This window comes from Paenibacillus sp. KS1, assembly GCF_001680695.1.
Classification (GTDB): Bacteria; Bacillota; Bacilli; order Paenibacillales; family Paenibacillaceae; genus Paenibacillus_B; species Paenibacillus_B suaedae.
Map to the genome: position 1 here is coordinate 1 of NZ_MAIS01000008.1, position 57,671 is coordinate 57,671.

Annotated in this window: 44 protein-coding genes and 2 pseudogenes (1 of these 46 running past the window's edge); 16 read left to right on the forward strand and 30 right to left on the reverse strand. The window is 45.8% G+C overall.

The features are described from left to right. Positions 1 to 34: 34 nt before the first annotated feature. On the reverse strand, positions 35 to 616 hold the full coding sequence (locus BBG47_RS04465; RefSeq protein ID WP_254659740.1) for a hypothetical protein: 582 nt from the start codon (positions 614 to 616) through the stop codon (positions 35 to 37). A gap of 1,026 nt (positions 617 to 1,642) precedes the next feature. Here BBG47_RS04465 and BBG47_RS04470 point away from each other — a divergent pair. From BBG47_RS04470 to BBG47_RS04480, 3 genes and pseudogenes are all read left to right on the forward strand, one after another. Then, positions 1,643 to 2,053 carry a hypothetical protein gene (locus tag BBG47_RS04470; protein ID WP_065290699.1) on the forward strand — a complete coding sequence of 137 codons (411 nt, stop codon included), beginning with the start codon at positions 1,643 to 1,645 and terminating at the stop codon, positions 2,051 to 2,053. Positions 2,054 to 2,078: 25 nt separating this feature from the next. Next, positions 2,079 to 2,393, forward strand: coding sequence for a hypothetical protein (locus BBG47_RS04475; RefSeq protein WP_065290700.1), 315 nt, complete (start codon positions 2,079 to 2,081; stop codon positions 2,391 to 2,393). A 157-nt stretch (positions 2,394 to 2,550) separates the two neighbouring features. Next, positions 2,551 to 3,048 (forward strand): annotated as a pseudogene (locus tag BBG47_RS04480) (DJ-1/PfpI family protein); the annotation flags it as partial. A gap of 347 nt (positions 3,049 to 3,395) precedes the next feature. On the opposite strand, the pseudogene BBG47_RS31175 reads toward BBG47_RS04480, so the two are convergent. The 6 genes and pseudogenes from BBG47_RS31175 to BBG47_RS04505 all read right to left on the reverse strand — a co-directional run. Continuing rightward, positions 3,396 to 3,470, reverse strand: a pseudogene (locus tag BBG47_RS31175) (IS3 family transposase); the annotation flags it as partial. A gap of 582 nt (positions 3,471 to 4,052) precedes the next feature. Further along, positions 4,053 to 4,652 (reverse strand): DJ-1/PfpI family protein, encoded by a 600-nt coding sequence (locus BBG47_RS04485; RefSeq protein WP_065290773.1) that lies wholly within the window; start codon positions 4,650 to 4,652, stop codon positions 4,053 to 4,055. Between the two features lie 85 nt (positions 4,653 to 4,737). After that, positions 4,738 to 5,487: an aminoglycoside 3'-phosphotransferase gene (locus tag BBG47_RS04490; protein WP_175400477.1), complete on the reverse strand. Its 750-nt coding sequence runs from the start codon at positions 5,485 to 5,487 to the stop codon at positions 4,738 to 4,740. Positions 5,488 to 5,543: 56 nt separating this feature from the next. Then, entirely contained in the window at positions 5,544 to 6,383 is an 840-nt protein-coding gene (locus BBG47_RS04495) for a GNAT family N-acetyltransferase (protein WP_139070674.1), read from the reverse strand. Between the two features lie 403 nt (positions 6,384 to 6,786). Further along, the gene (locus tag BBG47_RS04500) at positions 6,787 to 7,677 is read right to left on the reverse strand and encodes an alpha/beta hydrolase family protein (RefSeq protein ID WP_065290703.1); all 891 of its coding nucleotides are present in this window, start codon (positions 7,675 to 7,677) and stop codon (positions 6,787 to 6,789) included. A gap of 131 nt (positions 7,678 to 7,808) precedes the next feature. Beyond that, on the reverse strand, positions 7,809 to 8,705 hold the full coding sequence (locus tag BBG47_RS04505; protein WP_065290704.1) for a VOC family protein: 897 nt from the start codon (positions 8,703 to 8,705) through the stop codon (positions 7,809 to 7,811). 676 nt (positions 8,706 to 9,381) lie between these two features. Between BBG47_RS04505 and BBG47_RS04510 the strand changes: the two genes are divergently transcribed. Then, positions 9,382 to 9,630, forward strand: a complete 249-nt coding sequence (locus BBG47_RS04510; RefSeq protein WP_021255691.1) for a hypothetical protein — start codon at positions 9,382 to 9,384, stop codon at positions 9,628 to 9,630. A 260-nt stretch (positions 9,631 to 9,890) separates the two neighbouring features. Here BBG47_RS04510 and BBG47_RS04515 read toward each other — a convergent pair whose 3' ends face one another. The 7 genes from BBG47_RS04515 to BBG47_RS04545 form a co-directional block, all read right to left on the reverse strand. Further along, positions 9,891 to 11,309: an MFS transporter gene (locus tag BBG47_RS04515; RefSeq protein ID WP_083189082.1), complete on the reverse strand. Its 1,419-nt coding sequence runs from the start codon at positions 11,307 to 11,309 to the stop codon at positions 9,891 to 9,893. Between the two features lie 339 nt (positions 11,310 to 11,648). Continuing rightward, the gene (locus tag BBG47_RS04520) at positions 11,649 to 12,938 is read right to left on the reverse strand and encodes a DUF4179 domain-containing protein (RefSeq protein ID WP_065290705.1); all 1,290 of its coding nucleotides are present in this window, start codon (positions 12,936 to 12,938) and stop codon (positions 11,649 to 11,651) included. Next, positions 12,904 to 13,467 (reverse strand): sigma-70 family RNA polymerase sigma factor, encoded by a 564-nt coding sequence (locus BBG47_RS04525; RefSeq protein ID WP_065290706.1) that lies wholly within the window; start codon positions 13,465 to 13,467, stop codon positions 12,904 to 12,906. Before BBG47_RS04525 ends, BBG47_RS04520 begins: the two co-directional genes overlap by 35 nt. A 183-nt stretch (positions 13,468 to 13,650) precedes the next feature. Next, a complete protein-coding gene (locus BBG47_RS04530) occupies positions 13,651 to 14,982 on the reverse strand; it encodes a CitMHS family transporter (RefSeq protein WP_065290707.1) in 1,332 nt (443 codons plus the stop codon). A 168-nt stretch (positions 14,983 to 15,150) separates the two neighbouring features. Then, positions 15,151 to 15,870, reverse strand: coding sequence for a response regulator (locus BBG47_RS04535; RefSeq protein ID WP_065290708.1), 720 nt, complete (start codon positions 15,868 to 15,870; stop codon positions 15,151 to 15,153). Beyond that, positions 15,867 to 17,495 carry an ATP-binding protein gene (locus BBG47_RS04540; protein WP_065290709.1) on the reverse strand — a complete coding sequence of 543 codons (1,629 nt, stop codon included), beginning with the start codon at positions 17,493 to 17,495 and terminating at the stop codon, positions 15,867 to 15,869. The genes BBG47_RS04535 and BBG47_RS04540 overlap by 4 nt, the downstream gene beginning before the upstream one ends. Before the next feature lie 168 nt (positions 17,496 to 17,663). After that, entirely contained in the window at positions 17,664 to 17,915 is a 252-nt protein-coding gene (locus BBG47_RS04545; protein ID WP_065290710.1) for a phospholipase D-like domain-containing protein, read from the reverse strand. A gap of 113 nt (positions 17,916 to 18,028) precedes the next feature. On the opposite strand from BBG47_RS04545, the gene BBG47_RS04550 reads away from it, so the two are divergent. Further along, complete coding sequence (locus tag BBG47_RS04550; RefSeq protein ID WP_065290711.1) at positions 18,029 to 18,622, forward strand: GNAT family N-acetyltransferase; 594 nt, start codon at positions 18,029 to 18,031, stop codon at positions 18,620 to 18,622. 98 nt (positions 18,623 to 18,720) lie between these two features. On the opposite strand, the gene BBG47_RS04555 is transcribed toward BBG47_RS04550, so the two are convergent. The 3 genes from BBG47_RS04555 to BBG47_RS04565 form a co-directional block, all read right to left on the reverse strand. Continuing rightward, entirely contained in the window at positions 18,721 to 18,933 is a 213-nt protein-coding gene (locus BBG47_RS04555) for a hypothetical protein (RefSeq protein WP_175400478.1), read from the reverse strand. Positions 18,934 to 19,000: 67 nt separating this feature from the next. Continuing rightward, positions 19,001 to 19,768 carry a GNAT family N-acetyltransferase gene (locus BBG47_RS04560; protein WP_217492496.1) on the reverse strand — a complete coding sequence of 256 codons (768 nt, stop codon included), beginning with the start codon at positions 19,766 to 19,768 and terminating at the stop codon, positions 19,001 to 19,003. A gap of 158 nt (positions 19,769 to 19,926) precedes the next feature. Continuing rightward, entirely contained in the window at positions 19,927 to 20,508 is a 582-nt protein-coding gene (locus tag BBG47_RS04565) for a DJ-1/PfpI family protein (protein ID WP_065290713.1), read from the reverse strand. Positions 20,509 to 20,651: 143 nt separating this feature from the next. On the opposite strand from BBG47_RS04565, the gene BBG47_RS04570 reads away from it, so the two are divergent. Both BBG47_RS04570 and BBG47_RS04575 read left to right on the forward strand, forming a co-directional pair. Continuing rightward, positions 20,652 to 21,095 (forward strand): Lrp/AsnC family transcriptional regulator, encoded by a 444-nt coding sequence (locus BBG47_RS04570; protein WP_065290714.1) that lies wholly within the window; start codon positions 20,652 to 20,654, stop codon positions 21,093 to 21,095. 28 nt (positions 21,096 to 21,123) lie between these two features. Beyond that, the gene (locus tag BBG47_RS04575; protein ID WP_065290715.1) at positions 21,124 to 21,687 is read left to right on the forward strand and encodes an SMI1/KNR4 family protein; all 564 of its coding nucleotides are present in this window, start codon (positions 21,124 to 21,126) and stop codon (positions 21,685 to 21,687) included. Between the two features lie 87 nt (positions 21,688 to 21,774). Here BBG47_RS04575 and BBG47_RS04580 read toward each other — a convergent pair whose 3' ends face one another. Both BBG47_RS04580 and BBG47_RS04585 read right to left on the reverse strand, forming a co-directional pair. After that, positions 21,775 to 22,071, reverse strand: coding sequence for a putative quinol monooxygenase (locus BBG47_RS04580; protein WP_065290716.1), 297 nt, complete (start codon positions 22,069 to 22,071; stop codon positions 21,775 to 21,777). Between the two features lie 49 nt (positions 22,072 to 22,120). Next, positions 22,121 to 22,759, reverse strand: coding sequence for a nitroreductase family protein (locus BBG47_RS04585; protein WP_065290717.1), 639 nt, complete (start codon positions 22,757 to 22,759; stop codon positions 22,121 to 22,123). 230 nt (positions 22,760 to 22,989) lie between these two features. Here BBG47_RS04585 and BBG47_RS04590 point away from each other — a divergent pair, with 230 nt between their 5' ends. Together BBG47_RS04590 and BBG47_RS04595 are read left to right on the forward strand one after the other, a co-directional pair. Continuing rightward, the gene (locus tag BBG47_RS04590) at positions 22,990 to 23,421 is read left to right on the forward strand and encodes a MarR family winged helix-turn-helix transcriptional regulator (RefSeq protein ID WP_065290718.1); all 432 of its coding nucleotides are present in this window, start codon (positions 22,990 to 22,992) and stop codon (positions 23,419 to 23,421) included. A 184-nt stretch (positions 23,422 to 23,605) separates the two neighbouring features. Beyond that, complete coding sequence (locus BBG47_RS04595) at positions 23,606 to 24,988, forward strand: SMI1/KNR4 family protein (protein WP_065290719.1); 1,383 nt, start codon at positions 23,606 to 23,608, stop codon at positions 24,986 to 24,988. A gap of 136 nt (positions 24,989 to 25,124) precedes the next feature. Here BBG47_RS04595 and BBG47_RS04600 read toward each other — a convergent pair whose 3' ends face one another. The 6 genes from BBG47_RS04600 to BBG47_RS04625 all read right to left on the reverse strand — a co-directional run bounded on the left by BBG47_RS04600 (position 25,125) and on the right by BBG47_RS04625 (position 30,483). Then, positions 25,125 to 25,685: an SMI1/KNR4 family protein gene (locus BBG47_RS04600; protein WP_065290720.1), complete on the reverse strand. Its 561-nt coding sequence runs from the start codon at positions 25,683 to 25,685 to the stop codon at positions 25,125 to 25,127. A 100-nt stretch (positions 25,686 to 25,785) separates the two neighbouring features. After that, entirely contained in the window at positions 25,786 to 26,229 is a 444-nt protein-coding gene (locus BBG47_RS04605; RefSeq protein ID WP_065290721.1) for a DMP19 family protein, read from the reverse strand. A 68-nt stretch (positions 26,230 to 26,297) separates the two neighbouring features. After that, positions 26,298 to 27,965 (reverse strand): DUF6138 family protein, encoded by a 1,668-nt coding sequence (locus tag BBG47_RS04610; RefSeq protein WP_065290722.1) that lies wholly within the window; start codon positions 27,963 to 27,965, stop codon positions 26,298 to 26,300. Positions 27,966 to 28,040: 75 nt separating this feature from the next. After that, positions 28,041 to 29,336 carry a DUF1963 domain-containing protein gene (locus BBG47_RS04615; protein WP_065290723.1) on the reverse strand — a complete coding sequence of 432 codons (1,296 nt, stop codon included), beginning with the start codon at positions 29,334 to 29,336 and terminating at the stop codon, positions 28,041 to 28,043. Between the two features lie 51 nt (positions 29,337 to 29,387). After that, positions 29,388 to 29,747 (reverse strand): hypothetical protein, encoded by a 360-nt coding sequence (locus tag BBG47_RS04620; protein ID WP_021255673.1) that lies wholly within the window; start codon positions 29,745 to 29,747, stop codon positions 29,388 to 29,390. Between the two features lie 61 nt (positions 29,748 to 29,808). Further along, on the reverse strand, positions 29,809 to 30,483 hold the full coding sequence (locus tag BBG47_RS04625; RefSeq protein ID WP_065290724.1) for a hypothetical protein: 675 nt from the start codon (positions 30,481 to 30,483) through the stop codon (positions 29,809 to 29,811). Between the two features lie 376 nt (positions 30,484 to 30,859). On the opposite strand from BBG47_RS04625, the gene BBG47_RS04630 reads away from it, so the two are divergent. From BBG47_RS04630 to BBG47_RS04645, 4 genes are all read left to right on the forward strand, one after another. Continuing rightward, positions 30,860 to 31,672, forward strand: a complete 813-nt coding sequence (locus BBG47_RS04630; RefSeq protein ID WP_065290725.1) for a MerR family transcriptional regulator — start codon at positions 30,860 to 30,862, stop codon at positions 31,670 to 31,672. Continuing rightward, positions 31,647 to 32,279: a GNAT family N-acetyltransferase gene (locus BBG47_RS04635; RefSeq protein ID WP_065290726.1), complete on the forward strand. Its 633-nt coding sequence runs from the start codon at positions 31,647 to 31,649 to the stop codon at positions 32,277 to 32,279. Before BBG47_RS04630 ends, BBG47_RS04635 begins: the two co-directional genes overlap by 26 nt. A 26-nt stretch (positions 32,280 to 32,305) precedes the next feature. Beyond that, positions 32,306 to 33,313, forward strand: coding sequence for an alpha/beta hydrolase family protein (locus BBG47_RS04640; protein ID WP_065290727.1), 1,008 nt, complete (start codon positions 32,306 to 32,308; stop codon positions 33,311 to 33,313). Positions 33,314 to 33,525: 212 nt separating this feature from the next. Further along, the gene (locus BBG47_RS04645) at positions 33,526 to 33,840 is read left to right on the forward strand and encodes a hypothetical protein (protein ID WP_175400479.1); all 315 of its coding nucleotides are present in this window, start codon (positions 33,526 to 33,528) and stop codon (positions 33,838 to 33,840) included. Positions 33,841 to 34,041: 201 nt separating this feature from the next. On the opposite strand, the gene BBG47_RS04650 is transcribed toward BBG47_RS04645, so the two are convergent. Next, positions 34,042 to 34,881, reverse strand: coding sequence for a lipase family protein (locus BBG47_RS04650; RefSeq protein ID WP_065290729.1), 840 nt, complete (start codon positions 34,879 to 34,881; stop codon positions 34,042 to 34,044). A gap of 854 nt (positions 34,882 to 35,735) precedes the next feature. Between BBG47_RS04650 and BBG47_RS04655 the strand changes: the two genes are divergently transcribed. Beyond that, the gene (locus BBG47_RS04655; protein WP_254659743.1) at positions 35,736 to 37,076 is read left to right on the forward strand and encodes a lytic polysaccharide monooxygenase; all 1,341 of its coding nucleotides are present in this window, start codon (positions 35,736 to 35,738) and stop codon (positions 37,074 to 37,076) included. A gap of 86 nt (positions 37,077 to 37,162) precedes the next feature. Here BBG47_RS04655 and BBG47_RS04660 read toward each other — a convergent pair whose 3' ends face one another. The 4 genes from BBG47_RS04660 to BBG47_RS04675 all read right to left on the reverse strand — a co-directional run bounded on the left by BBG47_RS04660 (position 37,163) and on the right by BBG47_RS04675 (position 42,214). Next, positions 37,163 to 39,754: an ABC transporter permease gene (locus BBG47_RS04660; RefSeq protein WP_065290731.1), complete on the reverse strand. Its 2,592-nt coding sequence runs from the start codon at positions 39,752 to 39,754 to the stop codon at positions 37,163 to 37,165. Continuing rightward, positions 39,751 to 40,434, reverse strand: coding sequence for an ABC transporter ATP-binding protein (locus BBG47_RS04665; protein ID WP_065290732.1), 684 nt, complete (start codon positions 40,432 to 40,434; stop codon positions 39,751 to 39,753). The genes BBG47_RS04660 and BBG47_RS04665 overlap by 4 nt, the downstream gene beginning before the upstream one ends. A 94-nt stretch (positions 40,435 to 40,528) precedes the next feature. Continuing rightward, positions 40,529 to 41,530, reverse strand: a complete 1,002-nt coding sequence (locus BBG47_RS04670; protein WP_065290733.1) for a sensor histidine kinase — start codon at positions 41,528 to 41,530, stop codon at positions 40,529 to 40,531. Further along, positions 41,531 to 42,214 carry a response regulator transcription factor gene (locus tag BBG47_RS04675; RefSeq protein WP_065290734.1) on the reverse strand — a complete coding sequence of 228 codons (684 nt, stop codon included), beginning with the start codon at positions 42,212 to 42,214 and terminating at the stop codon, positions 41,531 to 41,533. 315 nt (positions 42,215 to 42,529) lie between these two features. Here BBG47_RS04675 and BBG47_RS04680 point away from each other — a divergent pair, with 315 nt between their 5' ends. Both BBG47_RS04680 and BBG47_RS04685 read left to right on the forward strand, forming a co-directional pair. Next, entirely contained in the window at positions 42,530 to 52,480 is a 9,951-nt protein-coding gene (locus tag BBG47_RS04680) for a hybrid non-ribosomal peptide synthetase/type I polyketide synthase (RefSeq protein ID WP_065290735.1), read from the forward strand. Further along, on the forward strand, positions 52,477 to 57,671 hold the 5' portion of the coding sequence (locus tag BBG47_RS04685; protein WP_065290736.1) for a non-ribosomal peptide synthetase. Its footprint extends 250 nt past the window's final position; only the first 5,195 of its 5,445 coding nucleotides appear in the window; the start codon lies at positions 52,477 to 52,479; its stop codon lies off the right edge, out of view. Before BBG47_RS04680 ends, BBG47_RS04685 begins: the two co-directional genes overlap by 4 nt.

The window sequence follows — 57,671 nt, forward strand, 5'->3', positions numbered from 1 at the left end:
CGATCTACTTAGGAGGTCTTCAAAGGTCAACTATTTAACTATTTAACTCTAAATAATTCATATTATAATCTTCTCCTAAAAAATTCACCTCTCCAGAAAATCCATTAAATCCCCACTCTCCATTCTCGTTAAGAGTAAAGAAGTATTCTCTTTCCCAATCCTTTAACTTCTCATCATCACCATTATATTCTTCCTTAATGCTTAATCTAGTTTGAGTTTGATCATTCACAAAGTAACTCTTATTGATGACCGCATTTGTTATCGATATTCCTTTATGAAAGACAGTTGGGTATAATGTGTTCTGTTGTACATACATATCTGACTCTGGATCGGCATCCATATTATGAGTAAATAATATGGATAGAATAATATCAGCATTGTTTTCAAACTCTTCGGTAAAAGATTTCTCTAATTCCTTATACTCCAGTTTTGATACCTTTTCCCTCAACGCTAAATCAATGATCATTTTTTCTTTCTTCTCAACCATTTCAATGGCAGTCTTCATGTCGAAATCAATTGTTTCTTCTCTTATCGGCTTTATTTGTTCTGATGATCGACAAGCCGATAAAAACAAAATAACTATAATAAGTAAACATAAGTAGAAACTCCTCATCATTAGCTCTCCCCTACAATTGCACCCTTTTTTAATGAAAATAAATTATAGTTATTACTAAGTTCGGCCGTGGTCGCGTATTTCATAAATTATAATTTTCTCTGTAATCAGTCTTTCTCCTCTTTGTTCCACTAGTCTGCCGGTTACTTCAATAAAACATCAACAAAGCAGTTTTATAGATACAAGTATTTGTTGCTTGAAATTTCCCGGGTAAGCGCAGAATTCGCTAAAACAATCCAGCTACTGACAGAATAGCTCAGATTGGTTTACGCCCAGTTATTCTAACGCAATAGCTCAATAAAAAGAGTTGGCCGCGGCATCTCCATTCAATAATTCACGCAGTAAACCATTTTACTCATTAAACAAATTATGAATCATATTGCATGCGGGCCGGAACCTGTAACCCCTGCTCCTCTGCGCCCTTGGCAATTCGCAGTAGTCGTATAGCTGTCTTCGTAGCTTTGGAATCAGACGGATTATGTGGAAAAGGAAAAAGTTCATGAAATTCCCCGAGTACTGAAGCAACCTCCGCATAGTGCTTAGCGGCTTCTTGCTGTAATTTGCTGTTATTCGAATTGAAATCAAGTGAATCGCGGTATATAAAAAACGTATTTAACTAAACAATCTTATTGTTAACATAATAAAATTACTGTTAACTTAATGCCGCTTCTCATCACCTTTTTCAATTCAGCAACAGTTTTTGTATCAACTGACTTGAGTCTGCTGGAATCTATCTTCATAATAAATTTATTATCTTGTACATTCATTTTCACTCCCTGTCAGAAACGATACCCAAGCTTGCGTGCGACTTTTACATGAGTGGCCTAATCCAGATATTAAAGAATTGGATTGGTGAAAATTACAAAATTTCGAAACGAGAATTACCCGAAACACTCCAGTAATAGATGGAATAACAACACAATTTGAGACGGATGTCTCATTTTGAATCATAGATCTCAAATTGAATGTCGTGTCCCCACTATCCACTCTGCTATATTCGTCATGACAAAAACGAAGGAGGAGCATGAGTTGGACAGATTATTTACTAAATTCGGGGACTTCATCATTCGACGATCCAAATTCACGATTATCGTGTTCACGATATTGACCGTGTTTTTTGCTTCTGGTCTCCCGAAGCTTGAGATGCAAATGGGCAACAAGGTATTCGTCAATGAAGCGTCTGATGTATTCAAACGCACTTCAACCTATCAGGAGCAATTTGGCGGGGAATCAATCTTCGTCATGATAAGAGGGGATCCGCAAGTTCTCATCTCTCAAAGAACTTCGCAGGAAATCGTTCGCTTTGCCCAGAAAGCCGGTCAAATCAAAGATATTACAGGCAGCATGCATTATATTAGCTTAATGAATGAAATGCTCACTATAGTTAACGGAACGACAGCAAGCGGATCTGCAAAATTATACGCTCAGTCAATTAACTAAGAATCAACAACAGCTTGCGGCGAAAATGGCCAATCTTGCTGAGAAGAATACAGTTGAGCAGCAAAACGCCATCCTGCACGGTCTTATTACCAAACATCAAAACGACGCAATTGCAATTTACGCTCAAGGCTTACTCACGCCGCAGCAACAAGCGGCTATGGCTAGTCAGCTACTTCAAGCATTGCCTGCTGTGCAGGATATGAATGACGATTTGCTGCATCAACTCGTATATTCGGACAAGGGGAAAATTCCTGCTCAACTTTCTCCGATGATCTCCGATAACGGTGAGCATATTATCATCGTACTGAATACGTCCAAAAATACAGACATCATGACCTAAGCCCGTATCAATCGGGAAATCAATCAACTTATTGATAATAGTAACTTCGATTCAAAGATTACCGTTAAAGCAGGAGGCATGCCGATCATTCTGGGCGAAGTGAAGGATGAAGTTATGTCTACCATGGCAATCATGTTAGGAATCGCCGTGGCATTACGGTGCAGATGAGCTGGATTTGTCAGCCGCATTTGACACGTATGCCGCTTCCGGTACGACAACCACACTAACGGTTTCCAGCAAGAATGTAGCCATCGTAACGAAACATGGCCTGAACCTGGTCGCGCGTTATCAGACAAAAGACGTGCCGACGCTCGCGAAAATGATTGTCGTCGGTGCCGATGCCGAGTCTGAAGCTGCCGAGGACATCAAACAGTGGAATAACAGCGGCAATAGTGCGAAGCTGATGTTCTTTCATCGTGATATGTCAGGCCGGTTTGCAATGGACCCTGCATTCGAGGATTTGGCAAAACAGGAGGATATCCAGACAGCGAAATTTGCCGCTAAGCGGCTTGAATATCGTGCCACCGACCACCTGAAACTGGAGGGCCGCCCTTTCTCCTTTGAAGCGTTTGGCATACCGATTTTGCTTGGTATCCTGTCTTTGCTTGTCGCTCGGTTCATCGATAAGCGTCTTATCGGCAGGAAAAAAGGATAGCTCGCGCATCGAGTGAAACGGTGCATCCGACAAAGGGCAGCCGGGGCAGGAGGCTGGTTGAAAGTCAGCGTTTCGTACATCTCAACTAGATGGTTCGGTCTAAGCTATATGGGGGTAGTTGGAGCAACTGGGTTTCTTGTGAGGGGAATCCGATTTCGGCGGGTGGGGAGTAAGTGAAAAAAGAAAATAAAGCTTTAACTGAAAGTGCTGATCGAATGCGGATTGTGGAATAGAGAGACTATAAGTGGCTGATTCAACTACTGGGAAACAATAGTTCAATACAACAGCGGTTAGTCTAGGACTGAACTGCACCCCGTCAAGTAGACAGTACAAATAATGAAAATCAATTAAGCGGCATTAGTCCTAAATTCCATCGGACTGAGGCCGTTTAGTTTTGCTTGTAACCGTTCGTTGTTGTAAAAGAAGTTACGAGCTTACCACAGCTCCTGCTTCAAATGACTGGTAATCACGATTTCACTTTTGACGAGGAGCAGCTTGAGAATCTATTTAAGCAAATGCCTCCTACTCTACTGAAGTCTGTCGTTAGTGCAAATAAGCATTATGCAACGATTCAGTTTAAAGTGAATCAAGATTTGTCATCGGCTCCGAGGTTGGGCAAGCGATTACAGTACCCGGCCTAACCGTTATGATTGGGTTCATTCAAAATGTTTTATAAATGATATATAATGGAATGATAAAGAATAAGGGAGGGTGAATGCATGAGAAGATGGTGGTCATCACATCCCAAACTTTCAAACAGCATGAACTTCATAATAACGGCTTTTTGCTTGTGTTTCGTTCCAATGTACATATTGCCGGATCATGTTTTTTGGGGCTTGGTAATTGGTTGTACACTTTCCGTACTGTTGAATAGTATGATCGGTACGAACTGGAGATCTTCGAAGTTTCAATCCTAGAGTGTGAACAAGCCGCAGGACTAGGAAATAGTCCGTGCGGCTTTTATATTACGATTTGAAGGGATTAAGCCTATTGGGGTAGTACTCCTAACTCCAAACAACACCTCGCCTCTCGTATTCCATTCGATTTTCAACGGCAGCCGCAATTTTGGCGCTTGCGAACCTTTCCGTGATCCAAAGTCCTAAATCAATTCCTGAAGTGACTCCTCTTGCAGTGATAATATCCCCTTGATCAACAACTCTGTAACTAAGAAGCTCTGCCCCGTATTCAATGAGTTCATTTTGCGCCAAATCGTGCATCGTCGCCTTTCGACCATTCAATATACCGGAGGCAGCTAGCAGCATACCTCCTGTACAAACTCCAGCAACAATCGTTCCTTCGTTGTGCATCTCGCTAATCAGTTTGGTCAGGGTTCCAAGCTTTGCTTGCTTTCGCGCCCCATGTTCAGATTTATGATTCCAGCCACCACCAGGTACAATTAACAGATCAGGACGATTATCCATTCGTAAAAAATCATTTAATTTAAGCCTAACTCCAAACGAAGTAGTAATTTCTAGTTTTGGTTCACTTGATATGAGGTCAACCGTGAATGGAGCTCCTTCTTCTATTGCTCTTTTGAGTACCTCAAAAGGTGCGAAAGAGACAAGCTCTCCTAAGCCGTCAAACAATACAATTTGTATTTTCATTTTTAGAACACCGTCCATGTTCGGAAAGAATTTTGTATTCTTCTGCCAGTTCGCTGAGTTCCCATGAATAAAGAAAGGTTCCGTATTAATTTTGTATATAATAATCTTGCCCTCTAAAGCCGTTAAATACCGATAGGAGCCCACAAAGACGAAGCCGATTTTGATCAATAACATGTTCGCCATATGCTTTTACAAATCTATTGGCATAGTCAGCGCTTTTCAAGTTGAATTGTAGAGACCATAGCGCCCAGAAGATATCATAATGCCGATCTCCTATCCCGCCATACCCTACATCTATGAAGCCATTCCGTTTATTATCTTGCAGAATTAAGTTCGGCAAGCAATAGTCGCCATGTATGATCACTTTGTCTTCTTCAGCGTATTTATATAGAGACACCATATCTTTATATGCGGATTCTCTACTGGTATATCCCATATAGTGAAGAAGGCTCTTTTCTGCCTTCCCTTCCCTGTAATTGCGCTCTGCCCAGATGAACATATCCTCTAATCCGTTTGTAACAGGGCAATCTGTACGTGTAATTTGATGCAAATGTAGAAGGCTTTCCGCAAATACATCGCATAAATGCTCTGGGTGAGCTATAAATTCATCGCTTGCTGCATGTGAACCGGGAACTCGTTCGGTGACCAAATAATCGTTGATATCATTGGAACTATAGTGTAGTACGCTTGGGCATATGCCTTTATGATGCAAATAGCTCGACATGATGGCTTCACGCTGCATTTGTTCTTTTGGAGTTACTTTTAGGAAGACATCGTGGGATTGATTTTTCATGTGATATACTGATGATCTTGCGGTTTTCTTAACGACTGTCACTTCTGCTTCACTGAAGTAGGCTTGTATCTCGATTGGAAATAGTTCGGTTATAACCCTCACCTCGATTCAACTGACAATATCTCACTTGGCGGTCTGCTCATTCGGGTGTCAGGTCTATAGTATTTGGTTAGCCAGTGGTACAATGACTTTTCATCGAAACCAAGACTTTCATATAACTTCCTCGCATAATTGCCTTTCACAACCCCCAGCTGAACGATGGTATTGCCGCGACGCATGATTTCGTTTACAAGAAATGAAACGAATGGTCTGCCATATCCTTGAGATTGGAGATCATGCCGAACAGAGACATGACTCAGCTCATTGCCATCAATATGTCCAACCCCTGCGATTTCCTCTTCAACAAGAAGCACGTATATGTTGCTTTTGTTATCGAACATGCGCTTTCGTTCATTTTCATTCGGAGGGAAATAATAGGTTGGAAGCATTCCCAGATTATCATGCAACTTGTAAAAAGCGACCTCGATAAGTACATGACAGGTCTCATAATCATCATCTTCATAAGGTCTAACCGAAATATGCTGTTCAGGAAGATAGCCACCTTCCCGCTCCATGATGTGAGACGACCAACTGATGTAGTAACCATTCTTATATAAAAATTGCAAAGTAGAACGATCGCCATCCATGCATCCACCCATCGAACGTTCTACGATCTTATGTGGGGTGAGCAAGTGGTCTACCTTCGCCATGAGGGCAGTTCCAATCCCCTTCCTTCTGTATTCCTCGCTAACATATATCATTGTCTGTGCTTTTCTCTTAATCCCATCAATGGATAGGAAACCTACTGTTATGCCATTGTAGCGGGCTACAAATATACCATCCGGGAACATTTTCTCGCATCTTAGCAATTCTTTAATCTGTTCATCTCCACACAACATAGCTCTGATTGAATTTTTATCCCTTTCAGGTTGGTATGGTTCTATTATCAGATCTTCCACGCGTACACTCCCTCTCGTTAGCCAGTTGATTTTAGGGAGTCATATTTTACCACATGTATATGTGTAAGTACTAGTTATTTTTTAACAGTCTTCTACACGAACAATTCGCAATCTCTGTATCCCTACATAAACTGTCGTCACCTTATGGACAGTGATAAAGGGGCTCTCACTCCTCCACCCTTTTCACCTGCTATAATGATGCACTTAGGGGACATTAATTCAACTCGCTTCTCCGTTCGTGAAAAAAGGCAGCTGACCCCAAGGAGTCGGCTGCCGCCAATTATCTTTATTGAGTTATCGTCCCGTTAGCCAAATCATTCTTCGAGGCATGCAACAATGATTACTACCGCTTCAGGAAGCTCGTGATTTCTGCGCACAGCTCCTTGTGAAATTGAATTCGATCAAAGCCGGGAGGATCCTGTGATGGCAGAAATGATGGTGAACTCATCGAAGGTGGAAATGGGCTCAAAAAGGAAAAGTGTCCGGCATTTTGCACGGTTCTATACTGAACTTTATTTCGATCAGCAACCCCATTCACAATAATTTGCGCGTGAAAAGCGGGTGTATAGGGGTCTTTTTCGGCGTCAAGCATCAAAATAGGGATATCAACCATGCGTAACGCTTCTTCGGATTGAAACCAAACCGATGCTGGCGCTAGAAGTACGAGCGACTGAATGCGGGAATCTGGTATGACTTCTATGTGTCGCGGTTGCCCATCTGATGACTCATGAGGAAATGAGGTAGGCTCCCCACCTGCCGCTGCCAATGCCGTGTAGCCACCGAGAGAATGACCGATAATCGAAACGTCATTCGGGTTCACTTTCCCAGCAAACCTCTCATTTTCAAAAAACCAGTCGATGGCCATCCGAATGTGACGGGGTCTGTTCGTCAGATTTTGAACCGTACCTTCCCAGCTATTATCATTTCTATTGTTGTATGGATGTTCAGGCATCCCTACGATAAAACCGTGCCGCGCTAAATGCTGAGCTAACATACGATAGGCGAATGGAGTGCTGCCAGTACCGTGAGAGATCAGCACCAACGGGAACGTCCCTTCCAAGACCTCTGCATCCTTCGCTAGCTCGATCGAATAGGACCCCAATTGAACGGCATGCTCAGCCGTACCCGTCGGATACATCACCCACATTGGAAACGTTATGCCCAAAGCCTTATCCGATATTTCGACTTTACAGAGTCCTGCCTGATTTGGCTTTTTGATTTCATTTATGTCCATATTATGTGTTCCCCCTGAGATAGTAAGATGTAGACTCGATTGGAATGTGAATTCATTTATACTATACGGTAATTCATAATATCGTGTTGAACTATTTTGCGAAGGTACTGTTGGATGTTGTGTCGTCTTGTTTATTTCACTTGTCCACGATGTACTGCACTGCATACGGATAATGAATTCCCGTCTGGATCAAAAAATCCACTAACTCCATTCATCTCTACATTCCGAGAACGCAACCCTGACATCATCTGCTCCACATTAGCGTTGTAGAAGTCGATTACACTATGCGTTACATTCGTATATGTATTCGTAAAAGCAAGTCGTTGTTCATCTTGATTCTCAACCAAGTATAAATTTGGAACACCAAGACGTTCGCCTCCATCCAGATAAAGCATGGCTGCCTCCCAATCATCGTCCGGTTCTCCAAGAACCTTCATGCTAAAGGTCTCGGTATACCAGGCTATCGCTTTTTTCAAATTCGTCACAGGAATTTCTATGCCTGCAACACGCCATACATACGGATGGGATTTTGGAATTGCTTGATTCGCTTCTTCTTGACCGTTAAGTTCAACATTACAAACCCCAAATGAATTGCCGTCGCAGTCCCGAAACCCGAATCCTTGACGATGAGGTTCCTGCTCCCAATCAACCTCATTGACATCAACCCCACGTTCCTTTAAGAACCAATAGTACCCTTTGAGATCATGCGTATAGAGGTCGATGATACTTTGAATATAGCCATGCTTCATATTGTTAAATGTTAATCGGCGGGTATCATCTGTCTGTACGAGGTACAAGGAAGGCACTCCAATCGCTCCCGATCCGCCTTGAAAGTGCAGCATTGCCGTTGTCCATTCATCGTTCCATTCTCCTTGAAGTTCAGCACCGAGCATCACACCATACCATTCAACTGCCCTGCGTAAATCCGATACAGGAATTTCGATTGTAGCAATGCGTGGTACAATTGCACGTAGGACTTCTCGTTCGATGTTTTGCCCAGATCCATCATGATTCATGAAATCATCCATAAATACAAACAGCTCCTTTTTATCCACATAGCTATGTTAACAATACGATCTATGTTAGATAATCATGTTCTACTTCATTGCTACATTCATGTCCGCTTGAACGCCGAGCTCCTCATAGGCAAGAAGAATGCACCGACTACGGGCGAAAATAATGGTTCAACCACGCGATATTGCTTTATTGGATTGGCCACAAGCAATTCTGTCAGCTTGCTGCGCATATAGGGGCTGCAGATGACGCTGCCGAAACCCATCATCACTCTATTAGCAGCTATCCCTTAATCGCAAGTCATCCATGAAATTCCATTACGTTTCATATTCTTTAAGAATCGCGATAAACCTTCTTTTCTGGAGCAAGTGCAGCAATCTGTATAAGTAACACATAAAAAATTCGGATGATAGCCTCTTTTTGTCTCTAGTAGCGATCTTCCGGGTTTCCGCTCCATGTAGATAAGTTATTGGTAATTAAAAGAGCTCAGGTAGTTGGATATGCTCAGGCCTACTGCTACTCGTAAGCTGGTTGTCACTCAAGTACCATGACCCGCTCACGTAGTCTGGATTAGCTGGTCGTAGTTGATTGATAATAGTAATTGTATGGGAAAAGATAGAATTTATTTCTATATTAAAGGAGGAAAACTTATTAATAGGTAGAATATATTCATAAAAGGGGGGTGATCATATGAACAAAATAACAAAAATGATGGCGGTTGTTGTGTGCGCTTCTGCATTCCTCGTGGCGTTGCCAAGCCCGTCCCATGCAGCCTGGTGCGGCGGAAAAACTTTAATCAGAACCGAAACAAACTGCCTCAATGGAAAAACCTACATCACTAAACACTACATGCAAACCTGCAAGTATGACAACGGCCAATCGGAGACCAAAACATGGACAGAGACAGAAACCCGTAGCGGATGTATTGCCCAGAACTAATTCGGTTCACTAACAATTAATTTCATTCTTGTACATAAAGCGGCTCTAAAAATTCGTCCCATACCATGATAATGGTTCAGTTGAGGAATTGTAGAGCCGCTTTATCCTCCCTATTTTCGCACTCTCGCCGTTTCTCCCCTGTGTGAATCTCCTCTACATTTTCCAAGATAATTCCATCGATTTACGCCGTTTCGCGGTTACAAGTTGCTATATTTATACCTGGCAGTACCCACATAGCATCTTGGTTTACCGTCATTTTTCTACACTGATTCTTGTCGCCGCTTTACCATCCTTCTCCGTACGTACCAACTGTAACAGAGCGGCAGCAGGCTGGCAGCGCCGATCCATGCGCCGAAACCAAAGATGTTCAGATATGCCTCCAACGGCTTGGCAGGATCGCCGTCGTCCATAAGTCCCAATCCTAGCGCGGCACCAAGCACCAAGCCCACGTTACGCGTCAATGCAATCATACTCCCGAGCGATCCTGCGTCATCCTTCACCGCATGGCTCATAATGAAGCTGTTATTCGGCGAAGCGATAAGCCCCATCCCCGAACCGATCAAGGCCAGCGTACAAATAATTGCCCACAGCGGCAATACGCCGAATACCCCAGAGAATAGCAGGAACCCGCCTGCCATGGCGCATAATCCAAGTCCCATTAAGTAACGTGATCCAATCCGATCAGATAAGTGCCCTGCGACGGGGCCGATTACAGCCAAGAGCAGCGGATATGCCAGCATGACATAGCCTGTATCCGCCGTGGATACCGAGGTGGTTCCGGAAATATAAAAAGGCATGAGAACCAATGCAATATTGGCCATCAGGAAAGATGCGCAGCTAATGATCAGACCACAGGCTACGGCTGGAATACGGAACGCCGAGAGCGGCAGAAAAGGCTCTTTCTGCCGGGACTGCCACAGCCAGCCCAAAGGACAAACAATTAGCAGGACTGCATACAGTAGAAGCATATTCGGGGATCCCCACCCTATCGCTCCTCCGTTCACAATGGCGTAGATTCCAATACCGATGCTGCACATGAACAAAATGGCTCCAATTACGTCCAATGAGGCTTTTCTCGTCTCTTTCTTCTGATCAGCAGGGATGAAGCGCAGCGCTAACCCGGTTGCCGCGACTGCCACGGGAACATGAATCAGGAACGCCCATTGCCAGCTCAACCATGCCGCGGTGAAGCTGCCTGCAACCGGTCCCGCCATGCCGCCTAGGGCAACAGCGGTGCTCACAAAACCGAGAGCCCGCCCTCTATGTGTGCCCGGCATATGAAACGTGATAATTGCCATATTTGTCGCCTGGAACATTGCTGTACCTGTCGCTTGCACAACTCGCATGAAGAGGAGCACGGTGAGATTCGGCGAGAGCGCAACCAGAACAGAGCTAATTGTGAATAGGGCTATGCCGCAGTTATGGATGCGGCGATGCCCCCAGCGATCGCCTAACTTGCCCATCAAGGGGAGGAGCGACGTAATAGCGAGGAGATATCCGGTCGTCATCCAATGCACTGTCCCAATATCGGACTGGAACACGGAGACGAATCGGGGAAGCGACACATTCACTACCCCGGCGGTAAAGTGAGACAAGAATGCGCTGAGACAAATCGCCGTCATCATCCATGCCCGTTTTCCGTCAGCTGTTCCTAGTCTTTCGTGTGCAGCAACGCTCAACAGTTTTCCCTCCCCTTTAGCGGAAGAGCAGCTTGCCGGGTATCGAATACCGGCCCCAGTTTCGCGCAAATGGTTCTTCCTACATGTCCGTAGCCCTCGATGACAATAAGCTCATTTTTTGCATGCATTCTTATCACCATATCCTGTAAAGTTTATAATTAATATACATTGCGTTATAAAATGCACGCGCTGTATTTTGTGTGCAAAGTATAAAAACCCAGCGAATATCCACTTTTTGTCACAAGTGTCTATCTTCTAGGCTTTCATATACTCTAAATCTGGTTATTCCTCTATTTTGGTTTGTGTAACGTATGATTATGAACCGCAGTAAGCGTGATTTTATTTATTATTATCTACAGGAATCAATATTTTCTTCTTATAGGTTTTTATATATTGGTAGCCGTCCACCAGTAGGAATTCTGGTTCATCGGTTGTGTTAAACGAATACGTCTGTTCCCACAGAATGTTGCCGTTCTTCAAATCCCATTGTCGTTCTTTCGATATTGACGATACAGGAATAACTTTACTGCCAGCCTGTATGGACAATGTGTCCGTCTTCAAGAAAGTAAATTGTTTTCTCGCAATGACGACATCATGACCTGTAGCCGTTTTGGTAACGCTGCGAATCCAGAACTTTTCATCTCCAATTTGAATGGAGCGATCGGATGGTGATGCAAGCGAGATAGGCTCTTGTATGTTGTGATATCCTTCAAAATTGACGAGTTCAAGCTCAATGGAATGAATATTGTCTGTAGGGAACGGATCAAATTTAAGTCGGAAGTCTGGATTACTTCCCCCTCCTCTAGTCCAACTAACTTCTTTTCCATTCACATAGAGCTTGGTTTGGCCTGAAAATCTCGGATATTCCTCTAATTCATAATGTCCCTTCACGATGGTTGAGGTTGGGGAAGCCGTAATGTAGTCATAATGAATGGTTCCTTTATCGACAATGATGGATTCAGAAATATCCTCTTTAATGATACTCTTCATCGCTTTGTTCGCTTCAAAATCGAAGGAGATCGGATAAGTTATCTTCTCCCCTTCAGCCAGCCACTCAGTGAATGTAAGGGTTAATGTTCGAGAAAATGGGCTAACCGGTTCGAAATCAGCATCTCCCACGAACTGGCTTTTATTTTTTCCGGGACTTCCACCAGCTCTTATTGAGTTGGAATCGGTCAAGAAGCCTCGGACTCTACCAAAGCTATAACGTATAAAATCATCGTTAGTAAATTCGGTACCTTCAGGTCGATCAATCGTGTAATATATGCGGAATACGTTATCGTCCGCAATTACGCCATTAATAGTAAGGACAGTGCCATCCTTAAGCGTTGTGCTCTTGTTTACTTCTTGTGCGACCCCCTGCTTCATCACATCCGCAATGCTGTTGAAGTTGACGCCGCCAAACAACTTGCTGCCGTAATAAGCTAAGGCTGGATACTCGTATACGCCAATTATGAGGATGATCGCTGCGACAACAGACGCAATCCATGCTCGGGCTTTATTTCGGTTTCTTTTTTTGGCGGGAACATTTCGAAGCGCATCTCGAAGTCTGCTTTCAAGGTCAGACGGAGCCTGGATTTGATTTAAGGTTTCTTTATGCTCCTGTAACTTCTCCTCGATCGTTGTCATAACGATCACCTCCGATCATCACTTTTAGTTTTTGTATGCCCTGTGAGATTCTTGATTTGATCGTTCCAAGCGGAGCCCCGGTCATGTCCGCAATCGTCTGATACGGAAGATCATGAACATAGCGAAGCTCGATCGCTTCCCGTTGCTGCGCATTCAGATGCGACAGCAGCACCTGCATGTCCATTTCGGACTCGCTATCACGATAGGGATTAATGTCCGTTAATTGCGCAAGAGATGGTTCTTGCTCATCTTCCAGCGGTACGAATCGATCCTTTTTGCGAAGTAATGTTTTGCAGCGATTGACTAGAATCGTCTTGCTCCAACTGTAGAAAGCTTCGCTATTTTGCAGTTGCTCAATTTTTTCATATAGTGCAACGATCATATCTTCCATTGCATCCATCGCATCATGCTCATTGCCCATATATGTATAGGCAAGACGGTAATAAGCGTCCTTATCGGCCATAATGAGCTGTAATAATGCTTCTTTGTTGCCTTTTTTGGCTTGTTTGACAAGATGGCTTACGCTCATGTTCACTCCCCTTTTCATAGATAAGAGATTGCAGGAGGCCGAAAAGTTCATTTTATATAAAAAATTTTCATTTGTCACAACGGACTGCTGGCAGCGCACAACATAGCAGGATCAATGGAAAAACCTTGATTGGAGCTAATCCAATCAAGGTTCATTTAGAAGAATTATTTTCTGCTATTCATCCTAAACAACTCCTATCAATAGAGCAGTAACGACAAGAACAATACTTATGCCCCATATCCAGAACAGTGAGTAGCGGATATGGCGGCCCATCTCCAGTCCCGCTAAACCGAGCGCCAGCCACAGGGCCGGTGACATCGGGCTTACGAAAGTTCCGACGATATTGCCGATCACCATCGCGTACGCAGTGGACAACGAAGCAACGCCGAAGCCGGATGCAATCTGATCGACGACGGGCAGCAGGGCGAAGTAATACGCATCCGTGCTCAATATTAAATCGAAAGGTACGCCTAGTATCCCTACGATAACATGCAGATAAGGCGCAATGCTGCCCGGAAGTATCTTCACGGCATCGTTGGCAATGGCCGTAAGCATGCCGGTTCCGTTCAGGATACCCAAAAATAAGCCGGCCGCAAGAATGATTGAGGCCATCGTGAGCGCATTAGGCGCATGGGCGCGCAATCGTTCCATCTGCTCATTCACATTGAAGAAGTTGAGCGGCAATGCGATGCTTACCCCGATCATAAAAGCCAGGCCCGCCGGGATAATTCCAGCCACAAGCACGCCAATAACCGACAAGGCGAGACAGGCATTAACCCACAGAAGTCCGGGGCGAGCGAGGCCTTTCACCTGTTCGGCCTGGACAGAAGTGGAGGCATCCGCTCCAGCCGCTGTCACCTCCAGCGTGGCCGCCTCCTCTAATGATCCATACTTGCGGATGATTCTCCGCTTCTCCCGGATGCCGAGAAGAACGGCCAATCCAAGCATAAACACCATGCCGATGAGCTGGACAGGAATAAGAGGCTGCCATAATTCCGTGACATCCGCCTTCAGGACGGTAGCCGTTCGGCCCAGAGGGCCAGCCCACGGAAGCATATTCATAATACTTGCGCTTCCTCCGACCAAGAGGAGCAGCAGATACGGATTCATCTGCAAGCGTCTATACACGGGTAGCAGCGCGGGTATCGTAATTAAAAAGGTCGAGGCGCCCGAACCGTCCAAATGGGCAATTGCTGCCACTAAAACTGTTCCGACACTTACCGTGATGACATTTCCGCGCGAAAAAGCGACCATTTTATTGATTAATGGTTCAAAAAGTCCGACATCCTGCATAATGCCGAAAAAGATTATCGCGAAAATAAACATAATCGCGACCTGGATAACCGAGCTGACGCCTTTTCCAAAAAAGCCGCCAATTTCCGTAAAACTATACCCTGCGAGTAATGCGCCGAGTATCGGTGGTATCACCATGGCAACAATCGGGGTCACTTTGCCGCTAATAAGCAAGGCGACGATAATTAAAATTGTAATTAGACCAATCAAGCTCAGACTCAATAGGATATCCCCTTTCCGTGATCGCGACTTTACTCACCATTCTGTATCCCGCAATGGGTGAATGCGTTTACAATTCACCATGAACGAAACATCGCTTAGCTTAAATGAAATTTATCACGGATAAAGCGGACGATAAATATTGCGGCCATAAGAATGATAGGATTCATTTTATCGATTTTGTTCATAAGTTTCACAAAGGATATATCTGCGTTCTGGTCTTCCCACCGTACCATAGATAAGCATCGTTCGTACCATCTTCAATGATACTAAATATTCTAAATAACGCCGCGCCGTTGATCGACTTATACCAAGCTCGGAGCTTAATTCAACAGCCGTAATTCCCCCGATCAATTGCTGCGTGAAGACGCAGTGAATCTTGTCCAGTGTGATAGAGTCAATCCCCTTCGGGAGAGCCTCATCCGACTGTATGGAACCCGAAGCTCGATGCATGCCGAATACAGCATCGATATCGCTCTGTTTCATTTCTTTGGTGGAGCATAGCAAGCCCCGACATCCCTTATATCTTGCCAAGGCAAGGCTGAAGCGTTCCTCGTCTACCGGCTTGACAATATAATCGAACACCCCGGCGCGAAGCGCTTCCTGAACCGCCTTAGCATCCTTCTCCGCCGTGACGATAATGATATCAGCATCATGACAGGACTGGCGAAGCTCCCATAACAGATTCATCCTTTCCACGTCAGGAATATATACATCCAATAAAATAAGATCCGGAACAGTTTCGCCGCTTTCTAAATAATCCAGCGCTTCTTTACGGTTCTTGGCAATGTATGGAGAGGCAAAACCGGTTGATTTTTCGACATAATGCCTATGAATATCCGCCACTCGAAAGTCATCCTCGATTATCAGCACTGATAACAAGTCCTTCACAGCGATCTCCCCTCGTCCTTTGGTATCATGATAATAAAACAGGCTCCTCCGAGCTCACCTTCCCCTGCTTCCAGCAAAATCTCCCCGCCGACTCCATTGAGCATCAGCTTCGAAAGAGTAAGGCCAACTCCCCGATGGCTGCCTTGTTTCGTTGAAAATCCCTGCTCAAATATGCGGGGGATATCCGTCTCGGCCACCCCTGAACCCGAATCTTCAATCTCAAAAATACAATCCTCTCCGATATCCGTAAAAAAGATGGCAACCTTACGTTGGCCCTCTTCTTTTAGCCTTACCGCTTCCAATGCATTCTCAATAATATTGCCCAGGGCGGTTAACAGCGCATCTTGCTTCTCATCTGCAAATGAGCATTCCAAACGGCTGTCCGGATGGATGACCATGGCGATGCACAACTCATTCGCTTGATTGAATTTTCCTTGAAATAAGGCTTGAAGCAGGGGATCGGCTACCTTTTCCATTAAAAATGTTAACCTGGCCTGCTGCATATTGCTTTCTTTTTTTATAAAATCGATCGCTTCCTTCATCCGCCGGTTCTGCACCAGCCCCAGGATGATATGCAGCTTATTGGAGTACTCATGCGTCTGCGCCCGCTGTGCATTCGCATATTGCTTAATACGGGACAACTCCTCTGTCACCGTCTCCAGTTCCGTCTTCTTGCGAAACGTATAGACGCTCCCCGTGATGGCATCTTCCCCTACTATGGGAGTTTGATTGACGAGTACGATATTTTCGCCCAGCACCATCTCCCGGTTCACTAGATGGCTTCTTTGCTTGCCCTGCACTTCACTATGTAAAGAAGGAACAATCTCATGGATGGATGTTCCTGCATAATTCATTTGTCTCTGCTTCGTGCCCGCAAAGAGAATATCCTTAGCCGCTTTATTCATTGCCGAAATAGCCCCATCATTAGTCACCGCGATAATTCCTTCATGCGTGGACTGCAGAATCGCTTCTTTTTGCAGATACAGATTTGAAATCTCCTCGGGCTCCATATTATGTAATAATTTTTTGATATAAGAAGCAATAAAGACCGCTCCCGTGATGCCGAACAGAACAATGAGACTCAAGGTGAGCCAGAGGGATTTGTTGTCTTCCGCCACGATGCGGTGTACATCGTTATTGAGAAAACCGACCGATACGATCCCCACGATCTTCCCTTCATCAAAAATAGGAACCTTTCCTCGAATCGACAAACCGAGCGTTCCCTCCGTTTTTGACACGTACGACTCGCCATGAAGTAGTGCCCTGTCATTATCGCTTCCGACCATCTTCGCCCCGATAATGCTTTCATTGGGATGGGATTGCCGGATTTCCTGCGTATCACCGACAACAATGAATTCCGCGTCAGATTTCCTCTGTATCGACTTCACAATCGGTTGTATAACGACGGAAGGATTATTCAAGCGGAAAGCGCTTTGAATTTCTGGGATATTCGCGACACTTTGTGCCATACTCAACGCTCTTTTTCCCGTCTGATCTTCTGCCATTTTCCCTATAAAGTGTTCCAGAAACACCCCGAAAATCGAACAGATTCCAATAATCAAGAGGCTGATAAGCAAGATCATTTTCAACCGTAAATTACATTTTAGATGTAACAACCGGATCATTTGCCAACTCCTAAAAATCAAAATGATTAGTTTTGAGTATCCTATCGTCAAATAATTCCATTATAGCATGAACCGCTTTTCTGATCGGAAGGGAGAATGTCCGTAAGGAACCAACATAAAAGCACTCCCAAACCGGCAGAGCCATACAAGAGTGTTTTCCCTTCTAAATTAAAGAAGCTGCATCAACAGAGCCTTCATTTCCTCGTCCTGCAAGAGTATGCAGCTTCGACAGCTGGGCCTGCGGCACATGATAGTCGGCCCCATCGCCTCGACACGGACACCCTCCTGCTTCCACCGTTCCAAGAGCGACACATAGGCCGCGAAGTCGTCCTTCCACATCGAGATCAGAATCGATTGCTCTGCTCCCTCGAGTAGAGTCTTGTCGGTTCTATAAGCGAAAATAGAGAAAAAGTGAGTCATGCGGGATTATCAGATAAGTACTGTCTAGTTTTTCCCTTAGTAAACAAAGTTTCCCTAAGTAAAAAAACATGGTACTATATAAAGAAAAATGAGATCTATTGAGGTGTCATCCTATGATATTAGTCCAACATTTAGACCCTACCGAACGCTACCGCTTAGCCAAATCGATCGCAGACAGCTTTAAAGATAATGCAGGATTTTTGCTATGGGGCGATGGTTCTGAGGAGCGCGAAGTCGTGCTGACCGACTTTTTCGATTGCATTTTGTCTATCTTAATCGCAAACCAAATGGTGTATGCCACCTCGGAGCAGTATGAAGGAATTTGCGCCTTTTGGACCAAGCGGAACGGGATCAAGCCGCTGCAAAAATTGAAGCTGCTCGGGCTGGCCAAGTTGTTCCCGATTCGCCGGCTGGTGCAGATCGCGAAGCAGAGCGCCCGAATAAGACGGGCAGATAGCTTCATGAAGAGCGAGGAGGATTATGTGTTCGTGTTCATGATTGTTGTGCGCGAGCCGTACCGCCATCAAGGCTATATGCGGCAGCTAATGGAATTCATTCTGAGCTATGCGGCTGACCGCTCCATTCCCTGCGTCCTCGAGACGGACAGTCTCCGAAACGAACAGATTTACCGCCATTACGGTATGCATACGCTCAGCGTTCAACCGTTGAGCCAGGAATTGACCTACTATATATTAGCTTACAAATAGAAAAATTATAAAAATTATACATAAACGTCAAATAGCCCACACCCTGATACACAGATGTGGGCTCGATTAATTGTTCGATTACACTGTTGATTGTTGCACTAGCCTTGGCGCCGCGTGGCGTGTTGACGAACAACCGATACATCTATGGATGAGAGTTCCCTTGAAAGAGCTCCATCATGCAACATAACAAGATATTCGTATCCGCGCTTTATTAATAAATAGTAATCTTCATCATTCAGCGGCAGCGGCAATTTTTCTATTTCATTAAAAATCTCTTCACAATCACGCAGATACTTATCTATTACATTCATTCCCTTCTGCTTGCGAACCAATATCATCTTTATCATGAATCAAATCGATTTCATTTAGATCGAGCCCTCAGTTCGCAGAGTCAGATGAAACGACTTCCCATTTTCCAAACAGCGTCAAACCCGCTGCTCGAGCTAAAGAAGTGGACGCGTGGTTATCAAGCTGGCATCTGTATTGGGGTTCGTACCCTTGTGCGTAGGCGAACTTGCTAATGGAGCGCACTACTTTGCGGGCATGGCCTTTCCCTCGATAGTCATTCAGCGTGAGCACTCCGGTATCCGCTATATGCGAATTTAGCCATGGGTACATGCTAGCGGCACTCACTAAGCGGTTATGCTCAAACGAGCCAAACACAGCCCAGTGATCCAATTCCACATAGGCGTCATCCAGATCCTGCTCTGAGGAAGAGGCTTGGAATTCGGAAAATACAGCATGGTCTTGCTCTGTCAGTTGCCGCAAGTCACCGTCCACGGCTTCTTGCATCAATGAATTCTTATCGGCTTTTGTAAAATAAAAGAGATAATCTGCCCCATGCAGCGTAACCCCTGCTTCATTTAATTTTTGTCTCAAGATGGCTTCAGTCAGTTCTGCTTGCTGAGTAAGTCCCGCCTTATCAGCCATTGCCGGCGTCAGAACCGCCACTACCTTCCCGTTGGTCATTTCCAATACCATTACCCGGTTGTCATCACTTAGGTCAGGATTGATGGTAAGCGTAAAGACCTCATCGTGATAAAGGACTTCCCCGTTTCCGAATTGCTCCCGCCAAAAGGCAGCAATCATCTCTGAAAATATAGGCATGCTTGTCGTTTGGAGTAGTTGATTTTGTTGATTTGGCATCTTGATCATTACCCTTTTCTTTAGACTTTTGTCTACTCATTTGCATGTGCTTCTTGATATAAGAAGCCATATCCCAAACTGTAAATGAAAAGGTCTGTTGTTACTATGTTGAATTCTCCTATATTTATTTTTTGCACATTCAATTGCTTCTGAATGATTCAAAATCCCATAAGATCCTTTACATGTTCCGCATTTTTTTTAGATGTTAGTTTTTCGAGTAATAGAAATGCAACATCAAAAGCTGTACCCGGATTTGAAGATGTAATAATATTTCCATCCTGAACAATTAAATCATTTTGAACATCTGCGCCGAAATTCTTTAACTGCTCTTTTCGTTTACTAGTTGAATGATTGTATGTGGTTGCTTTTTTTCCTTTAAGAATTCCGCTTTTGCCAAGCGCTAATGATGCAACACAAATACTAGCAATCGGTTTCTGATTGGAATAGAAATGTTGAATGATACTTAAAAATGGCGCACTGAAGGCATCTTCATAAAATCCAGCTTCTTCAAATCCCCCTGGAATCGCGAGTGCATCAAACTCATCTAGTTGAATTTCATTGACCGTTTTTTCAGGCATAACAGTAAAATTCCATGTACAGGTTAATTTATTCCGGAGACCCACTGTTACGACCTCAGTTGAGCCATCTCCCTCCCATTTATTCCAACCTAGCACATCTGTAAATACACTAGCTTCTACTGCTTCAAATCCGTTAGCTAATAATAATAATATCTTTTTCATATCCTAAATCTCCTCCCACATATCCTTATTTTATAAAAATATTAAAGGCTCATGAACAGGCTAGAAAAGGATATTTTGTTGTTTGACTTTAATTTATTATTAATTTTGGTTATTCTATATTATAAAAAAAGGTTGGATATATTATGGATCAAATTGATAAAAACATCGTGAGAATATTACAGTCGAATGCAAAAATTTCCATGAAGGATTTAGCAGAAGCTGTTCATTTATCTTCTCCATCCGTAACTGAGCGAGTACGAAAGTTAGAGGAGCAACAAATTATTGAGGGTTACCATGCACGCGTTTCTCTAAAAAAAATGAACCGTCCAATCTCTGCACTTATTTTGTTTGAATCGAAGGATTGTAAATCGTTAGCAAGCTTTTGCCGTAACCATCCAGATGTGCTTGAGTGTCACCGGGTAGCAGGGGAAATTAGCTATATTGTCAAAATAGCAACGTATTCTGTAGAGAGTTTAGAACAATTTATTGATGATTCAATGCAATATGGTACGCCCTCAACAAATATCGTGTTATCATCTTATGAGCAAAAAGTAATCGACCCTTATATTTGTGAAGAAAAAAAATAATCAACAGGTCAAAAGGAGGAACGCTCGGATGAATTGGGCGTCTGTATTCGAAGTGTGCTACCAGAAATATCCCGGTTTGACGGAGCAAGAAGCGGAAGATTTTATTAGCCATTGGAACAACCCTCTATCTGAGGAGGAGATTGCGGAAATACGGGAAAGGCAGCGCAATCCCTTCCCTGTAACCGATCCTTTACATAAGCTATACCAGCCGTTCGATCCGGCAAAATGGTCTATTCCGAATAAGTGCCTCCCTGCCGCTTATCTTGATTTACTTCGTTATTCCAATGGCGGTGAATTTGGAAATGGTGCTCGGCATTTTCAGTTTTTCAGTGCCGATGAGTTACGAGCTATGATGCTGGCCTATGAATTTCCCGAGTATATGCCAGAGGCGATCCCCTTTGCTATGGATGGCTGTGGTATTCATTATGCTTGGGATATGCGCAGCAGCTCAGAAGAAAATGAATATCCCATTCTTGTATCTCACTCTGGAAATTTAGGCTATGCGGACAGCGCACAAGTCGCCTCAACGTTCTTAGAGCTATGTACGGGAACAATCTCGGCTGAAGATTTGCTTTACGGTAATGATGAATGAATGCAGTAAGACCATCAATGACCTCTAAATTCCACAATATCGTGGTGGCTTTAGAGGCCATCTTTTTATAAATCATAGTTCTATTCTTTACGCTCTTACTTCAGATCCACCATACACTTTCACTTCGAGCGGAGCTGTTAAATAATCCTTAGCTTTTGCAACAAAAGAAGTGAAATGTTCACTTGAATTGTGTACTGCCACCGCTTCTTGGTCTTTCCATACTTCCACCATGATATAGGCATGTTCTGTTTCTACGCTTTTATAGAAATCATAAGCAATATTTCCACTTTCCGCTCTAGAAGCTTTCACTAGAGATTGAATCTCTTCAACGTAAGCTTGTTCTTTTTCTGGATTTACACTTGAAACAGCATGAATAATGATCATCTGAATCCCCCTCAGCACGTTAATTTTCATTCATAATTCACATAAAAATTTATTTCCACTCTGCTATTGTCTCCACAGGAAGACGTACGGATTGGTATCCTGCACCATCTGCTTTTCCAATGGAAATGAGCATTATCGGAACATAGCGCTCTTTATCCATACCGAAAGCTTCAGCGATCTGATCTTTTTCAAACCCACCGATTGGACAAGTATCATACCCATGGGCACGAGCTGTTAGCATGAACTGCATCGACACGAGTCCGCCGTCAATTAGCACGGTTTCTTTGTTTACTTCTGGAGACAGATTTGCATAGTAGTTTGTTAATGCTGCCATCTGTTTTTCTTTTACTTCAGTTGGCATATATCCTAATTCTACAGCTTTGCTATAGATCGCTTCCCCATTTTCAAAGCTATTCAAGTCCCCGAATACGGCAATCATTGCTGAAGAAGTTTCAACTTGCAGTTGGTTAAAACGAGCAAGAGGTGCTAATGTTGCCTTACCTTCTTCACTTTCAATGACTAGAAAACGCCATGGTTGCATATTGACAGATGATGGTGCACGAGTAGCATCTTCAATCATTTTTGCCATTTCTTCTGTGCTTATTTTTACGGACGAATCATATTTGCGAATAGAGCGGCGTCCTAACAGTATTTTTTGAAAATCATTGTTCTTTGTTGTGTTAGACATGATGTGATCTACTCCTTAATCTATATAAATGTAAATCCTTTGATCAATCAATAGTTGACCGATCAATGATTGATATGTCAAACAATATAAATCATGTCTGACATTTAGTCAAGTGAATTTCTATAGATATACTCAGACGAATGCTTACTGTCCGCCTTGAAGAATGAGGTCATGTATTCTATAATTGACGCATCAATGATTGATTAATCATCTATAGAGGTGGAAAAACAATGCAAGTGTCTCATCAGGAAATGAAGCAAATATTTCTCATGTTCAAAAATATGGAAAGACATGTCACCCAGCACTTTGAGAAACGATTAGGCATTAGCTTAACGAGATATGAAATCTTGTACAAATTACTTGAAATGGGCTTGCTTTCTCAAATCGGTTTACAACAAGAGATGAAGATTGATCAAGCTGCAATTACAAGACATTTAAAAATACTTGAGGGAAAAGGCTTTGTTACCCGCAATCGCAATGAGCAGAATAATCGTGAAGTGATTGTTCAGATTACAGAGGCAGGCAAGGACATTTTAAGGAACTGTGATGTAGATAAAAACCAATTTATCGCTGAATTGTTTGGCGGGTTTTCAGAGCAAGAGGTAAAGCAACTGCAGATTTTAGTGAAAAAGCTTGATCATAACGTAGAAAAATTAACATAAGTCATGACATTTTTTCTTTTGATGGCGGGAGCCGTCGTGAACACGATCCAATGTGTGTTTATAGGCGGCGTCGTTTTTGTAGGCTTTGTTTTTTACCTTGTCCATTTTAATTTTGTATGCGATCATTACCTATTGGAGCGTACGTATTGGAGAAGTACATTCTATTAAATTCATGGAGGCAGAGATGAACCAAGTACATATGGATCAATTGAATCAGTGGCATGAAGATGATGAACACCAGCGAATTGTGGACGCACTGTTAGCCATACCCGAGAACGAGCGGGATTATGAAACGATAAGTCGACTGGCCCGAGCTTATAATAACTTGGAACTCTATGAAGAAGCGCTCCATCATTTTGATAGCATAGCTGAAGCGGGTCAGCACGATCCGCTGTGGCACTACCGGGTAGGTTTTGCTCTCTATCATGTAAACCGCTATGTGGATGCAGTTCAGGAACTGCGTATTGCTGATCAATTAGAACCTGGTGATGAGGATATTGAATACTTAATGCAGTTAAGTGTACAAAGAGCGGAGAAGCAACAAAGACAAGAACGCCGAATTGCAGCTAAGAAAGAAGCAGCCTTGAAAGCGAGTGGATCGGAAGTAGTAGAGCCTTTTTCGGATATGTCTCTTGATGATTTTTGGGAAGATAGCGAGTATGCGAGAGAAGCATATCAATCCGAGCCTCCTACGGCTGAGCTGATTGCCTCAATCGAGGAAGAATTGGGATATAAGCTCCCCTCCTCTTATATCGCACTGATGAAGCAGCGCAATGGTGGGGTTCCGAAGAACACCTGCTTCCCGACTGAGGACCCTACTTCTTGGGCTGAGGATCATATCGCAATCTCAGGAATTATGGGTATCGGCCGTGAGAAGAGCTATTCACTCGGCGGGGATCTCGGCAGCCAGTTCATGATTGAGGATTGGGGTTACCCTGACATTGGCGTCGTGATTTGTGATTGTCCATCAGCAGGCCATGATGTGGTCATGCTGGACTACCGAGCCTGCGGAAGAGATGGCGAACCGGAAGTAATTCATGTCGATCAGGAGGACGATTATGAAGTTACGTTCCTGGCCGATAATTTCGAAGCGTTTATTAGAGGTCTAGTAAGCGCAGAGGAGTATGATACTTCTGAGGAGGATAAGCTAGAAGATCTTCATAGGGTAGCTCATGGCAAATTTTCTCCGTTGCTGGAGGAGCTATGCGCTAACATCATCGAAGTGGATCAGATTGAGCAGAGAATCCGGCGTATCTGTACACGCATTGTTGAGGAGAAGGGTCATTTTTCCTTTCATGCGGATGAGCGTTCGTATTTGATGTACGATGTGCAGTTTTGGTTATATACAAAGTCATATCCAGAGACCAGCCGCGAGCAGTACCTGGGTATCTATGAGAAAATGATCGCCTTCGGCGGCGAGTTCGGTCAAGGCGGCTACGCCCCATCCTTTATTTCGGATTGGCTGGATCGCCGTAAGAAGGAAGGACGGATCGTACAGGTGAATGGACACCTTCGGTTTACGGAACAGTCGATTGAGGAACTGGTTCAGCAGCTGCAAGAAGCCTAACAAGACCGAGCAAGCATCATGCAACCAATCAGAAGAGCCCACGTTCGGACGAGGGCTCTTCTTCTTTTTTAGTAATGGGAGATTCGCTATACAGCAGGGACAAGAATATTTCCTTCTGTCAGAAAAAGATAAAGGACTATTTCAATTCAAAAGCATCGTCAAAAAACGATTTGAAATTGGGATACAAAAATCTCATCGACGCTTTCAGTTGATCGCGCCCTGTCTTTTCTTCATCAAAATCAAATAATATTTCATGGTCAATCTCATAGATTGCATAGTGCTCCTCATCCGGACCAGTAAGATCCATGCATAATATGTGACCATACTCGGAGTCCCAGGCGAATGGAAGGTAACCCCACTTGCACAGTAGTGGATTATACATATCTTGAATGCGGCGTAACGGCTCATCGACCGGTTGTGCTGGCACGATGTCGAAATGGTGATGATAGGTTGAAATGAATGCTTGATACCATTCCGGAAATTCCAGCCCGAATTCTTTTTCCAGCGCACAAATGTCGCCATCAGTTACGGTAGAAGGAACTAATCTCCATATCGACCACTCCTCATTAGAGTCGGTTGCCTTCATTTCACCCGGAACATCTGGTCCCATCCATCTACCAAATCCATCCTCCGTTACTTGGTCATATCGGCGATAATAAGCTTCAAATCCTTTTTTGATGTAGTCCCGTTTATCCAAAAAACATAGCCTCCTTATATCATAAAGGGTTCTGTTCTAATACGTTATTTTCACTGAACAGTATGGTAATCACAGTCGATCTAGCCACCAAAACACCCTTCTACGGAGTATGTATTCCCAATTGCTCCACGTAGTATCGATGTGCTTTTTCCGCGATTTGATCCGGGTCTTCCCAAAATTGCTTATCCAACTTATCTAGTCTCTCTATCTCTTCCTCAGTAAGGAACTGCGGAATATCCCAGAGCTCTGTAAGGCGCTTGTCTCCTGACAAACGTTCGATACAGGCATATCCGGATTGTATGATGTCGAGTGCATGAACCGCTCCAATCGCTTGTAACGCTCGTACCGCATGGAGATATGCCGCTTCTCCCCAATTGCAGAAAAACTGGATAAACCCGCCGTTATATAGGTCAACTTCCAGCAGCCACAAGGCAGTGATCTCTTGTTCCTCTGGAGTCAAGGCATCCCAGCCTGAATCATTTTTTTTATCAACAAAGGCTATTGCATAATCGAACCATATGTTGCAGATATCCGTCTTCTCCATTATGTTTCCCCCTATACACGCAACGTCGCTGCTTTCCTGTTTGTTTATTAGGTTAATATTCTATAGAGTTAACAGTGCGAGAGCGCAAGTAGTTGCTCCAGCTTTTCTTTTAGCGGCGACTCTGCTTTTCGTGCCGCTCCTTCCAGCTTCTTCACGCTTCCAAAGATTCGGCACACAACCATCTCACATTGATAATTTTCTTTGTCTTTCAATGCTTCGATACGCGCCTCGGCAAGCTCAGGACGGTCGATAGTCAGATTTTTGACCTTCGTCCCCTCGTCAATGCCTCCCAGCAACATGGATACGATCACCGGCATATGCGCTGCCTTGACGCCATGAGCCTCGATAAATGCCTGCGGATAGCCGTCCTGCACCATTTGATGCTCCGTATCCACCATGCCCATATAACGGGATACCAATGGGAAATAGTCCTCACTGTACAAGCCGAGGCCTAGTACGGCATAAGTGCCCGGCATAGCCGATTTCTCGCTTGGCTCCACATCGCTGTACCATGCGAACTCCTCCATTGCCGTTTCTGCATATTCTGCAACTTTGGGGAACAAGGCCGGATAGCTGAGTGCATTGGCAAAAAAACGATGCAGCTTGGACTTCGCCAGCTTTTTATACGGAAGCACATGCTTTTGGCTGCTTTTCAGCTTAAGGTTGTATTCTTTGGGGAAATCCTGCCGCAACAGATTAATGATATATTCGAGCGCCTCACCGTAAGCCGCCTCCTCTTCAGAGAGAATCCGGATGTCGATCGTTTTCGTCACGTCATTGTTGTGAGCCTCTACTTTCTCTCCCCGATAGGTGCTCACAAATTTACCGCTGCCTATTTTCAAATAATCTGCTGCCCGCTTTGAACCCAATTGCGCCGCAAGTCCCAGATATTTCAGTCGATTATCCGGATCAGTGAAGCCAATTTGTACGGCAGCATAAATAAAGAACTCCATTTCTCCAGCATCTACGGAAGAAGGAATCGATTCCTCCTTCAACACCCATTCGTTTCGATAATAACCGGTTTGGTTAAAATGCTGCGGTAAAAAATGATCCTCCGCCCAACTCTTGAAGGAATAAGTATATCGGCTGATCCATTCTTTTTTACGTTCGTGGTTTTCCTTCAGCTTGTCATTGAGTCGTCGGATCAACGTCTCGATATCTGCTACTTCCTGTTTCATTAGATCAGGATTGACCAAATGGCTGGCAAAAAAGAAATAGTCATCTACTGCTGGTTGTACTGGTGGATCAGATAATACCTTAGTTTGAATAAATTGCTCTAGGGTCTGTTTCAGTTGATTTAGCTTTGGCTCATTGATGAACTGTTGGTTACGTGATAATGTAGACTGTTCCCATTCAAACTCCAATACAACTTCAAACTTGTAATCAAAAAAACGCGCTCCCAATTCGTCAGAGCGGAACAGTCGCTCTACCCGTTCGCACAAGGCAGGAAAGAATTCCTCAATGAGCAGCTCATTGGTCAACTCTGTTATGTAGGCGCCAGCTTCCACTTTATACGAGCTGTCGCTCCAAGATAATGGCTCGTAGATATCGATATGGATGCTCCCATTTGCCCATGTAAACTTGCCTTTTCTCCACGCCACTTGCAGGTAATTGTAGACTCCAGCCTGTAAACTTCTTTTATCCTTAAACTCGCTTATCCTTTTGCTTTCTTTTGCGTAAATCGAAGTGATTTCCTCCCACACATCATTCAGAAAAGCTTCTACAGCGAGATTCAATGGTGTCTCCTCCTGATTAAAAAGTGAATATGCTTTCACCGGCTACTCAGTTGAGCTCTGATCCCTGAGCGTGGATCAACTCTGCTGATATAATGTAGCCGTCATCGTTTCCTCTGTACAAATAAACATATAGAAAATGCCTTCACTATATTGGTCGAAATCAGCCCAGTCCAGCTGACCGATAAACCGCATTCTTTGGGCGCAGCAAGGGCAATGCGGATAGTCGGCATCCTGCACCCAGCTCGGGTGGCCTCCGATTTGCGAGTCTTGCTGAGTCAATGTCCATGATGCAGCATAGTACGGCGAGTGAGGCTCGGATGATACAGTAAGCTTAATTTCTTCAACTGCAACGCTGCTGTCCTTGTCATCCCAATTAGGCAAATAATCGGGCTTCTGATTAAACAGGCTCCAGACCGGTTCTCCCTGTTGATCGAGCTCCATGTAAATCGTGTTGAAGCCTCCACAGTGTTCGCATGTTGCCACTTGCAACCGTTCCATCAGCACGCCGAGATAGGCCAAGGATGGATGAGTGGTGTCCGCGTCCATCAAGATAGTGAGCTTCCTCTTGCACCATGGACAATTGGAATTGCTCGTCTTTAGGAAGTGCGCAGCAGAAGTTTCTGTTCCAGAACCTACCTGCTGTTCACCCGTTAACCGAATCGCAAAGCATCGCTCACTGATCAAATCTCGTTTTTCCCCGTTCGATGCGAGCTCCCAGCCCGCCTCAAGGGAATACACGTCATGATTGACGAACAACTGTCCCGCCCACTTCGGCGGATGCAGCCGCCATTGCTCAAATTGTCTCACAACCTCTGTGTCACCGATCCAGCTCAGGATGAGCAGGAGATGATTGCGGTTGTCGTCGTCCCATTCAACTTGCTGGAGGAGTCGCTCCCGGATTTCAGGCAGCGCATCCTTAAATAAGATCGAGGGATAATACATGTTACGCTCTATGAGTTTGGGCAGAGCTTCTGAAATATCATCATTCCGGTAACATACGAGGGATAGTAGAATTTGTTCCGCTTCATCCTCATTCCCTGCATCCAGTAGCTCCACCGCATACTTCAGCATTTGCCCCGCCTCTGCAGCCGTTAAGGATACATAGATTTGTTCTTTGCTATGCGGGTAATCAACATATTGAATCAGCGGATCATAATTCCTTGGTACATGCATGACCTTCAGAATTTCTATTGGATCCGTTAAGCCTTCATACAAGTTCACGGTTCTACGATGCTGCTCAATATACGCTTGCTGTTCCTGACGTACCTGTTCCTGTTGGCAGGGCATGCAGATACCGCCTGTTTTAGCCGCCGTAGTCGGCAAGATCGTCGAGCTGCAGCCTTCCGTTTTGCATGGAATGCGTTCTGCCATAGTTGAGTACCCTCCACATGTTGTTCTATTATTCATCGATCACGGATCGATTTATTTCGGAAACTGCCCTTGAAGATAGGAATTCCAGAGTCTACTAACAAATGCATTGGCGAGCTTGCTATCGAAGGCCTTAGCAATGAGACCGAGGTCGTCAGACACATAACTAGCCAGCTCGGAATTTTGCGTGAGCCGAAACGTTTGCTTGAATGCATATTCTCTAATATCTCGAATTGTCGCACTTTCAGTGGGGTCTTTCTTATGTATGGTTTCATAGCTAGAGTTCCATGCCGCATCGAATGCAGTTGATTCTCTAGCGTCTAATTGTGCGTCCCAGTCCCCTTCTTTTTCAAAAACACGTTCGAAGAAACCGTCAGCACGAATCATAGTTAAGATTTCATTTGGTGTTATCAACGCAGTTTCGCCTCTTTCAACTCTATTTGTCTCTCATTCTAACACATCAGTATACAACTTCTTATGAGCCGATGAGCAATTTGTGCTCTGAGAAGATTGCGGAATATCCGAGCCTATACAGCTCGAAATAAGGTGCGAACGGGTCGCCCTTAAGTCCGTAGCGATGCCACTGCAAATAATAAGATATCCAATAATCGCAGGCAATCGAGTAATAGGCCTCATCCAGTATTTCAATCGGTGCATCGTAATCCTTGTGCTCACTGACAACTTCAAACAGCGCCTCATAAACATCAGGATCGTGAGATTGGCGGATCTTGTCTATCTTCCCATGCGGCAGCAGCTGAACTTCTTTGATTCTAGATAGGTATGCTGCTGCATCTGCTACACCATCCAATTCTTCAAACTCATCAAGTAACTCCTTCAGCCCTTTAATAAGCTGCTCGCCATGTCCTCTTAGCACCTCTTCAGGTACATCTGCAACTTTACTATTAAAATAGCCTGGCACCGTGCCTCCCCCAAAATCCGCGGGATCGAGGATATCATACATCTGTACAATCCGCTGTAAATAGGCCTCTCCATCTTGCAGCGGTTCAAAGGTAGCCTCCACCCCTTTACCGCTCGGCATATACATTTGAAAATATCCATACAGCTCATTATCTTCGATGACCGCATCATCGGATTCTACATCTTCATCCATGAGCTGGAGTAAATATCTCGCGTATGACTGTTTATCCATTTGCACCTTCCCCATGTCGCTAATCAGTAGGATCAATCCCTTCATCTTCATACTACAGATAAAAAAATCAGGAAATCGGAGTCCTATGTTCCATTGATAGATCAAGTAGAAGGAAAGGATTCCATTCCTGATTATGGATAGTATACGGGGTAAGGAAGTTAGCAATCAACCTTACAGCCCACTAGTATTTAGGGAAAGATACCTTAGTCCTACTTGATTGCGTCTTTGTTCCTTATAAATGTTGATGCGGTCATTAGATCAAAAGACACATCCACTTCTGTTATATAAAATAAATCTACAACAAACACTTGACCTTAGGTCAGACCTAAGGTGTATCGTTGAGTTATTCCAAGTTTCCCCCCTAGGAGTGGACGTGATGAAAAGTGAAATTACAATTAGCGAGTTAGCGAAGCTGATGAATGTGTCAGTTCATCAAATCCGGTATTTTGAAGAGAAAGGCGTACTTCAACCGAGCTACATAGATAACAACCAGTATCGCATGTACGACATGGAGCAAGTATACCAGCTGGCGCAAATTCTGCTGCTTCGCAAGCTGGAGGTGCCTGTCTCGTCCATTAAGGAATGCATGACCTCTTATTCTGGAGCTCAATACCGACAGCTGCTTCATTCATCCCTGCGAGATATCGAAGCGGAAATGCAGCGTCTTAGGGAACTCCAACAGTTTATCCAAAAGGTGCTGCACGAACAGCAGAACGTAATGAACTCGACCAGCACATACCAAATCAAGCGGCGAGAACCTAGGTATTTCACACGGTGGATCGAGATGTATCCCCAGACAAAGCTAACTGCCAAACAATTGGTGGAGCAGCAGAAATCTATTCCGAACTTATTTGAGATGGATATTCACTACATCGATGATGGTTCTAGTCTGAGCACCTTATGTCTGGAGACGCAAGCCCCTGGCGATTTTTCTGTGCCGGAGGGAGATTACCTGGCGATGCAGTGCGCCATTCAAGAAGTCGATGAGCTTGATCAAGTTGTAGAACAGTTCTATGAATATGCTGCTGCACAATCTTATGTTGTATGGGGACCTTTGATCGTTATTGAGAAATCATATTTGTCTCTGTTCAGCAACAATCAGCTTCACTACGAGCTGCAAACGTTAATAGAGCCAGTTGTCAAATCCGAAGGAGGCTACGAAAATGACTATGGCGCGGATAACGATTGAACCGATGCAGCCCAAGTACAATGCCGACGTTGGCCGATTGCTCGTCCACGGGTTTCACGGGAAATTCCAACACCTTGCGAACTTGAGTGAGGAGAATCTTGCGCTTTTTTTCGAGAAGATGCTGGATTCCTTTCCTGCTGAACCGGCAAGCTTGAGGGTTGTCGCGCTGCAAGCGGGTGAAGTGATCGGCACTTTATCGATCAAATGGAGTGCGAATGCAGAAGTTCAACAGGCAACGAGCAATCTTCCTTCGTGGAAGGATTATCATTTCATTGGAAAATGGGCATTTCTTAAACTGGTAATCGGATTGTCCCTACTAGAGCATAAGCCGTTAGCTAAGGAATGTTATATTGCTGACGTGGCTGTCCACCCCGATCATCGAAGCAAGGGAATTGGAAGATTGCTGTTGGAATGGGCGCAGCAGTTTGCGCTAGCAGAGCAAAGTCTGAGCATACTAAGCTTGCATGTCGCAGGTGCGAATCCGCGGGCAAAACAGCTGTATGAGCAGTTATCCTTCTCTACCCATGCACAAGAATATAGTATTCTGCGTCACATCTTCTTCAATGAAGGAACATGGCATTATATGACCCGAAAATTGGAGACATAGTGGGCTTTTTACAAGGAGATAATAAGATGAAAAAGAAGATAGCGATATCCTTACTATTGATAGTTCTGATTTTTGGCGGTGCTGGACTGTATATTTTGAATCAACACAACTTTGACATGGATGAACAAGCTGTTCAAATCCAGACGCCTCAAGGCAAATTAACAGGCAGCTTCGTACTGCCTAAGAAATACACAAACAAGCTGGGACTTGTGTTGTTCATTCATGGGGACGGGCCTATTGACGCTTCGCATGAGGACGGCTATAAGCCGCTTTGGGAGCGGCTGGCTTCTCTTGGGTATGCTTCTTTGTCTCTTAACAAAAGAGGCATTAACGGTTCGGAAGGCAATTGGGAGCATCAAAGCATTGAAGACCGAGTGGAAGAAGCCCGTCAGGCGATTGCTTGGGCTAAAGAGCAGCCAATGATCGACGGGAAGCAGATTGGGGTATGGGGGGCGAGTCAAGCGGGCTGGGTCATTCCAAAGCTTGCCAAGCAGGAGCCGCTTGCTTTTAGCCTTCTTCTATCCCCTGCGATCAACTGGATTAGTCAAGGTGAATACAATACACGCAGTGAAATGCTGGCTGCAGGAAAATCGGAAGCAGAAATTCAAGACAAACTGGCCTATAACCGACAAGTGCGACAGTTGTTAGAGAAACATGCGTCCTATGAAGAGTATGTCAAAATCGCACGTGAAAATAGCTTGATGTCGAGAGACAGATGGATATTCGCCGGAAAAAATTTGATGTCTGATGCCACTGACGATCTTCGCAACTTCAACTCGCCTGTATTGTTAATTCTAGGTCAAGAGGATATAAATGTTGATGTGAAAAATACGGAGCGGGTCTATCGAGACATCGTAAAGCCAGGGTTGATGACCGTAGCAGTCTTCCCTGATGCAGATCACTCGATGCTCAGCAAGCAGACGGTGAACTCGAATCTACGAGCAACGCTCATCAGTCTGTTCGCACCCAGACAAATTACGATTCCGGGCTATATGGATGCGATTGAGCAGTTTCTGAGGAAACTTCCTAAATAACATCATACCCAGATATAGATAGATGGGGCGGGGTTATTCCCGACCCTATTCGTTTTTTATTGACCTTTACGCAAGAATTGCTCGATTCGAGCATTAATATCATTTCTCAATATCCAGTCTGGCCAAACATCACCAAGTACAGTAATGATAATGGTATATTTGCAAATATCACTCTCGAATATATTTGGGATTCAACAACAACAGATAACCAGGTGAGAGCATTTGCTGCCTTTAGTGGTGGGGTTGGTAGTGAAGCAAGTTCAGTATCGCTTGACGTTAGTCTTACTGTATTTGCAGATAATGCTCATGTTGCACGTCTCGATGTCTACGATCTCTCAGGCCAGAATCCCGCTTTTAACACAACACTCACTCCTCCCGTATTGACTGACGGCAGTATGGATGCCAATACAGGATTGGTTGAAATTCTACCTTATAATTGGCAGAACATTCGCATTTATAACATATCCAGTGATCCGCTGCCAGCAGGAGGAATATACGGGATTCTTCCGCTTCGTTCACTGTCGTGAACTACTAGGGTCCTAATCCGCCTGTCACGCCTGGTAACCCAGCTGGTCTTATGTTCTACGCCAATATCAATTTTTTCAATTAGATATGATTGTGGTATAGCCAGCCCCTCCACTGTCTTCCGACTTATATTAAGGAGTTCGTTCAGCAATCTGGAGGGGGACTCCTGGAGCTTCCCGTCTTTCAAGTCGGCTAATATCGGCTTACCCTTCCTCCTCCACTGGACTGCATATTCCTTTAAACGGTACGCACCAACTTGTATCCGGACACAAACCTGGATTTTCTTCACAAAGTAAGCTCGCGTAATAAGGATTCTTTTTACTGAGATTTTTAAAATAACAGACAATCTCGTGATTGCGATTGGCCAAACTATTCAACTGAAATGAGACCGGATACTTCGTCTTCACATGCTCATAGGTTAATTCGTCCTTCGTAAACGGAGGCGGATACGATCGTTCCGGCAAGGTTGAAATAATGTCATGAATATTGACAATGCGAATGCTGTTCTTAACCGTTAGATCGAATTTTGATGCAAACGCAGGGCTTGCGACACGTGGGCTTCCGTACGTATATACAACAGGATTTTTAAACTTGGTGTTGACCGCAATATCCAGCGCGGCTAGCGTGGCCAGAGCCCCACCGTAGTTGTGGCCGGTAATATATAGTTGCTTTGTGGCTGAGAGCTTATTCAACTCATGAATTAATTTAGTTCTTGTTGAGCGATATATACATGTAAATCCACGTGAGGTATTCCCGGCATTAGGAACGTAGGGATACTGTACCTGTAATATGTCATAGGCGGCTAACAGATCTTCTGGATAGGCCGCATATCCTCTGAACGCGATAATAATTTGATCTGGGGACTCTGCAATAAAACCAAATACGATTTTAGTAGGATTCTCAACATTTGCAAGTGCACGAATCGTATAGATAAGCTTATACTCCGATGGCAAGACAAGTGTTCCTTCTAAGTACAATGGATACGTCTGATAGCACATAGCAGCAAGCAAGATTGCAGTCTTGCTATGAAAAGATGACCCCATATCAATGATTCTCCTCTTATATCCAAGTCGATCAATTTTTATGATGAACTTAATTATTAATGGGGTTAATGAACTTGATTCTCCCCTATTCTGAGTATATGCCCAGCTGATTGATATGGTGTTCTTCGTATATATGCCTGTTGGACCATACGACACTACCTACAAGTTTTTGTATACGCCACTGGTACCCTGTCGTGCATGCAAATGTATGCTTTTGGTTTGGAGCGCATTTCCAATTATATACTCTCCTGCTTCGACATTTGACGGGCTCTCCTTTTTTATTTATCACTTTCGCCATACGTCTGTGAGGCCTGAGAAAATATGCTGAGTCCGCAAGTAGGTGAAATGGTGAAAATGCACATAGTTATGCTGCCATAAACAAACTAATTGCCACAGAAAACATATAATGATATATTCTTAATGCATAGTAATTTATGGGTATAAATTTGATGTTGTCACATGCACTACCCGCTTCTGCTCGGGTACTCCTGCCAAGTTACGTATCCATTTGAGACCTACCCTATGATCAACGATTGAACGAACTGTCCGCGTTCACTATAACGCAACTCGATTCCGAAATCCCTCACATTAACACCAAATCACCCAACGACAAGAATCAGCTACTGCTACTTCATGATGCCACTCCCATTTCTCTAAAATACGTCTTCCACGATTCGGCAGTATCATATGCATTTCTTTTCTATCACCTGGTCAACAGATCTATTCGTTATGCGAGGAACTGATATAAGCTCCTATGAGAGTTTATATATAATCAGCCTATGAAGGAGGTGTCATTTGATTATTTCAGCGGTTATACATTGCCAATAAAATGAATGAAATGGAGGAAATTCTTGATGTCTACTTTATGTTCATCTGGAGCAAAACGGTTTAACTTTCTTTTTGCTGTCGGCACCGTGCTCGTGCTTCTCTTCGCGATGTCCCTCATACTCGGGGATAAGGCATTCGCACACGGTAACGTGACCAATAGCCGTGCAGGTCTTTGTGCAGACGGCGTTAATAAGAACTGTGGTCTGATTATTTATGAACCTTATAGTTTGGAAGCACATAAGGGATTCCCGGCGGGAGGCCCTGCCGATGGGAAAATTGCGAGTGCTAATGGAGCATTTGCGCCTCTTGACGAGCAATCCGCGACGCGTTGGACTAAGGTTAACATAAGCCCGGGACCGACGACATTTAATTGGAAAATTAAAGTGCCGCACGCAACGACAAGCTGGAAATATTACATCACAAAGCAAAATTGGAATCCTAATGCACCGCTTACTCGCGACTCCTTCGATTTAACTCCTTTCTGCAACGTGCCTTACAACGGTAAATTGCCTGGCAACACATACTCCGACACTTGCAACGTTCCGAGCCGAACTGGCTATCAAGTCATTCTTGCAGTTTGGGAAATTTCCGATACCTTGAATGCCTTCTATAATGTAATTGACGTTAATTTTGGTGGGAACGTTGATAATGTAGCTCCGACTGTCCCAACCGGTGCAGCGGTATCCAATATTGGGGCGACAAACGCAACTATCACTTGGGGTGCTTCCACAGACAACGTTGGCGTAACCGGCTACCAGATCTTTAACGGATCCAACCAAATCGCAACGACAAACGGAGCGTTAACTGCCAACTTGACAGGTTTAACTTCGAATACTTCGTATACGATTACGGTAAAAGCTGTTGATGCCGCAGGAAATATATCCGCAGCAAGCAATGCGGTAACCTTCACGACGCTTCCTGTGACCGGTCCGGATACAGTAGCCCCTACAGCGCCAAGCAGCCTTCATGTCATGGGTAGCTCAACTTCCACAACAGTTCCATTAATGTGGAACGCTTCTACGGATAATGTCGGAGTTACGGGCTATCAAGTATTTCAAGGCACGACGTTGATAGCGACTGTCTCAGGTTCAACTGTGGAATACCTTGTCACGGGTCTGACGGCAAACACTTCGTATTCCTTTACCGTTAAAGCGATTGATGCTGCTGGCAACGTATCGTTAGCAAGCAACGTTCTAAACGTCACTACACCGTCCGCCCCTACTACATATCCGTCTTGGAGCGCAACGACCGTGTATGTAGCCGGTAATAAAGTAACGCATAACGGTGTGAATTATGAAGCGAAATGGTGGACGCAAGGCGAAACGCCAGGCTCTTCAGGCGCCGATGTGTGGAAAGTAATTCCTTAGAAGCTGCGCGCCATCAATAAGCTATGCATATAGCCGACAGCATCTCATTCGAGTTGCTGTCGGCTATTTTTGGGTTGTTCGGGATCTTATATATTTTCCTGCTTCAACGCATCGATAATGTTCTCCTTCTTTACCTTGGCACTGGAATATAACATGGCCGAACCGACGATGACAAATACGGCGGCAATTACAAAGAGAATACTCATCCAAGGAAGAGAAAATTCGTAACTAAATCGACGCGACGATGACATATGAATGAGATACATAACGACGAAGCTTAGAGGAAGGCCGAACAAGAGCGATTTCATTCCATAAAAAATGCTCTCGTAGTTCATCATCTTCGTAAAGCCTTTAGGCGTCATTCCAACGGATTTCAGCATCGCGAATTCCCGCTTCCGAAGCGATATGCTCGTCGAGATCGTATTGAAGATGTTTGCGATAGAGATGGCTGAAATCAATATGATAAAGCCGTACGAGAATACGGACATGACCAAAATTCTTCGTTCTTCTGTGACTCTGGACTGGTATTCATTCAAAACGAACAGATTAGAATCTCTGAATTCTTCAATCTCTTGCTGAGTCTTCAAAGGATCTTTGCTTTTTACATATAAATGAGACGAAACGAATTCCTTTCTTTTTACGTCAATGAGTCGTTCGAAGACGCGCTTGGATACGATAATATCTAACCTCCCTAATCTATCTGAACGCATTCCCATTGGCAATTGATCCGTCATCGTAGCGATGGTTACCTCTTTGGATTCTGTTTCTTTATTTGTTTCTTCATCTATATAACTCAACCGGAAACTCTGACCGATTTTGGCATTAATAGCCTTCGTTTGCACAAATTTATTGGTCGCCTCGTCCTCATAATGAAGCGTATCCACCACGATCGCGGCGGGATGATCCGGATTCATCAGCTGTTCGACATTTGCGCCAACCGCTTTGGCATAGGCTTGTAGGCTCGAATCATTCATGGCATTAATCATTATGTCATAAAGGTACTTTCCTTCCTTCAGTACGCTCCTATCCTTCTTGACCGCTTCTTGCAGCTCATCGGCGATGGCAGCTTCCTCGATCCAGGCGTTGACCATGTGGCTTTCAGTCACATTGTATTCGCTCACATCATCAAGGGATACAATCGATTGAACCGTCGAATCGTCTAATCGTTTTCCATTGCTGTACCAGAGTTGAATGTCGTAATTAACACCTTCCTGTGAGAGTACTAGGGATTGCTTTAGATTGGCGGTATAAAATGACACCGTTAAAAATAGGAGTATGCTGATAACGAGTGAAAATACGGTGGCATGGTATCTTCGCTTATTTCGTTTTATATTTTTTAATCCTATTTCAGCTTCGATGCCGAATAGCTTGCGCATGAGCTTCCACGTTCTCACGGCTCTCCTTGTAAGCTTCACATCGTCAGTTTGGCGAATTGCGTCAATAGCAGAGATTTTGGAAGCTTTAATTGCCGGGACAAATGTCGAAATGAAAATCGTCAATATCGAAACAACACAGGCAATCAGGAGCGACATTGGCGTAATGATGAGTGTTAATTTTTCTGTAGTCTCAAGTGCCCCTTGAATGATGGGATTAATGAACAAGAAGGTTATCCCTATCCCAGCAAGACCGCACAATATCCCGATAGGTATGCTGATTACTCCGATGATGACACCTTCTAGGAACACCGAATTCCGCTTCTGCCGCTTGGTAGCCCCGACGCTTGCTAGCATTCCTAGATGACGGGAACGCTCCGAGACGGAAATTGCAAATGCATTGTAAATCAACGAAACCGAACCGATCATAATGACCGCTATGATGATGAACATTAAGGAGAACATCATGCTGTTCGAGGCGGCGCTTTTCGACATGCCATAATAGTGAAGCAAATCGTAATTGTATTGGACGGAATCGATGTTGTTGCTTTTCGCCAGCTGTTCAGCATGATCGAATAAGTATTGATTAACGGTTTTCAGGACAACTGCCGCATTGACACGATCCGTTGCCTTTATAGTGGTTTCATCAATATAGCTTATGATGGTATAACCAGGGGACCATGCTGGTTCCATGACAGGACGTTTGATGAAGCCTACCACCGTGTATTCCTTGTTCGTGATTTGCTGTATGGATTCAGTCAATTTTCCATCTTCACGGCGCAATGAACTCGTTTGATCCAGCGGTTGATCGCTGCCCTTCTCGAATCGTTCACCGACTGACAGCGCTAAGTGGTCGCCGATTTCATAGTTCACCTTTGCGTTCTTCACTATGGCTTCCGAAATCACGACCTCCTTGTCCGTTTGAGGAAGTCGTCCCTTACTCAACTGAATGGGAAATTGCGTAAAGCCTAGTGCATTATACGCCTGGATAAACAAATAGGGCTTACTTGAATTCTCCGCCCCTATTAACGGCGCATATCCGATGTCTTTGGTGATCGTGACGACTTTGGTTGCATCATCGTTCTGTATTGCTGCAAGCTGTTCTTTGCTTAAATCTTTATAAAGGACATGCCACTCCCCACTATCTGCGATGGTTTGCCTTTTCATGAGATCCAAAAAAGAAAAGCCAAGGGTTGCTGTAGCCGTCACCATGGCAACCGAAATGATGACGCCTATGATCGTAACCAGCGTGCGCCTTTTATTTTGCTTCAAATGTCTGATCGTAAGTGTATTGACGATGTTCATGGACGGATCACCTCGTCCTTGGCAATCCTTCCGTCTTCTATGGAAATAATCCTATCGGCCTGCAGGGCGATTCGCTCGTCGTGTGTTATCACGATCAGCGTCTGTTGATAGGTTTTATTTAACATCTTTAACAAGTCAACAATATCACTGCTATTTTTGCTGTCTAAATTCCCTGTCGGCTCATCTGCAAGCATGATCGCAGGATTGCTAATGAGCGCTCTGCCGATCGAAACCCTTTGCTGCTGTCCGCCAGATAGCTGGTTAGGCAGGTGGTTTAGCCGATGCTTCAAATTCAATGTCCCTACAAGTACGTCCAATTGCTTCTTATCCACCTGTTGTTTATCCAGCAAAAGCGGCAGCGTCATATTCTCTTCCACGGTCAGGACGGGAATGAGATTGAAAAACTGATAAATCAGCCCGATTTGTCTCCGGCGAAAGATGGCCAGCTGCGTTTCGTCCAAGGCATACATGTCTGTATCCTCAACGAACACTTTGCCGCTTGTCGGCCGATCCACACCCCCCAGCATATGTAGAAGTGTCGATTTCCCCGACCCAGAGGGCCCAATAATCGCGACGAATTCCCCTTTTCGCACGGAAAAAGATACATCATCAAGTGCTGTTACTGCTGATTCACCTTTCCCATATTGTTTAGACAGATGTTCGATTCGTAAAATTTCCATGTGTTAACCTCCATAGCTTTGCTGATGGATATCATTTTATCTGTCCAACATGACTCTCCAGTGACTGTGAAAGTGACGATTTAGTCACTTTCGATTAAATGACTTGCTTATAAAACTTAATCCGAAACGTTGTGCCTTTTTCACCGTCGCTCCTCACATCGATCACTCCGCCCTGACTTGCGATAATACTGTGAGCCATGGCCAGACCGATGCCGATACTCCCCTCGCTAGCATGCTTCCCTTTATAAAATCGTTTGAAAATGTAAGGCAAATCTTCTTTTGGTATGCCCTTGCCGTTGTCGGCAATGACAATTTCCGTAAATAGCGCATTTTCTGTAAATGAAATGGCGATTGCTCCGCCTTCCTGCGTATGCTCGACGCCATTTTTCAAAATATTGATAAGCGCTTCACTTGTCCAATTGAAATCACCTATAAATGAGACGTTGTCATCTCCGTTGATCGAAACAGTCTGTTCCTTAATATCCATCGGTATCAGGACAGGCTCAAGCGCCTGCTGGATAAGCTGTTTAACCAATACTGGCTCTTTTTTGAATGGAATTGTTTTGGCATCTATTTTCGAGAGCTTTAGGAGAGATGACACAAGCCAATCGATTCGCTCCAGTTGAATTCGAATGTTGTGGGTGAATTCCATTCTTTTGACTGGCGGCAGATCAGCGCTGCTTAACAAATCGGCCATTACCGTCATGGAAGTAAGCGGCGTCTTGAGCTGATGCGAGATATCCGAAATGGCGTCCGTCAATTGCATTTTGTCCCGCTGCAGCAGTGAGCGCTGCTCGGATAGCATTAGTGTCACTTTGTATATATCGTTCTTCAAAATGCTGAGCTCGCCTTCTTGGTTATCGCGTACGTCGAGCGAATCATTGCCGCTGCTGATTTCGCGCAAATAAATTGAAAGTTTCTCAAGTTCTCGATATCTCCATCTCGTAAATGCCAAGCAGCTACCTATAAGCAGAAGCGACAAGATAACAACAAGTGCCAATGCAGCAGGCGATATAAAAGCAGCGACGGCGATCGCTGCTGCACTGATTGTGACCATAACTGTCAATAGGATTTGTATTTCTCGATTGCGGAGCATCTAATCACCCACCTTGTAGCCGAATCCACGGATCGTTTTAATCATTGCCGGATGCTGCGGATCATCCTCCAGCTTTTCACGCAGCCTCTTGATATACACAGTTAGCGTATTATCGTTTACGAATTCGCCGGCAACATCCCAAATCTGCTCCAACAGCTGATTTCTCGTGAGAACCTGCCCAATATGATTGGCAAAGATCAGCAGCAAGCGGTATTCTAATGCGGTCAATAGGATTTCAACCCGATCCTTGTACACTTTGCCTTCCAGCGTATTGATACGCACATTCCCGATATCAATGATTGTTTTTGCCTGCGATGGTTTATGGTATCTCCGCAACACCGACTTGATCCGTGACAGAAGTTCGCGAACTCGAAAAGGCTTCGTAATATAATCATCGGCCCCCATATCCAGACCCATGACGACGTTGACCTCATCGTCAATCGCGGTTAAGAAGATAACCGGAATATCTTGCCGCTCCTTCACCATTTTACACAGTTCATACCCGCTTCCATCTGGAAGCGACAAATCGAACAGACATAACGCAAATTGATCAATGTTTTCAGTGAGCATTTTCTTAGCTGATGCGACATCATGGCACAACAGGGTATCAAATTGATCCTGCTGCAGTGAATATTCCAATCCGGACGCGATCGTTTTATCGTCTTCTACAACTAATATCTTCATCACTAGTTCCCCTACTCTATGACTGAATTCATTCTTTCTTCCTCGTGTCGACATTATATACTCTATCATTTTCTGATGGGAAGAGGTTTTATGCGTAATCAACATTATTTATCATACATTATAAAAATATATATTATTTATGACATAAAAAACCAAATTGCGACAAAATCATCGATATACATTTTTTGTATCATAAACTAGAATAAGGGTTGTGAATAATGGGAAACCATTTCATGGTTTACATTCTATTTACTGAGAATTAAAGATTTCCGTCGTCGCACAAATCCCTTTCATTTTCACAAAGGAGGATAATCAATGAACGAATCCGAATCTGCGCTTATTCAGGCAGTAAGAGATGTCCGCGAGAACCATGTACATGGAGTAACGCTCATTACAGGAGATCGGCAAGAACGGTTTTACAGTTATAAGCAAGTCTTTGATAATGCCCTTATGTATTTGCATACCTTGCAAGCTCACGGCATTCGTGCTGGCGACGAGCTTGTATTTCAATTGAACGATGACGAATCGGAGCACTTTATTTTTTTGTTCTGGGCCTGCATACTAGGCGGAATCATTGCCGTACCCGTCTCGGTCGGCAGCAATGCGGAGCACAAAAACAAGTTTTTTAAAATCTGGGATACACTCCAAAACCCTTACCTTGCAACTTCGCCGCCTGTAATGGAAAGATTGCGCGCGCACGCCTCCGATAACCGACAAACATTGCACGACATGGACATGATAGCCGATAAGACTGTGTATCTGGAAGCGTTGGAGTGCTCCCTCCCCGCCCACGGAACGATGCATCAAGGTTCGTCCCGTACGATTGCCTTCATTCAGTTCTCTTCCGGTTCAACGGGCAATCCAAAAGGAGTCATTGTGACGCATGAAAATGTATACTCCAACACGCGTGCGATCAATAATCGGTTCGAAACGAGGGATGACGACTCCTTTTTGTCATGGATGCCGTTAACTCATGACATGGGGCTGATCTCCTTCCATATCACCCCGCTCATCAAAGGCGTAAATCAATACATCATGCCGACATCCGTGTTTATACGCAGACCGACGCTTTGGTTCAAAAAAATAAACGACCACAATATTACCATCACTTCTTCCCCTAATTTCGGCTACAAATACTTTCTGAAAATGTTCAAGCCTGAGATTGCCGCCGATTGGGATTTATCTAGACTTCGAATTATTGTAAATGGTGCCGAACCCATATCATCAGAGCTTTGCAATGAGTTTTTGGATAAGATGGCGCCATATGGATTGCAGCGGACAAGCATAAGGCCAGCTTATGGCCTAGCCGAGGCAACTGTTGCCGTCTCCCTCACTGATGGCAAAACTGAGTTTGCGCCGATTCACCTGGATCGCAGCTTATTAAACATTGGCCAAGAGATTGCCATTTCGGACAGATCCACTGAACATACTCTTACCTTTGTCGAAGTTGGACATGCAATTGATGACTGTGCGATCCGAATCTGCGACGATCATGATCGCATTCTGCCGGATAAGGTAATCGGCCATATTCAAATACAAGGAAAAAATGTAACTGCTGGTTATTACAATAACCGAGAGACTACTGCCGACATGTTCACGGCGGATCAATGGGTCAGAACGGGAGATCTAGGCTTTTTCATCGATGGAAATCTAGTTATGACAGGGCGTTACAAAGACATGATTATTGTGAACGGCCAGAATATTTATCCGCATGATATTGAACGGACAGCGGAAGAAGTCGAGGGCGTTGAATTAGGGAAGATCGCTGCCTGCGGCGTATACAACAAAGAGAAAGGCGAGGATGATATCGTCGTATTTGTCGTTAGCAAAAAAAATGATGCTCATTTCGCCTCGCTGTCCGAAAGCTTAGAAGACCATTTATTCCAGCGCGGAGGCTGGAAAATCGCAAAGGTAATACCGATTCGTCAAATGCCGAAAACGACAAGCGGTAAAGTGCAAAGGTACAAGTTGGCACAGAATTATGCCGCTTCGCAGGCGAAGGAAAGCGACAACATCAGTCCTGCCCCTGCTTCCACGGAGCGAAAATCTTCAAGCCTAGAACTGATCATGGCCTATTTGCATCATCATTGCAATGCCAAGACCAATCTGAGCGAACATGAATCCTTTGTCAGATTCGGCCTGGATTCGTTAGAAGCGGTCAGAATGATTGATCATGTTGCCGATCGGTTGGGCATGTCGCTGTCCCCTGCCTTGATCTGGGACTATCCGACACCAAATAAGCTTGCGCATTACTTAGACTCTATCGCAAGCCAGCCTTCCGTCCAAGAGCCTGATGCGGATCGCGGCTCGATCGATGATTCGATCGCTATTGTCGGCATGGAAGGAAAATTTCCTGGGGCGGACGGCATCGCGGCATATTGGGAACTTTTGAAGGGCGGAAAAAACGCGATTTCCGATATGGACGACAAAAGGAAAGCGCTATGCGGAATAAATCCGAATTTTCATATGTTCGGCGGTTTTCTGGAAGGCATCGAACTATTCGACAGTGAATTCTTCGCCATCTCCCCTAGAGAGGCGGCAAGCATGGATCCCCAACAACGGCTGTTGCTGGAGGTGACATGGAGAGCATTCGAAAATGCCAACATCAACCCCGCTCATCTTAAGGGCAGCGCAACAGGCGTATTTATAGGAGCCAGCGCTACCGATTATATCTATTTGCCGAAACCAAGCACAACGAATGATTCTGAGCCGTATCAAGTGTCAGGCGGTGCGCTGAGCATAATCGCCAATCGGATTTCGTATTTTTATGATTTTCGAGGTCCAAGCATGTGTATTGATTCTGCTTGTTCGTCGTCATTAGTGGCCATTCATTATGCAAGCCAAAGCCTACTGAACGGGGAATGCGATGCGGCAGTAGCCGGAGGGGTAAATCTATTGCTTTCCGCCAGCATCACGGAAGGCTTGCAGGAAGCCAAAATGCTGTCTGAGGACGGAACATGCAAGACATTCGACGAAAGAGCCAACGGTTATGTCCGCGGAGAAGGCTGCGGGGTCGTTATCTTGAAGCGTTTAAAGGATGCGATTGCGGACGGTGACCGGATTCATGCTGTCATTAAAGGAACGGCCGTTAATCAAGACGGTCGCAGCAACGGCTTAACCGCGCCTAACGGGATCGCGCAAAGACAAGTGATACGCAAAGCAATGGAGCAGGCGCAGCTGAAGCCTGCAGACATCGGCTATGTAGAGGCCCATGGCACCGGTACGCCTTTGGGAGATCCTATTGAAGCTGAGGCAATTAAAGAGATTTATGGTTGTCCGTCGGCAGGATTCAACGATGACGACATCTGCTATCTTGGTTCCGTCAAAACGAATATCGGACATCTCGAAGCGGCTGCCGGCATTGCCGGACTTATCAAAACGGTACTGGCGATTCAGCACGGCGAAATCCCTGCCCATTTGCACATGACCAGGCTAAATCGATACATTAGTCTCGATCGTTCCCGCCTCCGCATCCCTGTTGAGACGGAAAGCTGGATCAAACCTGTAAAAGCAGCCGGGGTAAGCTCGTTCGGATTTGGCGGAACGAATGCCCATGTTATTGTGCAGGAGGCACCCGCCCGTGACGTTAAGCGAGCTAACAATGCCATGGAATCGAGAGCGCATCTGTTGACATTATCATCCCCTACCGCGGACGGATTAGTTAGAATCGCTTCCACGTACGATTCCTATTTACAGCATGCATCCTCGGAGCAATTAGGAGCCATATGCGGAACGGCCAATACCCGCCGAACGGCATTCCTACACAGGGCATCATTCGTTGGCGGCTCACTTGAAGAGATACATGAGAAAGTCCGGAGCTTCTCCGCGCGCGGGGTCGACGACATTGCAGGCAGTCTCGTCCACTCTCCCAAAATCGTTTTTATGTTTACGGGACAAGGAAGCCAATATGTTAATATGACCCGCGACTTGTATGCAAGCTCAGAAGTGTTTCGCACGAACATGAATCGATGTGCCGATTTAGTAAAGGAGCGTTTGGATCATTCTATCCTGGATGTCATTTATGATGTAGAAAATAAATCTGCGTCAGCTCTCCTTCATCGCACAGACTACACGCAGTGCGCTCTATTCGCGATTGAGTACTCTTTAGCACAAGTATGGCTATCGCTTGGAATCGAACCTGCTGCGGTTGTCGGACATAGCGTGGGCGAATATGTGGCGGCATGCATTGCAGGGGTATTTTCTCTTGATGATGCTTTGGCCGTAGTTGCCGAGCGAGGAAAGCTCATGACACAAAAGTGCGATCCTGGAGCAATGGCGGCAGTCATGGGAGATGCGAAGGATCTGGAAAGTGTGCTACGCGCTTATCCGAACGTAGAAATCTCCGCCATTAATAGCAGCAATAACTTTGTCATTGCAGGCGCCCCGGATGATGTGGCTGAAGCTACGAACCACCTGCAACGGGCAGGCGTTCATTCCGTACCGCTTGAGGTAAACTATGGATTTCATTCGCAATTAGTCGAGCCAATGCTGCAAGACTATTACGATATCATAAAACGATTAAAATTCAATCCTCCCCAAATTCCGCTTGTCTCTAACGTAACCGGCGATTTCATCGGGTCAATTACCGCCGAGTATTGGATCAGGCATACGCGGGAAGTTGTTCGGTTCAAAGACTCTTTATATACATTGGTAAATGACGGGTGCAATATCTTTTTGGAAATCGGTGCTCATGCCGTACTGTCCCGGATTGGACAGCGAGAATTCAATAATGGTGCCTATAAATGGATTCCTTCTCTCGTAAAAGGAAGGGATGACGAATATTCGCTGCTCGAAGCTGTAGGCAATCTGTACGTCGCCGGCGGACAAGTCCAGTTTGAGGAACTCTGCCAATTGGACACTCATGAATGCGCGCAATTGCCGAACTATCCGTTTGCTTATACAAAATGCTGGCAAGGCGGTCATATGAATCCGGAATCGCCAAAGGAGGAACAGTTGGTGAAAACAACCCAAGATAGCAATATCAGAACTTCTATTATGATGGAGATCAAGGGAATATTCGCCCAGTTGCTGAATCAAGACGTGGCAAGAATCGATGAGAACCTGCCTTTATTGGAAATGGGCGCTGACTCGCTCATTCTGATGGACGTGATTCAAAAAGTAAAGAATAAATACGGAGTAACCTTTTCGGCGCGCGATTTTTTCACCGAAATCACGAGCATTTCCAAGCTATGCGCAGCCATCGAATCGGTTATGCCGCATGAAGAACCGCCAGCGCTGACCGAAGAGCTGCCGATCCCGACAGCCGTTGATTCGCCATCCCCGGTACTCTTCAATTCGACAGTCGTCAATCAACCATCCCTAGCACTTTCCAATTCGATGCGCAACGAATCGGGGCTGCTTGGTTTCATGAGCGAACAACTGGCTTCCATGGAACGTGTCATCCAACATCAATTATCCTTCATCCACAATCAACCACTGAATGGAACGGCTGTTCATTCTAGTACAACGGCAATCAACCATTCGCAGAATGGATCGACTGTTCATCCAAGTACAATGGCGATCCGACCGGAATCCCCTGCCGCGCCTTCACTGCCGACAATCTCTGAAAAAGCCTGGGTTCCCTATCAAAGATGGCAGGATCAGAAAGAAGAAAGCGTAACTGGTATGCAAGAACAATATGCCAGAGCGCTCGTGGCACGATTGGCCGATAAAACAAAAAAATCGAAAGAGTGGATAGCCAAGCATCGCCCCGTGTTCGCCGATTATCGCGGTGCATCTGGTTTCCGGTTTTCCACGAAAGAAGTTCATTATTTGCCCGTTGTCGATCATGCAAAAGGTTCGCGTTTTTGGGATAAGGACGGAAATGAATATATCGATTTAACGATGGGCTTCGGCGTGAATTTTTTCGGTCACGCGCCTGAGTTTATTGACGAAGCTATTAAAGCAGAGCTTCAAAACGGCTATGCTCTAGGCCCACAATCCGGCGTCGCAGGGGAAGTAGCCGACCTCATTCACCAGATTACCGGCATGGACAGAAGCACCTTCTGCAATTCAGGGACGGAAGCGGTAATGGCTGCCCTCAGGCTTGCGCGCGCCGTAACCGGCAAAAATAAGATTGCCATGTTCGCAGGGTCATATCACGGCACGTATGACGGCGTACTGGCCAGCATGTTCAATCGTCCCGGTTCAAACGGAGCTTCGCCAATGGCGCCAGGCATTCCTGCCGGGATTACGGAAGACGTCATGATTCTCGATTATAATAATCCGAAATCGCTGGAGATTATACGATCCATGTCGGGTGAGCTGGCAGCAGTACTGGTCGAGCCTGTACAAAGCCGTCGTCCTGACCTCGTTCCTATCGCATTTTTGGAAGAGCTTCGTGAAATTACGCGGAGCAACAATACGGCGCTGATATTTGATGAAGTGATTACCGGCTTCCGAGTTCATCCTGCCGGGTTCCAGGGCATATCCGGGATTCGACCGGATATGTGCGTTTACGGGAAAATCCTTGGCGGAGGCATGCACATTGGAGTAGTGGCCGGCAGCGCGAAGTTCTTGGATGCCGTGGATGGAGGGCAATGGAATTTTGGTGACCGCTCTTACCCGCAAGCTGAAACAACCATAATCGCAGGCACGTTCTGCAAGCATCCTATTACGATGGCCTGCACGCATGCCGTTCTGCTTCATCTGTTGGAGTTCGGCCCGGAATTGCAAGAGAACGTCAATGCCAAGACAGCCTATTTGGTGCGCGAATTGAACGACTTTTTCGAATCCGCGAATATCCCTATGAAGATGGTTCACTTCGGCTCCCTCTTCCGGTTCGTCTATCAAGTGAATATGGATCTGTTCTTCTATGGCCTGCTGGATAAGGGCGTGTATATCTGGGAAGGACGTAACTGCTTCCTGTCGACGGAACATTCAGACGAGGACATCCGCAAGTTGATTGGGATAATCAAGGATACGATGACAGAGCTTATTGACGCTCAAATGTTTCCGGGTGCCCGCATTCCGGCTGGACAGCAGACTTCCTATAAGGAACTTATCCCCGTATCCGAGGATCAGAGGGAGTTATGGGTGCTTTCGCAGCTAGGCGATCAGGCAGCCATCGCATGCAATGAAACCGTAGTGCTTTCCCTTAAAGGCACGCTCCGCCATTCATTATTAACAGAGGCAATGAACAGTGTTGTGGCGCGGCACGATTCCTTGAGGGTGACATTCGATCATCAAGGCAATATGATACCGATTCGGGGGACGGTTCGCATCGATATGCCGATGCTGGATTTGAGCTCCGCAACTGATTCGAGTCCGGAATCTGCTGCAATAGAATGGATTCGCGATGAGACGGAGCGCCCTCTTGCATCAGGGAGCTTATATCGCTGCACGCTGCTCAAATTAACGACCGACAGGCATTATCTCGTATTTACTGCAAGTCACGTTCTCGTAGACGGATACGCTATTGGAATTATTCTTGAAGAAATGTTCGCCGCCTATTCCTCATTGTTGAAAGGCATGCCCATTCATTTGCCAGAGCCTTTACAATTAAGAAGCTACATGGACTGGAAGGCGGAGCTGGAATCCAGTGAGGAGCGTCAAGCCAATAACCTGTATTGGTTGAACAAAACAGGCAGCAATACGACCCTGGATTTACCGTTCGATATGAGGCGTCCGCACAAAAAAACCTATAATGGCGACATTGTTCGGCATATGGTCGATCCTACACTTGCTGAACGAGTGAACCGCTTTTCACAGCGCAATAAGGTTACTCCTTTCGTTACATTTTTAAGTGCCTATGCCCTGCTTCTCAATCGTTTGACGCATCAGACGGAGCTGACCGTCGGGGTGCCTTTTGCCCAACGCTCTCTGCCTGGCGGCTCCAGCTATGTTGGATATGCGATCACATTATTGCCGATATCCATCGAAATGGATGAAAACGCTGATTTTACTCGATTGCTAAGCCAGGTGAAGACTTCTGTTTTGGAGGCCCAGGAGCACAGCGAGTTTTCATTCAGCAGCGTATTTCGAAATCCCGATGCCTCTCATCGTCTATCGCCACTTGAAGTTGTTTTTAACTATGAGCGAAGAGTCAATATCCCGGACGCTGGCAATATTGAAGTCGATACCATCCCTACTCCGATAACGGCAACGAAATATGAGCTCAGTTTCAATGTCATGGAATTCAACCGAAATATTGTTTTGGATCTGACTTATAATTCGAATCTGTTCCGGAAGGATACGATCGAACGATTTTTAACCTATTACGAAAATATATTGCAGGCCATTATTGAACCGTCTGCCGAAAAGTTGCCAATCGCTTTGCTTCCTCTCCTTAACGATGCAGACCGGGAACGGTTGCTTTTTTCTGGAGAGCCAGCGAATCTCCTGCGCGATCATCGCTGTCTTCATGAAGTATTTGAGGAGCAGGCCCGGCACAAGCCCGATGCCGTTGCCGCTGTATATGATCATCAACAACTGACCTACAGTGAACTAAATGAGCGAGCCAATCGTCTTGCGCGATATTTGCTTACATTGGGGGCAGGTCCCGGCGTGCTGGCAGCGATATTGGTCGAGCGTTCCCTGGACATGCTCGTCGGCATCCTCGGCGTGCTCAAAGCGGGCGCTGCTTATGTGCCGATTGACCCCGCGTACCCTGCGGAACGCATCCGTTATGTGATGGAAGACGCGGCTCCGGCCATTCTCCTTACCCAGTCTCATCTCTTGCGCTCCTTGCCGCAGCATGAGCTTGCAACGGTGTGTCTGGATGAAGAGCGGGATACGATAGAGAAGCTATCCGGCGAAGATTTGAACGTGGAGCTGCCTTCCACCAATCTTGCTTACGTGATTTACACCTCCGGTTCCACCGGGAAGCCGAAGGGCGTAATGATCTCGCATGAGAATGTCGTCCGGCTGTTTACGTCTACCGAATCCATTTTCGGTTTTCATGAAGACGATGTTTGGGCCCTGTTTCACTCCTATTCCTTCGACTTTTCCGTATGGGAAATGTGGGGCGCCTGGTTCTATGGTGGGCGGTTAGTGGTTGTGCCCCATCTGACGAGTCGCTCGCCGGAGAACCTGTATCACTTGCTGGAAGAGCACAAGGTTACCGTCCTCAACCAGACGCCGTCGGCATTTCGGCCATTGGCTCAATATGAGGAATCACAAGACTCGTCAAAATTAAGCCTGCGTTATATTAATTTTGGCGGAGAGATGCTGGATTTTCAGTCATTAAAGCCTTGGATCGATCGACACGGAGATCGTTCACCTCAATTTATCAATATGTACGGAATCACGGAAACGACGGTAGTTTCTACTTACCGCCGAATAACCGCTGAGGATATCGGGCAGGACACGGGAAGTTTGATCGGAATTCCATTTCCGGACACGAAGGTGTATGTCCTTAACCGTCATATGCAGCCCGTTCCTCCTGGTGTGACTGGCGAAATGTACGTAGGAGGCCCCGGAGTCGCTAAAGGGTACTTGAACCGGGCCGAATTAAATAGCGAGCGCTTCGTGCTCGATCCGTTCGCTAATGATCCTGATGCACGCATGTACAAAAGCGGCGACCTGGCCCGCATTCGGCATAACGGCGAACTCGAATATGTAGGACGTGCGGATCATCAGGTAAAAATACGGGGATATCGCATCGAATTGGGGGAAATCGAGGCTGCGCTGAAGGAACATCCGTCTGTAAGGGAAGCTCTCGTTATTGCGGACGTTGATCCACATGGAGACAAGCGTCTGATTGCCTACGTGGAAACGGATCAATCGGGCGATATTATGCCGGTGCTGCGAGCGCATCTCGAAAGCAGGCTGCCAGATTACATGATCCCTTCCCTCTTTATGTGGCTGCAATCGATGCCTCTTACGAATAACGGGAAAATCGATCGCGATTCGCTTCCGAAGCCTAGTTACGAAAGAACGGATCTGCAGCCGATCTATGTGGCGCCGCGCAATCCGGCCGAAATGAAAATGGCCGCCATCTGGGAAGATGTTCTCGGAGTAAAAGAAGTGGGCGTGGAGGATAACTTTTTCGAGCTTGGCGGCCATTCTTTGCTCGCTACCCGGCTTCTCTCCCGCATTCGGGAAGCGTTCCAAGCAGAGCTCCCTTTACATGCCCTGTTCGATGCGCCGACTGTTGCGGCTTTAACCGCCAAGCTTGAAGACATGGGAATGACGGAAATGGAATTGGAAACGGAAATGGATCCAGTTCTCCTATCCGAACTGCTGACCGAGCTGGAAAACTTGCCAGAAGAAGAACGAGAAGCTGTTATGCGCGAACTGCCCCATAAGGAGGATGCATGGGTATGACGGATTTGCGGGATCGTTTGGCCTCGTTAACTCCCGAGCAGCAAAGAATGTTGGCAGCCCGGCTTGCCAAGGACAAGGCACCTCGCAAACCGCCCATAAAGCCGCAGTCAAGGAAGCTGGCGGGATCCGTTATGTCATTTGCTCAACAACGATTATGGCTGCTTCATCAGCTTGAACCGGGCATGAATCATTATCATATTCCGTTAGCGTTCGAATGTATCGGGGAGTTGGACATAACGGCCATACAGCGGGCGTGGATCGAAGTCATCCGCCGCCACGAATCATTGAGAACGCGTTTTTCAACGATGAAAAATGCGCCAGTACAAATCATTGAGCCGATCGACACCGTTCAACCAATGAAAGAAATCGATTTGTTCGCAGATGAACGCGTCGAGGACAAATACCTGGAAGCTCGCCGCATCATCGATGAAGAGGCAGCCAAGCCGTTCGACTTGGAGCATGGTCATTCGTGCCGGAGCTTGCTCATCAAAACCGGCAAACAGGAGAATTTTCTCCTGTTTGCCTTCCATCATATCGTGTTTGATGGTTGGTCTGTGGGCGTATTTCAACAGGAGCTGCTGACGCTCTATTCCTGTTATTCGCAGGGAAAGCCGTCTCCCCTGCCCGATCTCCCCTTCCAGTATGCGGATTATGCGATCTGGCAGCGCAAATGGTTGTCGGAAGAAGAATTGGATAAGCAACTGCAATATTGGCTGGACACCCTGAATCATGCTCCTTCGGCATTAGAGCTGCCCACGGATCGTCCCCGATCCGCTACGCAAACTTTCCGGGGCGATGCCGCTCAATTGTGCATACCGGAAGCCGTAGTGCAACCGCTCCTGCAATTGAGCCGCCGAGAAGGCTCGACATTGTTCATGACCTTACTGGCAGCTTTTCAAGCTTTGCTGCATCGCTATTCGGGACAGCATGACTTTTGCATTGGCACTCCGATAGCCAATCGCGGAATGTCGGAAATAGAAGGATTGATCGGCTTTTTTGTAAATACGCTCGTGATCAGAAGCGATCTGTCCACTAACCCGACGTTCCGCGAGCTGATGCAGCAAACCAAGAAACAGGTCCTTAACGCATATGAGCATCAGGATCTTCCGTTCGATCAACTGGTGCAGGCACTGCAACCTGAGCGTGTAACGAGCCATAGTCCGTTATTTCAAGTCACCTTCGCGATGAGTGACGATTCGTTTCAGCATATGGTGCAATCGGACGGTCTGCAGGTAAAGCTATTTCCGATTGTCAACAAGACGTCAAAATATGACTTGTCCCTGGTGATGAGCCATGTCAGGGATCACGGAATCATTGCCGAGCTGGAGTACAACACGGATCTTTTCGATTCACAGACCGTGGAGAGGATGCTGGAGCATCTCCAACATCTATTGGAGAGCATCGTGCTCAATCCCGACTTGTCCTTGAGCAGTCTGGAGATTATGGGCGAATGCGAGCGGCAGCTTCTGCTATCGGCATGGAATCAGACAGGAGCCGCAGATTTGGGAAATATGTGCATCCATGAAATTGTGGAGAAACAAGCTTCCTTATTCCCAGATGCAATTGCGGTGACATTCGGGATCGAGCAGTTCACCTATCGGGAGGTCAACATTCGCGCGAATCGGATGGCCCGCCATCTACAGCGGCTCGGTATTGGTCCAGAAGTATTGGTAGGCTTGCTGGCTGACCGTTCAGCCGAGCAAATTATCGGATTGCTCGCAATATTAAAATCCGGCGGGGCTTATGTACCGATCGATCCGGCGTACCCCGACGAACGGATCGCTTATATGATCGAAGATGCCCAAATTCATGTGCTGTTGACTCAAAAGCGGCATGCAGAGCGGGTTCGGCACACGAATTTGACCGTTCTTCCGTTGGACGGAATCGGCGCCAATCCGCAAGATGGCGATGAATCGGCTCCCGACAGCGGCACTGCGCCCAGCAATTTAGCCTATGTCATCTACACTTCCGGTTCGACAGGCCGCCCTAAGGGAGTCGAAATCGAGCATCATAGCTTGCTCAATTTAGTGTCCTGGCATCAGAATGTGTATCGCATATCCAGCTGCGATCGGGCGACATGGCTGGCAGGCCCCGCTTTTGACGCTTCCGTCTGGGAGCTGTGGCCTTATTTGGCCAGCGGCGCCTCCATTCATATTCCAGACGAGGATACCCGCTTGGATCCGGATCGCCTGCGCGATTGGCTCGTGAATGAGCGCATTACCGTCAGCTTTTTGCCCACGCCGCTGGCTGAGGCGGTTATCTCTCTGACCTGGCCTGACGAGTGCTCTCTGCGGTGCATGCTTACTGGGGGGGACAGACTGCGTTATTTTCCGCCGGAGACGTTGCCGTTTGCCCTGTTCAATCATTATGGGCCGAGCGAAGGAACAGTTGTCTCCACAGCATGCCGCGTGCCTGTGAAATCACGGTCTTCCGCGGAGCTTACAGCACCGACGATTGGACGACCGATCGCCAATATGAGAATTTATTTGCTGGATCGGCATCGCCATCCCGTTCCAGTCGGCGTTGTTGGCGAATTATACATTGCTGGCCGCGGCCTGGCTCGCGGTTATCTGAGAAGGCCCGAGCTTACAGCTGAGCGGTTCGCGTTCGTTCCTTCCCTTGCAGGGGAACGATTGTATCGAACTGGCGATCTTGCCCGTTATTTACCGGACGGATCCATTGAATTTATGGGCCGTGCCGACGATCAGATAAAAATAAGGGGATATCGCATTGAACCCGGCGAAATCGAGGCGGCGCTTACGCTACATCCGGCTGTTGAGCAGGCGATCGTTTCCGTAAAGGAGCCTGGGCCGGAAGACAAGCGGCTGGTTGCATACGTGATCCCAGCCGATATCACTCACGGATTGGATATAAGCGAGCTTCGGCTGCATGTGCAGGCCCGGCTTCCGAATTATATGGTTCCTGCCGCCTTCGTCGTTATGGAGGCTCTCCCATTGACGCCTAATGGTAAAGTGGATCGCAATGCATTGCCGTCGCCGAATTTTACGGACAAGGAGGAAGAATATGTGCCTCCCCGAACGCCAACCGAAAAGAAGTTGGCTGACATTTGGTCGCAGGTGCTCGGCATTGAACTCGTCAGCATCCATGATAATTATTTCAGCTTAGGCGGCGACTCCATTTTAAGCACTCAAATTACAAGCAAAGTACGTCAATTGGGTCTGGAAATGAAGCCGAAATATCTGTTTCAATATCAATCGATCGCGGAGCTGGCTCCCGTGTTAGAAGCTCTGAAGCCGCCCGAGCCAAGTGAAATCGGGCAGCAAGAAGTGACGGGCTCGCTGCCGCTTACACCGATTCAGCGCTGGTTATTCGAGGAGATGTCCGTTCCCGAGCATTTCAATCAGTCCATGATTTTGTCCGTGAATTCCCAAATAAGCTATGAAATCCTGCAGAGAGCGATTGCCCATCTCGTGGCACATCATGATGCGCTGCGTCTCCAATTTACGATGGGCCGATCAGGTTGGGAACAGGCATATGCCGCTTATACGGACGAATCGCCTCTGAAGCGCATTGATCTTCGCGATCAGCCTTCAAACCTGCAGGCAGATGCTTTTGCGGCCGCGATCACAGAGACTCAAAACGGCTTCGACTTAAGCGAAGGCATGCTGCTGCGATCCATCTATTTTGACTATGGCGCCGCACAGGCAGATAAGCTGGCATTGGTAATTCATCATTTGGCGATAGATGGTGTTTCATGGCGTATTTTGCTTGATGATCTAAACACGGCTTGTCAGCAATTAGTAGACCGTGAAGCCATATGCTTACCGTCGAAAACTGCTTCATATCGCGATTGGGCGCACAGCCTTGCTGCCTACTCCGCCACGGATCAACTGCGGGCAGAGCTGGAATACTGGTTACATCAAGTCAGTCCTCCCCCTCCCCTAATTCCGCTCGACTTCCCAGACGGAGCCAATACGACGGCCTCTTTGGCAGTTGCGGAATCGAATTTGTCTTCTGAAGAAACGCGGATTCTGCTGCAGGAGGCTCCATCAGCATTCGGCGCGAAAATTGACGCTATTCTGTTGGCCGCACTCGGCCGCGCTGTCTCTGGATGGTCGGGAGAAAGGAAATTGTATGTCCATATGGAGGGGCACGGCAGAGAAGAATTATTCACTGACCTTGATATCTCGCGTACAGTAGGATGGTTTACGAACATGTATCCAGTCATGCTTGAAGTGACAGATAGCGCGGATATATACGCGGACATCCAGGGGGTAAAAGAGCGACTGAACGTTATTCCAACTCGCGGAATCGGTTATGGCTTACTGCGCTATATGACCGAAGATGACAGTATTGCGAATCAGCTTCGCAAGCTTCCACGACCAATGATGAGCTTTAATTACTTGGGGCAATTCAATACTGATTGGAATAAGGAAAAGGGGGCTCTATTCACGCTGGTTGCGGATACAGCAGGACAGGATCTTGCGCCTGATTCCGAACGGGCCCATTATGTCGACGTGGCGGCATTGGTGACGTCAGGCCGCCTGCACATAAGTTTGTCATACAGCGAAAATGTGCATTGTAAGCAAACGATCGAAAATCTGGCTCAAAGGTTTGAGGATGAGCTTCGAATCATGATCGGATTATGCCAGCAATTAAAATCCCATTCATCTGTAAACGAGCGGAAGATGAACGATGTGAGCGGTCTTGATACAAGCAGCAAATGGTTCGTTCGCAATAAGGTGAATCAGAAAGACGCAATACGGCTGTTTTGTTTGCCTTATGCGGGAGGGAACGCATCTATTTTCCGCGCATGGCATGACTATTTGCCAGCGTTCGCGGAGGTTTGCGCAGTTCAATATCCAGGCAGAGGCGCGCGATTGCGCGAACCTGCCTACACAAGCATGTCACCGCTGCTGGAAGCAGTCGCACATGCGATGAGGCCCTTATTGGACAAACCATATATTCTGTTTGGTTACAGCATGGGAGCCTTATTGGCCTATGAATTGTCGGTCTTATTATCGAGGAGCTTGAATCGTCCTCCGCTCAAGCTTATTGTCGCCGGATTGAATGCCCCGTTTGTACAAAGTCCGGTACCGCCGATTCATGATTTGCCCGAGGAAGAATTCCGCAAGCGGCTTCGCCTGAACGGGGGAATTCCAGAAGAGCTGATGGATGACGAGGAATTGCTGGAACTCCTGTCCCCTTCTCTGAGAGCCGACTTTTCGGT

Bases quoted from the DNA above. Each gene is read 5' to 3' on its own strand.
- BBG47_RS04660 (WP_065290731.1), bottom strand. From the start codon at position 39,754: ATGAACATCGTCAATACACTTACGATCAGACATTTGAAGCAAAATAAA.
- BBG47_RS04540 (WP_065290709.1), bottom strand. From the start codon at position 17,495: ATGATCCGGTTGTTACATCTAAAATGTAATTTACGGTTGAAAATGATC.
- BBG47_RS04655 (WP_254659743.1), top strand. From the start codon at position 35,736: ATGTCTACTTTATGTTCATCTGGAGCAAAACGGTTTAACTTTCTTTTT.
- BBG47_RS04575 (WP_065290715.1), top strand. From the start codon at position 21,124: ATGAATTGGGCGTCTGTATTCGAAGTGTGCTACCAGAAATATCCCGGT.
- BBG47_RS04670 (WP_065290733.1), bottom strand. From the start codon at position 41,530: ATGCTCCGCAATCGAGAAATACAAATCCTATTGACAGTTATGGTCACA.
- BBG47_RS04680 (WP_065290735.1), top strand. From the start codon at position 42,530: ATGAACGAATCCGAATCTGCGCTTATTCAGGCAGTAAGAGATGTCCGC.
- BBG47_RS04570 (WP_065290714.1), top strand. From the start codon at position 20,652: ATGGATCAAATTGATAAAAACATCGTGAGAATATTACAGTCGAATGCA.
- BBG47_RS04525 (WP_065290706.1), bottom strand. From the start codon at position 13,467: ATGAGCGTAAGCCATCTTGTCAAACAAGCCAAAAAAGGCAACAAAGAA.
- BBG47_RS04630 (WP_065290725.1), top strand. From the start codon at position 30,860: ATGAAAAGTGAAATTACAATTAGCGAGTTAGCGAAGCTGATGAATGTG.
- BBG47_RS04605 (WP_065290721.1), bottom strand. From the start codon at position 26,229: ATGGAGAAGACGGATATCTGCAACATATGGTTCGATTATGCAATAGCC.
- BBG47_RS04565 (WP_065290713.1), bottom strand. From the start codon at position 20,508: ATGAAAAAGATATTATTATTATTAGCTAACGGATTTGAAGCAGTAGAA.
- BBG47_RS04635 (WP_065290726.1), top strand. From the start codon at position 31,647: ATGACTATGGCGCGGATAACGATTGAACCGATGCAGCCCAAGTACAAT.
- BBG47_RS04505 (WP_065290704.1), bottom strand. From the start codon at position 8,705: ATGGATGATTTCATGAATCATGATGGATCTGGGCAAAACATCGAACGA.
- BBG47_RS04555 (WP_175400478.1), bottom strand. From the start codon at position 18,933: ATGAATGTAATAGATAAGTATCTGCGTGATTGTGAAGAGATTTTTAAT.
- BBG47_RS04500 (WP_065290703.1), bottom strand. From the start codon at position 7,677: ATGGACATAAATGAAATCAAAAAGCCAAATCAGGCAGGACTCTGTAAA.
- BBG47_RS04665 (WP_065290732.1), bottom strand. From the start codon at position 40,434: ATGGAAATTTTACGAATCGAACATCTGTCTAAACAATATGGGAAAGGT.
- BBG47_RS04615 (WP_065290723.1), bottom strand. From the start codon at position 29,336: ATGGCAGAACGCATTCCATGCAAAACGGAAGGCTGCAGCTCGACGATC.
- BBG47_RS04640 (WP_065290727.1), top strand. From the start codon at position 32,306: ATGAAAAAGAAGATAGCGATATCCTTACTATTGATAGTTCTGATTTTT.
- BBG47_RS04465 (WP_254659740.1), bottom strand. From the start codon at position 616: ATGATGAGGAGTTTCTACTTATGTTTACTTATTATAGTTATTTTGTTT.
- BBG47_RS04550 (WP_065290711.1), top strand. From the start codon at position 18,029: ATGATATTAGTCCAACATTTAGACCCTACCGAACGCTACCGCTTAGCC.
- BBG47_RS04510 (WP_021255691.1), top strand. From the start codon at position 9,382: ATGAACAAAATAACAAAAATGATGGCGGTTGTTGTGTGCGCTTCTGCA.
- BBG47_RS04545 (WP_065290710.1), bottom strand. From the start codon at position 17,915: ATGACTCACTTTTTCTCTATTTTCGCTTATAGAACCGACAAGACTCTA.
- BBG47_RS04595 (WP_065290719.1), top strand. From the start codon at position 23,606: ATGAACCAAGTACATATGGATCAATTGAATCAGTGGCATGAAGATGAT.
- BBG47_RS04675 (WP_065290734.1), bottom strand. From the start codon at position 42,214: ATGAAGATATTAGTTGTAGAAGACGATAAAACGATCGCGTCCGGATTG.
- BBG47_RS04625 (WP_065290724.1), bottom strand. From the start codon at position 30,483: ATGGATAAACAGTCATACGCGAGATATTTACTCCAGCTCATGGATGAA.
- BBG47_RS04650 (WP_065290729.1), bottom strand. From the start codon at position 34,881: ATGGGGTCATCTTTTCATAGCAAGACTGCAATCTTGCTTGCTGCTATG.
- BBG47_RS04495 (WP_139070674.1), bottom strand. From the start codon at position 6,383: ATGTTGTGTGGAGATGAACAGATTAAAGAATTGCTAAGATGCGAGAAA.
- BBG47_RS04560 (WP_217492496.1), bottom strand. From the start codon at position 19,768: ATGCCAAATCAACAAAATCAACTACTCCAAACGACAAGCATGCCTATA.
- BBG47_RS04585 (WP_065290717.1), bottom strand. From the start codon at position 22,759: ATGTCTAACACAACAAAGAACAATGATTTTCAAAAAATACTGTTAGGA.
- BBG47_RS04485 (WP_065290773.1), bottom strand. From the start codon at position 4,652: ATGAAAATACAAATTGTATTGTTTGACGGCTTAGGAGAGCTTGTCTCT.
- BBG47_RS04580 (WP_065290716.1), bottom strand. From the start codon at position 22,071: ATGATCATTATTCATGCTGTTTCAAGTGTAAATCCAGAAAAAGAACAA.
- BBG47_RS04520 (WP_065290705.1), bottom strand. From the start codon at position 12,938: ATGACAACGATCGAGGAGAAGTTACAGGAGCATAAAGAAACCTTAAAT.
- BBG47_RS04590 (WP_065290718.1), top strand. From the start codon at position 22,990: ATGCAAGTGTCTCATCAGGAAATGAAGCAAATATTTCTCATGTTCAAA.
- BBG47_RS04475 (WP_065290700.1), top strand. From the start codon at position 2,079: ATGGCCAATCTTGCTGAGAAGAATACAGTTGAGCAGCAAAACGCCATC.